Raw genomic sequence first — 57,671 nt, 5'->3', positions numbered from 1 at the left:
GCGACCTGCCGGAGGTCGTCGGGTACTGGGGCGAGATCGGGCCCGCTGACCTGGCCGTCCGGCACCGCGTCCGGGGCTTGGCGGGCGACCTGTTCGTCGATGGCGCGCTCGGGTCCCGTACGGCGGCGTTGTGTGCCTCTTACGCTGACGCCGACACCAGCGGCGCGCTGTACCTCGACGCCGCGGCCATCGCCGAGCACCTGGTGGTGTGCACCGAGGCCGGGATCCAGGCCGGGTTCCACGTCATCGGCGACGCCGCGACCGCCGAGGTGGTCGCCGGGTTCGCGCTGGCGGAGAAGCGGGTCGGCCTGCTTGAGCTGGCCGGGGCGCGGCACCGGCTCGAACACCTGGAGATGGTCACCCCGGACCAGGCCAGGCAACTGGGCCAGTGGGGCGTCGTCGCCTCCGTCCAACCGCAGTTCGACGCCACGTGGGGCGGACCGGACGGCATGTACGCCACCCGGCTCGGGGTTGAGCGCGGCACCTCGCTCAACCCGTACTCGCTGCTCGCCGCCGCCGGTGTCGTCCTCGCCCTCGGCTCCGACGCCCCGGTCACCAGGGTCGACCCCTGGTCCACCGTCCGCGCCGCCGTCAACCACCGCACCGACGGCTCCGGCCTCTCCCCCCGAGCCGCCTTCACCGCCCACACCCGAGGCGGCTGGCGCGCCGCAGGCATCGACGACGGCCTCACCGGCACCCTCGTCCCCGGAGCCCCCGCCACCTTCGCCGTGTGGGACGCCCCGGAACTCGTAGTAGCCGTCCCCGACGACCGGGTCCGCCGCTGGTCCACCGACCCCCGCTCCCGAGTCCCCGGCCTCCCCCCAATGGCCCCCGAGACCCCCACCCCCACCTGCCTACGCACCGTCCTGCGCGGCCACACCATCTACGACCACGAGGTGCCCCCACATGCCACCTCCTGACGCGGTGATCAGTTCGCGCATCGACTCCGACAACGACAGCACGACCCGCGAGGGGAGTCCACGTGCCGCTTCTTGACCTGGATCCGGCGGTGGTCGCCACCGCGCGCCGGCTGGCGGCCAAGGCGGCCGCGCCGGTGGTGGAGATCGCTCGCTCGCACACCACGGTCTCCGTCGAGCGCGCCACGTTGCGGCTCGCGGGGATCACCGGGGCGGACAGCACCCATCGCGCGGGTGACGTGCCGTGGGTCAACCGGGTTGTCGACACCGTTGCCGAGCACTGTGGTCTGCAAGACGGCGTGTGCGGGCCGGTGTTCCACGCCCTGGCCGAGCACGACCTGGGCAGTCTGACCGAGCTCGCCGAGGCCACCGCCGCGGGGCAGGTCACCTTCCGGGTGCCGACCGGCAAGGACGCCACCCGCGCCGACAAGGCCGCCCGGGCCGCCGTCGCCAAGGGGCTGCGGACCGTCGACCGCAACCGCGCCCAGCGCGACAAGCTGGTCGCCAAGCTCGGGGACCCGCCGCGCCGTCCGTGGATCTACCTCATCGTGGCGACCGGGGACATCGACGAGGACGTGGTGCAGGCCGCCAACGCCGCCAGGGCGGGGGCCGACATCATCGCGGTGATCCGGTCCACCGGGCAGTCCCTGCTGGACTACGTGCCCGAGGGCGCCACCCACCACGGGTTCGCTGGCACCTACGCCACCCAGGAGAACTTCCGGATCATGCGGGCCGCCATGGACGAGGTGTCCAGGGAGGTCGGCCGGTACGTGCGGGTCACCAACTACGCCTCCGGCCTGTGCATGCCCGAGATCGCCGTCCTCGCCGGACTGCAGCGGCTGGACATGATGCTCAACGACTCCATGTACGGCATCCTCTTCCGCGACATCAACCCCATCCGCACCTTCGTCGACCAGCGGTTCTCCCGCCAGGTGCACGCCCGCGCGGGCATCATCATCAACACCGGCGAGGACAACTACCTCACCACCGCCGACGCCGTCGACGCCGCGCACACCGTCACCGTCTCGCAGCTGCTCAACGAGCACTTCGCGCACGAGGCCGGGCTGCCCGACGAGCTGCTCGGCCTCGGCCACGCCTTCGAGATCAACCCCAAGGTCCCCGAGTCGTTCCGGCTGGAACTGGCGCACGCGCTGCTGGCCCGCGAGCTGTTCCCGGACGCCCCGCTCAAGTGGATGCCGCCGACCAAGCACATGACCGGCGACGTGTTCAACGGCTACCTGCTCGACGGGTTCTTCAACCTCGCGGGCGCGCTCACCGGCCAGTCGATCCTGCTGGTCGGGATGATGACCGAGGCCGTGGTCACCCCGTTCCTGTCCGACCGCGACCTCGCCCTGGCCAACGTCCGCTACGTGCTCGACGCCGCCGGGGGACTGGCCGAGGACTTCCGGCCCGCCCCGGACGGGCTGATCGTCAAGCGCGCCCACCAGGTGCTCGGCGAGGCCGTCGACCTGCTCGGCCGGATCGTCGACGACGGGCTGCTCACCGCCATCGCCAGCGGCACCTTCGGCCTGATGAAGCGCCCACCGGACCAGGGCAGGGGCGTCGCGGGCGTGGTCGCCAAGGCCGACGGCTACCGCAACCCGGCCACCGACCTGCTCGACGAGGGGGCGACCAAGTGACCACCACCCGGCCCGCACCAGCCGACGCCAGTGCCTCTGACACCGCGGCCACCGACACGGCAGCCACGAACACCGCGGCCACCGACACCAAGCGCTACGTCCGCCCCTATGGCGACACCAGCGGCGACGGCATGGTGCAGACCTCGTTCACCCTGCCCGTCCCGCACGGCCCCCGCGCCGAGGGTGCCGCGCTGCTGCTCGCGGCCAAGATGGGCATGGAACCGGCCATGGTCGTGCACTCCCACGCCATCGGCCCCGACTTCACCTTCTTCGTCGTCTACGGCTCGGTGCGGCACATCATCGACCTGACCGAGGTCGAGGTCGTCGAGCGCGAGTACCCGCTGCTGCCGCCCAGCGAGGTCAACACCGTGATCAAGCGGGCGCTGCGGCGCAAGATGGTCGTGGTCGGCGCCTGCATCGGCACCGACGCGCACACCGTGGGCATCGACGCGATCCTCAACATCAAGGGCTTCGCGGGGGAGAAGGGCCTGGAGTACTACCGGGAGCTGCGGGTGGTCAACCTCGGCGCCCAGGTCAGCGTGCCCGACCTGGTGAAGCGGGCGCGCGCGGAGAAGGCGGACGCGGTGCTGGTGTCGCAGGTCGTCACCCAGCGCGACGCGCACATCCTCAACACCCAGGAGATGTCGGCGGCTTTCCGCGAGGCCATGGGCGGCCGCCGCCCGCTGCTCATCGCCGGTGGCCCCAGGTTCGACCCGCGGATGGCCGGTGACCTGGGCGTCGACCGCGTGTTCAGCCGTGGCACCACCCCGGGCGAGGTCGCCAGCTACCTCGTCCACGCCATCAACCAGCGCAAGGAGCAGCCCGCATGAGCCCCGAGCCCGGCCTGAGCGTCACCCACCGGCGCTACGTGCCGCACGCCCACGCCCACTACGGCGGCAGCCTGGTCGACGGCGCCTACGCGCTGGGCCTGTTCGGCGACGTCGCCACCGAGCTGTGCGTGCGGACCGACGGCGACGAGGGCCTGTTCGCCGGGTACGAGCAGGTCGAGTTCCTGGCGCCGCTGCGCGCGGGCGACGTGGTCGAGGCGACCGCGACCCTCGTGCGGGTCGGCACCCGGTCGCGGGGCGTGGAGTTCGAGGCGCGCGTGGTGTGCCGGGCCGCCCCGGAGCGTGGACCGTCCGCGGCCGACGTGCTGGAACCGCCTGTGGTCATCACCCGCGCAAGGGGCACGGTCGTGGTCCCACCAGCGGGGATCGAGTAGTCGTTTCGCTGCGCCGAGTGAGTGATGTTGCCTGTTGTTACTCCGTTCGGCGGACGCCTGGCTTGCGCCGGTCGGCCCTTCGCTGATAACAACCGGAACCAGGTGTGAACAACGCTGTCGGGGTGTTGACCTGGGTTCCCCGCGGCCGTCGACGACGGAGGACCATGCCGGAGGAGCTCGTCGAGGTGCGGCAGGTCCTCGACCACACGCCGGAGCAGGTCTGGGAGGTCCTCGGCGACCCCGCGCTCTACCCGCGGTTCGTCCGCGAGATCGCCTGCGCCGAGCGCGAGCAGGCCCAGTCCGGCAAGCCCCGCTACCGGGTGCGGTTCAGCGTCGCCGGCGGCGAACCGGTGCACGACCGGGTCGAGGTCCTGGTGAACCGGCCCGGCGAGCACCTGGTGCTGGTCGGACCGGGCTGGGCGGGCGGGCACCTGTCCATCCGGCTCGAACCCGCCGCGGGCCGGACCATGGTCGAGGTCGTGCTGTCGCTGCCCGAGGACCTCACCGCGGGCACCGCGATGACCAACGCCTGGCTGCGCAAGCGCGTTCGCAAGGGCCTCACCCGCGTCGACGACCACCTCTCCGGCCGGGCCATCACCAGCTCGCCGACCCGCATCGACCAGACCTCCCGCGGCCAGTCCGCGCTCACCGTCGCCCGCACCCTCGCCAGGGCCGGGGTGCTCAACCCGGGCAGACCGGACCGGGTGATGCGGCAGCTGGGCGCGCTGGCCCGCTGGGGCGCCACCCTGGTCGGCGGGTACCAGGCGGCGTCGGCGCGGGTGCCCGACGCGGTGGCGCTGGTCGACGAGCGCGGCAAGCTGACCTTCGACGAGATCGACCGCAGGACCACCCGGCTGGCCAACGGCCTGGCCAGGCACGGTGTCCGGGCCGGGCGCCGGGTCGCGCTGATGTGCCGCAACCACGCCGGTCTGGTCGAGATGACCATCGCCTGCGGCAAGCTCGGCGCGGACGTGCTGCTGCTCAACACCGGCCTGTCCGCCGACCAGGTCGCCGACCTGGTCGAGGCGCACCGACCGGTCGCGCTGGCCGCCGACGACGAGTTCGCGCCGCTGTTCCACAACCTGCCCGCGTCGCTGCCGTGGATCTCCACCTGGTCGGCCGCGCCGGGTGAGCTGACCCTCGACGCCGTCATCGCCGCCGCGCCCGCGACCCCGATCCGCCCGCCGGAGCAGGCAGGCAAGATCATCGTGCTGACCTCGGGCACCACCGGCACCCCCAAGGGCGCCCGCCGCCGCAACCCGCCCGGCCTCGGGTCGGCCGCCTCGGTGCTGTCGCGGATACCGCTGCGCGCGGGGGAGCGGATGCTCGTGGCCGCGCCGCTGTTCCACACCTGGGGTCTGGCCGCGGTCCAGCTGGGGATGCCGCTGCACGCGTCGCTGGTGCTGCAGCGCCGGTTCGACGCCGAGGCGACCCTCGCCGCCATCGCCGAGCTCAGGTGCACCGCGCTGATCGCCGTGCCGGTCATGCTGCAGCGGATCATGGCGCTGCCCGAGCGGACCAGGGCCCGCTACGACACGTCCAGCCTGCGCGTGGTCGCCTCCAGCGGGTCGGCGCTGTCGCGGCAGCTGGTGACGTCCTTCATGGACTCCTACGGCGACGTCCTCTACAACCTGTACGGCTCGACCGAGGTGTCCTGGGCCAGCATCGCCGACCCCACCGACCTGCGCGCCGCCCCGACCACCGCGGGCCGCTGCCCGGTGGGCACCAGGGTCGGGATACTCGACGCGGAGGGCGTGCCGGTCGCACCGGGCGCGGTCGGGCGGATCTGCGTGGGCAACGAGATGCTGTTCGAGGGCTACACCAACGGCACCAGCACGGAGATGCACGACGACCTGATGGTCACCGGCGACCGCGGCTACCTCGACGCCGACGGCAGGCTCTTCGTCTCCGGCCGCGACGACGACATGATCATCTCCGGCGGCGAGAACGTCTTCCCCCGCCCCGTGGAGGAGTTGCTACTGGGCCTGGACGCCGTGGCCGACGCCGCCGTCGTCGGCGTCCCCGACCGCGAATACGGCCAACGCTTCGCCGCCTACATCGCCCTCAAACCCGGCACCCACCTAGCCGCCACCGCCATCCGCGACTACGTCCACGACCACCTAGAACGCCCCTCAGTCCCCCGCGACGTCATCTTCATCCCCCGCGTCCCCCGCAACGCCACGGGCAAAGTCGTCAAACGCCTCCTCGCCGATCAGGACTAGCTGATCGACGCTGGATTCTGAGGAGTTAGTCGAGTCGCGAGGTCGATAAAGGGCGACCATGCGGATACAGGCACGGTGACGATGGCATTTCGCCTGTTCAAGGACGAGCGAATGCGAATCAATTCGCGATCGGTGGCAACCTCAATGCAGTTGCCCCCGTTCACGTCGCTGGTCGAACTTTTAGCCCAACGCCTACCATTGTCGTCGACTTCAACCACGGTGGGCTTGTTTGCTGAGGCCATGCGCGAACTCCCTCCATGGCGGGAGTCCGCGCATGGCGGTGCCACCCGGGCCCCCGACTGAGCCGTACGTGGTGAAGGTTAGGTCTCCTGGGCGCTTGTGAGCTAGGGCCGACAGGGCTAACCCGATCACCGGTGTTGACAAATACGCGACAACCGGTGACCTGAGGTGGGTTCTGACGCGCTACACCAGGGTGTTCTTCCCTTCCCATTTGTCCAATGAAACGGCCATGTGCTCTAGTTCGGCGAACGCTTCGACGTACTCGCTGATCCGATTGACGTCCCGGCGGATTATCGAGTCCCGGAGTGGGCCCTGGAGCAAGACGACCGAGTCCACGTCGTCCTCCGCGTATCCCACGGGTGTCTCGAGCACCGTGTAGGACCCTTGCATGGCCTGGTGGGAGCCCGCACTGAACGGAATCACCGAGATCGAGATGTTGGGTCGGTCGTTCAACTCGAACAGCCTGCGGTACTGCGCCGACATGATCTCCGGCGAACCCAGGACCCTGCGCAAGGCGGACTCGTCCAGGATGTAGACGAACTCCCGACTCTCGTCATCCAGGATTTGCTGCCTGCGCAAGCGGATCTTGATGGTCTGCTCGATCCAGGCCGGATCGCCCGGGTAACTCGAGATGACCGCTCGAACGACATCCTCGGTCTGCAACATGCCTGGCACGATGTGCCCCTGGTACTGCCGGATCAGCGTCGCCACGTCCTCCAGTTCGATCAGCTGGATGAGTGCCGAGGGGACGTCCTTGGTGTGCTTCTCCCACCAGCGGCTCTCGGTGCGCTTGCGGGCGAGGTCGAGCAGGTCGTCGACGACCTGTCGATCCGAGATTCCGTAGTGGTGTAGCAGCGCGCGCAGATCGGTGATCGACACCCCGACCGCGCCCTGCTCAATTCTGACCACTTTGGACAGCGACCACTCGAGCGCGTCCGCCACTTGCCGTTGGGAGAATCCCGCATTGGTGCGGGCATGGCGGAGTTCGAGACGGAGTTTGCGCTGTTGGGGTCTCGAGCCCCGGATGTCGGACACGTGCGACCTCCCAAAACGACGCCCGACATGTCATGCTGCTACATGTCGAACCTAAGCAAGCTCTCCGACGTAAGTCGAAGAGCATGCCATCCATCGGCTGATGGCGCAAAGCTATCGTACGTCGGCTTGGTCGCTTGGTGAGGGGCAGTTTTTCAGCCTGTCGTGTGTAAGGAGTGGCCGGATGTGTGCTGCTGCCGAAGACTCCGGGGAAACCTGGTCGCGCGTCCGCCGGGTCTGTGTCGTGCTCCGGACCCGCACGGATCTCAGCCGGGTGCTCGACGTGCTGCGCGCCATTGACGGCGATGACCGGCTGGCCATTTTCTGGACCGTCAACGAGGGTTCCCAGTTCGGCGGAAAGTTGCGCGATCCGTTAGCGCTGTTGGATGTGCGGCTGATTGACTGGGAGCTCGCCCGTACCATGGAGTTCAACCTGGTGATCGCGGCGCACACCGATGACGCGCTCGGCGACCTTCTCGGCCCGGTCGCCACCATGGCCCATGGAACCGGCTACAACCGTCGCGTTTTGTACCGGACGCTCGACCTCGACGCTCCGGTCGGGTTGTCCACCGCGGAACTCGTGCGCGATGGTGTCATCGTCGCGGCGGCGATCGGGCTGTCCTGCGAGTCTCAGGTGGAGCAGCTCTGCCGGGCGAACCCGAGCGCGGTCCCGTACGCGTTCCAGATGGGGGACCCCACCTGGGACAGGATGTTGGCCAACCTGGGGTCGCGTGAACGGTTCCGCCGCCGCCTCGGTGTGACGCCAGGCCAGAAGCTGGTGGGGATCTCCTCGACCTGGGGGCGCGACTCGACCCTCGGGTACGACCACCGGCTGGTGAACCGTGTCCTGGCGGCGCTACCGCACGACGAGTACCGAGTCGTGTTGATCTTGCATCCCAATGTGTGGACGCTGCACTCCGGCTTCTCGGTGCGGGGGCTGCTCAGCGCCGCGTCCGAGGCGGGTTTGATCACGGTCATGCCGACCTCCGACTGGCCTGCCGCGCTGATCGCCACCGACGCGTTCATCGGTGACCACGGCTCGGTGTCCGTGTACGCCGCCGCGCTCGGTCGACCATTTCTGTTCGCGGGTAGGGGAGATGACGAACTGGTGAAGGGTTCGACCACGCTGGACTTCGTCCGAGCCGCTCGCCCGCTCGATCCCGCTGTGGACCTGCGCGACCAGATCGTTGACGTCATGGCGACCTACGCGGACTCCGGGGTCACCCAGGTCGCCAGGCAGGCGATGGGCAACTCCGGTGAATCCCTGCGGCTGCTCCAGGTGCGCTTCTACGAACTCATGGCGCTCGACCCGCCCGCCCAGGTCCCGCACCCGCGGCGCTACGCCCCGCTGGAGGTCGAACGGGACGAGCGCGGGGTGACCTCCTTCCTCTCCCGGATGTCGCTCACCATCGGACCCGACTGCGCGGTCACGGTGTCGGTCGAGCGATACCCCGCGGCCCTGGCTGAGCACCACCGGCCCGTGGACGACGACAGGGCACCTGTGTTGGTCGTGGACGAGCACGAGTCCAACCGGGACCTCAGGAACACGGCGGAGGTCCGGGTGCGCAGTGACGACAACGACGCGGACACGGTGTGGGCGTGGATCGCTCGCACCGTGCGCGACTCGCAGTGCTTCCTCGCCGCCGGTGTCCACGAATCGCGGCTGCTCGTGGGGACTCGACTGGGTGCGAAGTGGGAGGTCCGGCGTACCGGGGGCGCGCCCATCGACTCTGCCGCCGTTGCCGCGGCCGTCTACCACCTCGCGGTCGAGCCGGGCTGCGTGATGACCGCGCTGGAGGTCCAGGTCGGCGTCGCGCGCTCGACCCTCGCGATCACCCGGGTGTCGGCCAACGCGCACTCGCCTTGACCCAGCGCACTCGCCTTGGTTCGGGTGCGATCACTGCTCGGTGTGGTACCCCGGCTCGGTCGTGTCGGTGAGCGAGGCCAACCGCTCGGCGACCGCGGTCGACTGGGGCGCGTCCGGACCCAGCACCGCGACCAACCGCCCCAGCGCCTCGATCTCCTTGGCCCGCAGGCCGCGGTCCCGTGCCGTCGCCGCCGCGCGTTCGAGGTAGGGCTGCGCGGACTCGGGCAGACCCAGTTCCTGGTAGGCGGCGCCGAACACGATGTCCACCCTGGCGGAGGTGGTGTCGTCGCCCAACTCCTCGGTGATGCGGGCGGCCCGGTCGAGCAACTCGATGGCCCGCAGCGGCTCCCGCGCTCGGACCAGGACGTCCGCCAAGTGGTAGAGCTGCAGCGCGGTCCCGCGGTCGTCGGCCACCTGCTCGTTGATCAGCAGGGACTCCTCGAACTCGGCCGCCGCGCCCGGGAAGTCGCCGCGCTCACGGCGGACCACCCCGCGCGACTCCCGCACGACCGCCACCGCGCGCGGCTCGTCCGACCGCCGCGCCGCGACCAGCGCCAGCTCCAGTTGCCCGTCCGCCTGGTCGAACTCGCGCAGCTCCACGTACGCGCGCGCCAACTGGTTGCGCATCCGCGTCTCGGCGACGTCGTCGCGCAGGATCAACGCGGCCCGGATGCCCGCGAGGTGCGCTTCGATCCAGTCCGTGTAGTACTTCAGGCCGTGGTAGAGCGGCCACAGCGCCTCGCAGAGCGCCAACACCGTGCCTGCGTCGCCCCGGTCGTCCGCGGTGCGGACCGTCTCGAGCAGGTTCTGCCGCTCGGTCTCCCACCAGTCGACCGCGGTCGACGGGGTGAACTCCGGCCCGCCCCAGTCGGCGGTGGCGTGGTCGCAGGACCGCCAGCGCGCGACGCCCATCATGGCCAGGTCGGCCGCGCGCGCCCCGGCCAGGTACCAGGACGTGATCCGGTCGAGGATGGTGTCCAGCTCCGCCCTGGGCTCGTCCTGGTCGGCGACGGCTCGCGCGTGCAGCCGCACCAGGTCGTGGAAGCGGAACCGGTGCGGGCGGACGCCCTCGACGAGGTTGGCCTCGAAGAGGTGGTCGAGCGCGTCGGCGGTGTCGGTCTCGGAGAACCCGGAGACCGTCGCCGCTGCCGCGACGCTGAACTCGGCGCCCGGGTGCAGCCCGAGCCTGCGGTAGAGCGTGCGCAGCCGGGGCTGGAGGTTGTCGACGGTCGTGTCGAACACGTGTCGCACGGTGTGTCCTCCCACGGCTAGGCGGCGGAGCCGGTGCTTCTCGTCGGACAGGTACTCGCGGAGCCTGCGCACGGGCCACCTGGTGGCCTCGTTCAACCTGGCCCCCGCGATGCGCAACGCCAGGGGGAGGCCGCCGCAGAGGTCGATCAGCGCGCCGACCTCCTCGCGGGGCAGTGCCACGCGGACCTCGGCGGGGACCTGGTCGACGAGCAGGCGGTAGCTGGCGTCGGTGTCGAGCGGCCGCAGCGCGAGCGGGCTCGCGCCCTCGACCAGCAGCCCGCTGAGCCGGTGCTGGCTGGTCACCAGCACGACGCTGTCGGGTGATCCGGGCACGAACGGTCTGACCTGTGCCGCCTGGTCGGCGTTGTCGAGCACCACCAGTACCGGCGCGTCCGATGTCTTGGTGCGGAACAACGCGGCACGGCTCGCGAGGTCGGGCGGGATGTGCTGCTCGTGCACCCCGAGCGCCCGGAGGAACCCGCCCATCACCTCGACCGTCGCGACAGCGCCACGACCGCGGTGCTGCGAGAGGTCGCTGAACAGTTGGCCGCCGGTGAAGCGCGACCGGTTGGACCACGCCCACTGCGTGGTGACCGCCGTCTTGCCGACCCCGCTCATGCCGCTCACCACCAGCACGCTCGGCCGGTGTGCCCGCCCGGTCGGGTTCGCGGCCCGGTCGAGCACGGCCAGTTCGCGCTCGCGCGCCAGCACCTCGCAGATCGGCGCGGGCACCTGCCGGGGCGGCAGCGCCCGGTCGACCGCGTCCGACATGCCGACCACCAGCAGGTCGACCCGGTCGGCTTGCACCAGGGTGCCGAAGACGGACCCGGGGAGTTGGTTGGTCGAGTGGCCCAGCGCGCGGGGATGTCGTGGGCGGCGCGCCCCGCCCGCGGGGTCGAGCGGCTCGATGGACATCGAAGTTCCCCCGGACGGGTCGGGTTCCTCCAGATGGAGAATCCAGTCTCTCAGCTGATCTCCGGAAATGCCAGGCTACCGGCAGCGACACCCCGAGATGGCGGCAATGACCGACGCCGGCGGGTATGCGGCAAGAGGCAAAAGGTTGACACAGCCGCGCTGTTGTCGGGTGCTCGATCCGATCTGCCGTCGGACCTGGACCGATCCGGTCACCAACCGTGTCCTGGGTTGCTCCAACCAGGAGGTGTATCGCTCAAGTCCGGCCCAGGCGGGCGCGCCCCATCCGTCTGTTGTGGACATCGAGCCGCGCTGCCAGGAGAGAGGTGGACCTGCATTGATTTCTTATTTATTGACTATTTTGATGGGAATCGGAACTCGGTCCGGTAAATGTCGCCGGGTGGGGCGGCGGACGGCAATCGGGACGCCGAGGTCGAGGCGGTGGACGGCGCGGCAGAGAGGTGGTATCTGTTAGATATATCTGACAGAGAGGGTGGCTGTGGCGCGGAGGAGTCAGACGGAGGTGGCGGTGTTGGGGGCGTTGAGCGTGGCGCCGATGACGGGGTATGCGGTGCGGGAGGCGATCAGGGATGTGCTGGGGCACTTCTGGAGCGAGAGCTTCGGGCAGATCTACCCGACCCTGGCCGCGTTGGAGGGGCGGGGGCTTGTGCGGCGGGAGGACCGGGCGGCGCCGTATGAGTTGACCGGGGCGGGGCGGGTGAGGTTGCGGGAGTTGTTGGCCGAGCCGGTGCAGCGGGTGCCGCCGCGCAACGGGTTGATGTTGCGGTTGTTCTTCGGTCGGCAGCTCGGGCCGGACGCGTGCCGGGAGCTGCTGCTGGAGGCCAAGGCCGATGCCGAGCAGCAGCTGGCCGGTTTCGCCGCGCTGAAGGCCACCGTCGCCGCGGAGGGCGGGCCGGACACCCCGTACTCGCTGATCACCATCTCCGCTGGCGAGCACACCGCCCGAGCCGCCCTGACCTGGGCCGAGGAATCCCTCGCCGCCCTACCCGAACCCGTGACCACCCCAACCGAGACTGATCTGCCCGGAGGAGAGCAATGATCCGCAAGAGATCCACCGTCGCCGCTGCCGCGCTGTGTGGGGTGGTGTCGGCGTTTCAGTTCGCCTTGGCCGCTGGTGCGCCGCTCGGTCGGGCTGCCTGGGGTGGCACGGCTGCCGAACTGTCCACCGGCCTTCGGGTGGCCAGTGGTGTCGCCGTGGTTCTGTGGGCGTTCGCGGCGTTGGTGCTGCTGCGCCGTGGGGGGCTGATCACCCAGCTGCCCGAGCAGGTCGCGCGTAAGGGCAGCTGGGTGGTCGTAGCTCTGCTGGCCGCGGGCGCCCTGATGAATGCGGCGTCCAGTAGCCCGTGGGAGCGCTATGGCTGGGCGCCGTTCATCCTGGTGCACCTGGTGCTGAGCATCCGGGTGGCGACGAGTCCGGTGGGTCAGAGGACGGCGTAGGCGCGGACCGGGAATGTGCCGAAGTCGACCACCGGCGGCGGGACCGCGTGGAAGCGGAACCCGGAGGCGGGCAGTTGCTCCAGGCCGCGCAGGTGTTCGACGACCGGGATGCCCGCGGCCAGCAGGGTGGTGTGCACCGGCCGGTGCGGGCCGTCGGTGGCGTCGATGTTGAGGCTGTCGATGCCGACCAGCGCGGCGCCCTGCGAGACCAGCCAGTCGGCGGCGTCGGCGGTCAGGTGCGGGTGGTCGCGGAAGTACGCGTCGGTGCCCCAGTTGGCGTCGAAGCCGGTGTGGACCAGCACGGCCTTGCCCGTCACGTCGAACGGCAGCAGGGCCGCCCTGTCGACCGCGCGCCGACCGTCCCCGGCGACCCGGACCACGACCGCGTCCAAGTCGGCCAACCGCTCCAGTGGCAGCCCCGCGAGGTCGGTGCCGTTCTGGTAGCGGTGGAACGGGCTGTCCACGTAGGTGCCGGTGTTCGCGACCAGCGTGATCCGGCCGATGTTGAACTCGGTCCCCGGCCCGTAGACCGACCGGGACGCCTCGCGGCTGAGGTGGTCGCTGATCTCCGGACCCGGCACCCCAGGATAGGTGATCATGCCCTCGCGGATCGGGTGGCTCAGGTCGACCAGCCGCGCGGCCGGGCGGGCCACCTCGACGCCGCGGGAGCCCTTGTGCGGTTCGGCGATCATCCGCCGGTTCGCGACCGCCACCTCGCCGACCATCAGCAGCCCGAGGTGGCGCACCAGCGACTCGCCGGTCTCGGCGTCGGACAGCTCGGGACCGGGGGAGTCCAGCCGGAACCCTTGCACGCTCAGCGAGCCGCCATTGCGGAAAGTCACCTCGGCGTCGAACTCGACGCGCCATTGCTCTGTCACGGTCAAGACCGTAGCGCCCTCACCCTCTACTTGAGACTGGGTTATCCCGGACCCTAACCCTCGACTAGACGTTGAGTCTTACCCCTGACCTGCGCGGTGTCCCCTCACCAAGGCCTCAGGTGGGTGCCCGTACGCTGACCGCGTGGTCGCCCCCGCCATCTCACCCGAGCCAGAGGTCACCGGCTCCGCCGCCCGGCCGAGAGCCTGGGTCGCGGCGCGCGCGCTCGCCGCCCTCGGCGCGGGCGCGCTGGTGTACCTCAGCTTCCCGCCGCGCACCCTGTGGTGGCTGGCCCCGGTCGGGTTCGCCGTGCTCGGGTGGCTGCTGCACGGGCGCCGCCCGCGGGCAGCCCTGGGCTACGGCTTCCTGTTCGGGATGGGCCTCATGACGCCGCTGCTGGCCTGGACCGGGATCTTCGTCGGCGCCGTCGCGTGGCTGCCGCTCAGCGCCTTGGAGGCGCTGCTGGTCGGCGTGCCGTGCATGGCGATCCCACTGGTCACGCGGTTACGCGGCGGCCTCGTCCTCGCGGCGCTCGTCTGGGTCGCGGGGGAGTACCTGCGGTCGCTGTTCCCGTTCGGCGGGTTCCCGTGGGCCAAGATCGCGTTCAGCCAGCCGGAAGGCCCCTTCCTGCACCTCGCCGCGTTGGGCGGGACCCCGCTGGTCGCCTTCGCCGTCGCCCTCGCCGGTCTCGGACTCGGTGACCTGGCCCGCCGCGCCGCCGCCCGCGAGACCGCGCCCCGGCTGCTCGCCGTGCCCGCACTCGCCGTGATCATCCCGCTGGCCGCCGCGGTCGCCACCGGCCCGCTGGTCGGCACCGACGCCGACGCGGGCGAGGTGACCGTCGCCGCCGTCCAGGGCAACGTGCCGCGCGCGGGCCTCGACTTCAACGCCCAGCGCCGCGCCGTGCTCGACAACCACGTCCGGCGCACCGAGCAGCTCGCGGCCGACGTCCGCTCCGGTGCCGCCGCCCAGCCCGACCTGGTCATCTGGCCGGAGAACGCCTCCGACATCGACCCGCTGCGCAACCGCGACGCCTACCAGCTCATCGACAAGGCGGCCAAGGACATCGGCGTGCCCATCGCGCTGGGCGCCGTGGTCATCGGCGACGACAAGCTCCCGCGCAACACGGTGATCCTCTGGGACCCCCAGCGCGGCCCCGTCGACACCTACACCAAGCGCCAGTTGCAGCCCTTCGGCGAGACCATGCCGATGCGCTCGTTCTTCCGGCTCTTCAGCAGCGCCGTCGACCGCGCGGGCAACTTCGTGCCCGGCGACAAGGCCACCGTGTTCGCCATGGACGACGCCAGGGTCGCCCTGGTCACCTGCTACGAGGTGGCCTTCGACGGCGTCGTGCGCGACTCGGTGCGCAACGGCTCGAACCTGCTCGCGGTACCGACCAACAACGCCACGTTCGGCCGCAGCGAGATGACCTACCAGCAGCTGGCGATGGACCGGGTCCGCGCCGTGGAGCACGGCCGCGCGGTGGTCGTCGCGGCCACCAGCGGGGTGTCGGCGATCGTGCGGCCGGACGGCTCGGTGAGCAAGAGCACCGACCTGTTCACCCCTGCCGCGCTGGTCGAGCGCGTGCCGCTGCGGACGGCCACTACCATTGCGGACCGATTGGGTGCCTGGCCCGAACGGGTCATGGTCGCCATCGCGCTCGCCGCGCTGGTCGTGGCCGTGGCGCGGGCCAGACGCGACCAGGTGAAGTGACGGGGAGAGGAAACGCATGGATCAGCCGCAGGGCCAAGGGCAGCTGCAACCGGTGCTGGTGGTGATCCCGACCTACAACGAGCGGGAGAACCTGGAGCCGATCGTGCGCCGCCTGCACGCGGTGCTGCCCGACGCCCACGTGCTGGTGGTCGACGACGGCAGCCCGGACGGCACCGGTGACCTCGCCGACGAGCTCTCCGCCGCCGACAGCCGCGTCCACGTGCTGCACCGCACCGAGAAGGCGGGCCTCGGCGCCGCCTACATCGCGGGCTTCGGCTGGGCGCTGGAGCGCGACTACGCCGTCATCGTCGAGATGGACGCCGACGGCTCGCACGCCCCGGAGGACCTGCCGCGCCTGCTGGCCGCGCTGCCCGACGCCGACCTGGTGCTCGGCTCGCGCTACGTCCCCGGCGGCAAGGTCGTCAACTGGCCGTGGCACCGCGAGTTCCTCTCCAAGGGCGGCAACCTCTACGCCCGCCTCGCCCTGGGCGCCAAGCCCAAGGACATCACCGGCGGGTTCCGCGCGTTCCGCCGCGAGGTCCTGGAGAAGCTCAAGCTGCACACCGTCGCCTCCCAGGGCTACTGCTTCCAGATCGACCTGGCCTGGCGCACCATCGAGGCGGGCTTCACCGTCGTCGAGGTCCCCATCACCTTCGCCGAGCGCGAGCGCGGCGAGTCCAAGATGAGCGGCAACATCGTCCGCGAGGCCTACATCCGCGTCACGAAGTGGGGCCTGCGCCGCCGCGGGTCGCAGCTCAAGTCCCTGTTCGTCCGCAAGGGCTAGTCCACGGTCCCCACCGGCACGCGCCCCGACTCGGGGTGCGTCACAGCCCTGCCCTGATGACGCCGCGCCTTGTGGAGGCGCTCGCGCCGGGGTGGGCTGTGTTCGGTGCGCGCCGACCAGGGCGTTGACCTGCGGAAACGGGGTGTGTCGCGCGGTGTGTCCGCCGCGTCGCGCAGAGCAGCCCCAGATACACAGCCTTCCACTACGGGCCGACATCGGCGGCCGGGAGTGCGCGTGCCTGTGGATGGGCCGGTCGTTGTGGACGACGTCGTGCGCACCCGTGGCCGGTGGTGCCCGTCCAGGGATAGGGGACGGCCGCCCGGTGGGGGGTACCGGGCGGCCGTCTGTGGGGGAGGTCGGTCAGGCGCTGCGGCTGCGGCGGCCGCGGAGCTCGGTGAGGCGCTCGGTGAGCAGGTCCTCGAGCTCGGCGATCGTGCGCCGCTCCAGGAGCATGTCCCAGTGGGTGCGCGGGGGCTTGACCTTCTTCGGCTCGGGGTCCGACCCGTCGATCATCTTGGACTCGGCGCCGTGCAGGCGGCACTCCCAGACCGAGGGGACCTCGGCGTCGTCGCTGAACGGCACCTCGAAGTCGTGGCCCTTCGGGCACGCGTACCGGACCGTACGGCGGGGGGCCAGGTCGTGGTTGCGGTCAGTCTCGTAGCTGACCGCACCTAGCCTGCTACCACGGAGAACACGGTCGGCCATAGCGGTGTCCTTTCACTGGGCCCGCCGGGACGGGCCAGGGTGTTGCTTACCCAGAGCAACGAGTGAACCGAGAAAAGGATTCCCGTTCCGCCCGCCGCCATCGCTCAGGGTGACATGCTTCACCCGTCAACAACAGCATCCTCCTAAGAGATGCCACGTCTTCGGGATTGTGACGCGCGAACGCGAGAACGACGTCGACATCTCACCCACTCGGGGGATGCTATCCACACCGGGCCGGATCAGGCGAACGCGAGTTGCCCTTGCACACCGGAGGTGGTCCCGAGGTCCCCGAGGCGGAAGTGGCGCCTGCAGAGCACCTGATAACGGACCGTAGCCCCTACGGTTCCCGAGCCACTGACGATTTCGTCACCCTCCGTCGTCGACTGGCCTGTCTCCGTGTCGGCCGTGTCCGCAGTGTCCGCCACCAGTACCGTGTCCCCCTCCCGCACCACCTGCCCCGCCACCACCCGCGCGTTGAACCTGGCGGGCAGCCCGCACCAGCACAGCACGTCCACCTGCACCGGCCGCAGCTCGTCGGCCAGCTCCACCAGCCGCGACGCCCCCGGGAACAGCCTGCCCTGGAAGTCGGTGGCGATGCCGAAGCAGTACACGTCCACCTGGTAGTCGTCGGCGAGCTCGGCCAGCTGGTCGACCTGCGCCGGGGTGAGGAACTGGGCCTCGTCCACGATCAGGTAGTCCACCCGCTGCCCGGCCGCCCACCGCGCCCGCACCAGCCCGCGCAGGTCCGCCGCCGCCGACACCTCCACCGCGGGCCGGGTGATGCCGATCCGGCTGCTGATCTGCGGCCTGCCGGAGCGGTCCATCCTGACCAGCAGCACCCCCACCCGGCCCTGCCTGGCGTGGTTGTGGTCGACCTGCAGGGCGAGGGTGGACTTCCCGCAGTCCATCGGCCCGTAGTAGAAGCGCAGGTGCCCGGTGACCGGGGTGGCCCGCCGGGCCCCCGCGGCGGGCACCGCGGACAGGGCGTCGGTCGGGTCGGACTGGGGATCAGTGGAGTCGGGCTGCACGGGCGGCAACCCTAGAGCACCGGCCTCACAGCAGGGCGGGCTCCGGGTTGCCCGCCGCCCGGATGGCTCTGCGGACCGGCACGAAGGACATGAGCACCAGGCCGACGGCGAAGAAGACCACCAGCGAGATGATCGCGTAGCGGTAGGAGCCGGTGCTGCTCGCCATCACCGCGAACAGCAGCGGGCCCAGCCACGAGGTGGCCCGCTCGCCCATCTCGTACACCGAGAAGTACTGGGCCTCCTTGCCCGCGGGCACCAGCTGGCTGAACAGCGACCGCGACAGCGCGTTCGTGCCGCCGAGCACCAGCCCGATGCCGCCTGCCAGCAGGTAGAACTGGGTCGCCTGGCCTGCCTGCACGAAGTAGGCGGCGCCGATCACCACGACCCACACCGCCAGGCTGCCCATGATCGTCTTCTTGGCGCCGAGCCTGCGCGCCACCAGCCCGTGCAGCACGCCGCCGAAGAACGCCACGAACTGCACGATGAGGATCGTGGTGATCAGCACGTCCGCCTCGAACTTGAGCTCCTCGCGGCCGTACTGGGCGGAGACGTTGGCGACGGTGGCGATGCCGTCGGTGTAGATCAGGTACGTGCCCAGGAACGCCAGCGTCAGCGGGTACGCCTTCGCCTCGCGCAGCGTCGTGCGCAGCTCGCGGAAGCCCGCGGTCAGCACGGAGCCTCGCGCGGCCTCGCCGGGCGGCCGGTCGTGGTGCCCGCGCAGCCGCTTGAGCGGGATGATGGTGAACAGCGCCCACCAGATGCCGGAGAGCACGAACGCGATCTGCGCGGCGTTGCCCGAGGTGATGCCGATGCTGTCGCGGAACAGGTAGATCACCAGCTGGATGGCCAGCGCGCAGCCACCGCCCAGGTACCCGAACGCCCAGCCGCGCGCGGAGAGCCCGTCGCGCTCGTCGGCCGTGCTGATCTCGGTCAGGTACGAGTAGTACACGACCACCGAGGTGCCGTAGCCGATGTTGCCGAGGATGAACAGCACCACCCCCAGCTCCCAGTTCGTGCCGCTGACCAGCGCCATCGCCACCGTGGCCAGCGAACCGCCGAACGCGAACGCGGCCAGCATCGGCTTCTTGTTCGTCGAGCGGTCCGCGATCGCGCCCATCAGCGGCACCACCAGCACCTGGATCACGGTCGCGATCGAGAGCAGGTAGCCCCAGAGCGAGCCCGCGGGGAAGTCCAGGCCGAACAGGCTGATGTCGCAGTTCTGCAGCTTGTCGGTGTTGCCCGCGCCGTCAGCCGGGCAGGGGTTGGGGCCGTTGAGCGTCTTGTCGGCCATCGCGGCCGATGCGGCTACCTCGGTGAGGTAGAGCGAACCGAAGACGGTCGTGACCGACGTGGGGAACACGGAGTTCGCCCAGTCGTACCAACACCACCCCCGTTGCTCCCGCTTCCTGGCCTCGGCTGTCTGGCTGTCGTCCACCGTGCTCAAGACCGCCTCCGTGCGGGGAACTGCCGTCAGGGGTAACGCCGATCACGCAGGCGGCAGCGTACTTGCCTTACCTGGCCTGCGGATCGGTCGAGTCCAAACAGACACGTGGCGGGGTCACGCCCCCCGGACGACGCCGGTCGCGATGCCGGTCAACGTGGACAGCGTGAAGCCGCCGTGCTCGGCGACCACGTCCCGGACCCGGCTCTCCGCCACCGACGCCAACAGGTCCCAGGTGACCCCGGCGGTGTCCGGGCGCTCCGCCCGCAGCAGCGCGAGGACCTGGGCGGTGTCGAGTGTCGTGGCGCCGCGCACGGGGGTGACGGTGACGTCGGCGAGGTGGCGCTGCATCCAGGCCCGCGCGTGGTCGAGCGGGAACCGCTCGTCGATGTCCAGCAGCGGCGGCGGGTCGACCACGCCGCAGTCCCGGGCCGCCGTCGCCCACACCCCGCGCAGCTCCCGGCGGTGCGCCAGCGCGTTCGCCGCGATCACCACCCGGCCGCCGTCGCCCACGACCCGCGCGAACCCGGCGATCGCGGCGTCGAGGTCCTCGACCTCCCGCAGCGCGTGCACCGCCACCAGCGCCTCGGCCGCGTCGTCGACCAACGGCAACGCGTCGGTCGCCGCCCGCACCGCGGACCCGACCGCGACGACCGGCCCGCGGGCGCGCAACGCGGACAGGACCTCCCGGTCCTCGCCCACCAGCACGGTCACCCCGGACCCCACCGGGCCGAGCGCGGCCACCACCGCCGTCACGAGATCCACCGACTCGCCCGCCGCCGTCGAGGTCGTCGTACCGGTGTCCGTCGCGGGTGGGGTGCTCACCCGGCAAGGATGCCCGGTCCCGGGCCGTTTCGGGAGCACCCGGCGCCGATTCCCGCCCGCGCCGTCGTGACCTTCGCCGCCCCCGGGGCGCGTGTGCTCAGGCGTGCTGCCAGAGGTCGCGTTCGACGAGCACGTCCTTGAGGACGCCGGGTTTGTCCGTCATCAGGCCGTCGACGCCCAGGTCCAGGAGGGTGCGCATCTCGGCCGGGTCGTCGATGGTCCAGACGTGGACCTCGGCCGCCCGCCGCTTCGCCGCGGCGATCAGGGCGGCGTCGACCACGCGCAGCGGGCCGTGGCGGACGGGCACCTGGGCCACCAGCGGGCGCGGTCCCGGCCTCAGCAGCGCCGACGGCAACCGCCTGGCCGCCCAGAAGCCGACCATCGCGCGCATGCCCATCGAGGTCAGCACCCCGGGACCGGCCAGCTTGCGGATCCGGGCCAGCCGCCCCTCGGAGAACGACGCCAGGCACACCCGGTCGGCCGCGCCCGTGCGGCGCAGCAGCTCCAGCACCGGGGCGATCGCCGACTCGGCCTTCACGTCGATGTTGATCCGCGCGGCAGGCAGCTCCTCCAGCAGGTCGGCCAGCGTGCTGACCGGCTCGACGCCGTTGATCTTCGCCTGGGACACCTCCCGCCACGGCCTGGCCGCCACCGGGCCCGTCGCGTCGGTGGTGCGGTCCAGGGTGCTGTCGTGGTGCACGACGACGACGCCGTCGCTGGTGGCGTGGACGTCGGTCTCCAGGTAGGTGAAGCCCTCCGCGGCGGCGCGGCGGAACGCGGTGAGCGAGTTCTCCATGCCCGCGAGGTCGCCGTAGTGCCAGCCACGGTGGACGAACGCGCGCGGGTAAGGGCCTTCGAGGAAGCCGTGGCGGGGCGGTGACGTGGGGCTCACCCCTCGAGTGTGCCCCAGCGGCGTGGCGCGGCGGTGCACTCCGGGTGTCCGGATAGCGTCACCGGCCATGTCCTCGACCACAACCCAGGCCGCGGCGGCAGACCCCTTCGGCCACGGCAGGCGCCGACCCGGTCGGGCTAACCCGTGTGGGTGGTGCGGGGCGCAACTGCCGGACGAGACCGGCACCGGCCGCCGTCGCCGGTACTGCGCCCAAGCGTGCAGGCAGCGGGCCTACGAGCGGCGCACCGCGGTCCAGCGCGGCGGGTTGCCGGAGGACGCGGTGGTCCTGTCCACCGCCGAGTTCGCCGACCTGCAGGATCGGCTCTTCCAGCTGCGCTGCGCCGCCGAGGACGTGCTCACCGCCGCCGAGGACGGGGCCACCCCCGCTGAGCTGGGTGAACTCGCCGAGCGGGTGCGCGAGGGCGCGAAAGGCCTTGAGCGCCTGCGCTGAACATCACCGGTCCACTACGCTTCGTGCTCGTGTCCCCACGAGAACGGGTGAGGGGTTGGGGTGATGAGTGACACCGAGTGTGACAGCGTTCACCAGTCAGTGACCGAGGTCGTGGTCGCGGACCCGGGGTCGGCTCTCGCCGAGAGTACCGGCAGCGTCGCCGACAGTGCCGACCGCGTCCCGGACAACTCGGACACCGAGCCGGGCCCCGCGAACGGCACCGCGCCCAACGGCACCACCCCGGGCGGAGCTCGGGACGAGGCGCAGGACGAGGCCCCGGACGACCTGGTCGGCGCCGACATCGCCGCGGTCCTGGCGACCACCGACACCGCCTTCGCGCTGACCGACCACCGCGGCCACATCAGCTGGCTGAACCCCGCGATGTCCGCGCTGCTCGGCCTGACCGCGCGGCAGAGCATCGGCCGGGCGCTGACCGCGTTGCTCGCGGGCGCCCCGGACGGCCCGCGCGGCACCGACGTGGTCGTGTCCATCCCGCTGCCCGAGGGCGCCGGGCACCGCTGGCTGGAGATCCGCTGCACCCAGGCCCGCCAGGGCAGGTTGCTCTACCGGGTGTCCGACGTGTCCCGCTGGCGTGCCCGCGAACTCGACGCCGCGGGCCTGGCCGGGCACCAGGACGAGCTGCTGCGCATGGTCGACGAGGACCCGCTGACCGGGCTGCCCAACCGGCGCGCGCTGACCAGGGAACTGGAACGCCAACTGGCGCTGGGCGCGCGCGGGGCGTTCCTCTTGCTCGACCTCGACCACTTCAAGGACATCAACGACCTGCACGGCCACCCCACCGGCGACCGGGTCATGTGCACCCTCGCCTCACTCTTACGCGACCGCCTCGGCGGAGTGCGGGGTCAGGTGCTGGGCAGGCTCTCCGGCGACGAGTTCGCCGCCGTGCTGGCCGACACCGACGAGCGCGAGGCCGTGGCGGTCGCCGACCGGCTGCGCAACGCCATCGCCGCGATCCCGATGAGCGGGGTCGCCGGGGCCAGCCGGATCACCGTCAGCGTCGGCATCGCGACGTTCGACTCCGGCGTGGGCTGGCAGGAGGTGCTGGCCAACGCCGACATGGCGCTCTACGCGTCGAAGGCGGCGGGCCGCAACCGGGTCACCGTGTACGAGCAGGGCCACTACAAGGACACCGCGCTGCGGGTCACCGTCATCGAGCGGGTCCGCGCGGCGCTCAAGCACGGCGGGTTCGTGCTCAACGCGATGCCGATGGTGAAGCTGGGCAGCGGCCGGGTGATCGGCCACGAGCTGCTGCTGCGGCTGGAGGACGGCCGCGAGCCCCGGCTGGGCCCGGGGGAGTTCCTGCTCGCCGCCGAGCGCAGCGACCTGGTCTTCGAGATCGACCGGTGGGTGGCCGACAAGGCCATCGAGGCGCTGGTCGAGCACCCGTACCCGGGGCTGCGGTTCAACGTCAACGTCTCCGGCCGCACGCTGGAGGACGAGGGCTTCGGCGGGTTCGTGCTCGACCGGCTGACAGCGGCGGGCGTTGCCCCCGGCAGGCTCGGCTTCGAGATCACCGAGACCGCCGCGGTGACCAACCTCGACGCCGCGCGCAGCCTCGCCCAGCAGCTGCGGGCCAGCGGCTGCCGGATCACCCTGGACGACTTCGGCTCCGGCTTCGGCTCGTTCGTGCACCTCAAGCAGCTGCCCATCACCGGCCTGAAGATCGACGGCGAGTTCATCCACGGCATCGACTACGGCAGCCGCGACACCGTCCTGGTGCAGGGCATCGTCGACATCGCCCGCGGCCTCGGGCTGTCCGTGGTCGCCGAGTGGGTGGAGCGCGCCACCCAGGTCGAGGCGCTCTCGCGGCTGGGGGTCCGGGTCGCCCAGGGCTTCCACCTCGGCGAGCCCGAGCCGCTCGACGCGCTGCTCGCCCGCCCGCACGGGGCGTGGATGCGCAGGCCGACGCTGATGACCGACTCGACCCTCGCCGCCCAGACCAGGGACCGCCCGTAACCTTGCCCCCGGCAACCGGGCCACAGGGGGAGGACGGCACATGTCAGCGCTGGGGATCGTCGAGCTGCGCCGGTACACGCTGCACCCGGGGCGGCGCGACGAGTTGGTCGAGCTGTTCGAGCGCGAGTTCGTCGACTCGCAGGCCGCGGTCGGGATGCCGATCCTGGGCACCTTCCGCCGGCCGTCCGAGCCGGACCGGTTCATCTGGCTGCGCGGCTTCCCGGACCTGGCCGGGCGCGGGCCGTCGCTGACCGCGTTCTACTCGGGACCGGTGTGGGCCGAGCACAGCGCCGCGGCCAACGCGACCATGGTGGACTTCCGGGACGTGCTGCTGCTGCGGCCGGTGCGCGGGTCCTTCCCGGAGCCCCGCGACGAGGCGGGTCCGGTGCGGATCAGCATCCACTACTTCGACGGTCCGGCGGACGACCTGGCTGGCGAGGGCGTCGACCCGCTGGTGCTGGCCACCCACCCCGGGCCGAACGAGTTCCCGGCGCTGCCGGTCCGCGAGGGTGAGCACGTGCTCGTCACCCTCTCCCTGGACACCGCCATCCCGCCGACGCCCGAGGCCTGGGCGCGGCGCGCGGTCCAGGAGCCCGAGCACCTGTTCCTGGAGCCCACCGCGACTTCCAGGCTTCGGTGAATGAGGATGTAGAGAACTCGGCGGCGGCTTCGTCATGGGGGCGCAAGCGGCCGACGGCGCCGCGCGGAACCCACCGGAGTCCACAGTGAAGTACCTGCTGCTGATGCAGATCAACAACGCCATCCTGGACGCGCTGACCGAGCAGGAGCGCGAGGTCGTGATGACCGGCCACCAGGCGTTCCTCAAGACCATCCAGGAGTCCGGGGAGATGATCAGCACCCACGCGCTCGGCGACCCCGGCACCAGCGTCACGGTGACCACCCGCGGCGGCGAGACCGTGGTGACCGACGGGCCGTTCGTCGAGGCCAAGGAGTACATGGGCGGCTACTACCTGGTCGACTGCGAGAGCAAGGAGCGCGCGGTCGAGCTGGCGCGGATGATCCCCGACAGCCGCATCGAGGGCCTCGCGGTCGAGGTGCGGCCGGTGATGTTCTCCGCCGGGTCGGACATGTGAGCGGGGCCGTCGAGGACCTGCTGCGCGAGTGCGCGCCGCGGGTCCTCGGGGTCCTCGTGCGCCACCACGGCCGCTTCGACGCCTGCGAGGACGCCGTGCAGGAGGCCATGCTCGCCGCGGCGACGACCTGGCCGCGCGAGGGAGTCCCGGACAACCCGACCGGCTGGCTGGTCACCACCGCGGGCCGCAAGCTCACCGACCACTGGCGCGCCGAGAACGCCCGCCGCCGCCGCGAGGACGTCGTCGCCGCGCAGGCCGAGCTGGTCGCGCCGGAGGCCGTGGCCGTCGACGACACGCTGGAGCTGTTCTTCCTCTGCTGCCACCCGGACCTCAGCGCGCCGTCCCAGGTAGCCCTGACGCTGCGCGCGGTCGGCGGTCTCACCACGGCCCAGATCGCCGCCGCGTTCCTGGTGCCCGAGGCGACCATGGCCCAGCGCATCAGCCGCGCCAAGTCCCGCCTCCGCGGCGCGGGCTTCCCCCGCGGCGCTGACAGCTCCCGAGTCGCCGTCGTGCTGCACGTGCTGTACCTGATCTTCACCGAGGGCCACACCGCCAGCTCCGGTCCCGACCTCAACCGCGCCGACCTGACCACCGAGGCCATCCGCCTCACCCGCCTGGCCCACCACCTGCTCCCCGACGACGGCGAGGTCACCGGGCTGCTGGCGCTCATGCTGCTCACCGAGTCTCGCCGCGCCGCCAGGACCACCGCGGACGGCGCGATGATCCCGCTGGCGGAGCAGGACCGCGCGCTGTGGGACCGCGCCCTCATCGACGAGGGCATCGCCCTGGTGACCGACACCCTGTCGCGCGCCCCGCTCGGCCCGTACCAGCTCCAGTCGGCCATCGCCGCCGTCCACGCCGACTCGGTGTCCGGGCACACCGACTGGGCGCAGATCCTGGTGCTCTACGACATCCTCGACCGCATCGCGCCGAACCCGGTCGTGACGCTCAACCGCGCGGTGGCCGTCTCGGAGGTGTTGGGGCCGGCCGCGGGGTTGGCGTTGGTGGACTCGCTGGCGGGGGACAAGCGGATCGGCGGGCATCACCGGGTGGCGGCTGTCCGGGCGCACCTGCTGGAGCTGCTGGGCGATCTCGACGGAGCCCGCGAGGCCTTCCGGACGGCCGCTCGGGGCACCCTGAGCCTGCCCGAGCGCCGCTACCTGGAGAGCCGCGCCGATCAGCTCAGCGGGAGCCGATGACGATGGTGGCGTAGCGGTCGGGGCAGGTCAGGACGGTGGCGGTGAAGCCAGCGGCGGCGAAGAGGGCCACCGAGGTGGCGGACTGCTCGTCGCTGGTCTCGACCAAGAGGTGGCCGCTGGGGCGGAGCCAGTCGGCGGCGCCCTCGGCCAAGGCCCGTTGGAGGTCGAGGCCGTCCGAGCCGCCGTTGAGGGCGGTGTGGGGTTCGTGCAGGCGGGCCTCGGGGGGCATGTGGGCGATCTCGGCGGTCGGCACATAGGGCACGTTGGCGACGACGACGTCGATCCCGCCGCGCAGGTGGGGCGGCAGGGCGTCGTACATGTTGCCCTCGTGCACCTGCGCACGCGGCAGGTTCTGACGAGCACAGTCGAGGGCGACCGGGTCGATGTCCGCGGCGTGCAGCTCGACCCCGGGGACCGCCGCCGATATCGCGGCCCCGATCGCCCCGCAGCCGCAGCACAGGTCCACCACGACCGACCCGGCCCGGGCCAACCCCGCCGCCTGCTCCGCCAGGAACTCGGTCCGCCGCCGCGGCACGAACACCCCGGGCGCGACCACGACCCGCGCGCCCGCGAACTCGGCCCACCCGAGCAGGTGCTCCAACGGCTCCCCGTCGACCCGGGCCGCCACCAGGTCCGCCAACTCCCCGGCCGACCCCGCCGCCTCGGTCAACAACCGGGCCTCGTCCTCCGCGAACACGCACCCGGCGGCCCGCAACCTGGCCACCACGCCATCGATCACCACGTCATCGACCACCAAGCCATCGACCACCACAACAAGGCCTTCCACCCACGACCGGCCCAGGACCCTACCGCCCCACCTGGTGGTCATGAGGGGTAGTGCGGCTCCAGGCCCTGCCAGTGGGCGAGGGCGGTGATCTCCCGGGTGACCGCCGCCGTCAGGGTCTTGGTGAAGGGGATGTCCTGGTGGATGGCGTCGACCACCAGCAGGCCCGCCTTGCGGTCGGCGGTGGCGTCGAGCTTCCCGACCAGGCGGTCGTTGTGCAGGATGGGCAGGGCGTAGTAGCCCCAGCGGCGCTTGGCGGCGGGCTTGTAGATCTCCAACTGGTAGTCGAAGTCGAAGATCTCCAGGGCGCGGGCCCGGTCGTGCACCAGCCGGTCGAACGGCGACAGCAGCGCGGTGCGGCCGGTGAACGGCCGGTCGAGCAACGCGGGGTCCACCCGCCACTCGCCGCGGACGCCGTCGATCACCGCGGGTTCACCGGCCTCGCCGACCACCGCGGGCTCCACCGGGCACTCCGGCCCCTTGGACCGGGCCAACCCCAGCGCGCGCAGGCGGCGGCGGTCGCGTTCGAGCTCGGCCTCCGGCGACGGGACGACCGGGTCGTCGCGGTAGACGCGGGAAGCGAGGTCCCACAACCGGTCCCGGCCCTTGCGGCCCGCGACGGCGACCTCACCGCGCTGCACCAGGAGCTCCAGCATCTGGGTGACGTTCTTGTTGTTCGTCCACCCCGTCGACCCCCACGCCTGCACGCACGTGTCCGGGAACTCCCGCGACGGCAGCGGACCCTCGGCGCTCAGCCTGCCCAGGATCTCCCGGCGGCAGCGGTCGTTTGTCCGCACCCAGCGCCTGCGGTACTCCTGCCACTCGCTCAGGCCCTCACCCCGCACCCGCCGGTCCATGTCCGCCCGGTACAGGGCCATGTCCGCCGCCGGGCGCACGAACGCCCGCAGCTCGACCACCTCGCCCGCGTCCAGCGCCGCGCGCAGGTCGGCGGGGGAGTAGGCCGACCCGAGCCTGCTCCACGCCACCAGGTCGGCGCTGGGCGCGACCGCGTTCGTCGGGTCCAGCTGCAGCAGGGTCAGCCCGCGCACCACGTCGAGCAGGTCGGTCGGCCGGTCCCGGGTCAACAGCTGCGCCGACACCGCGACCCGGCGGGCGTCGCGCTGGGAGAGTCGGTGAACCATGCCAGGCAGGGTAGTTCAGCCCGGTGGCCGGGGCGCCTCCCCGAGGATCCACAAGGGAGCGAAACGGTGCCGGACCCGTCACCCGCCGCGGCCATCCCGTCATCGGCTGGGTCGTTGGGCCGAACGAGTGGATCACGCCCCCGGGCGGTCACGGTCGCGTCACGCTCGTCCTGCGCGGGTCGACCCAAGTCGATATTCGGCTGAACGGTGGATTCGGAGGGGGTGCGGTGCGCGGGCGAGATGTGCTGCTGGAGATCGCGAGCACGCTGATCGTGCGGGGTGGTCGGGCGGCGGCCGGGGCACCGCCCACGCTCCTGGTCACCGGCGTGGGGGGTTCCGGGCGCTCGGCGCTGCTCGCGGAGATCGCCCGCAGGCTGGGCGACCAGCCGCACGTGCTGGTGGACCGGGCCGACCTGGTCCGGGTGGGGCAGCGGCCGACCGTGGTCGACCTGCTCACCTCGGTGGTGCTGCGGCTGGTCGGCCAGGACTCCCGGCGCTGGCAGTTCCCCCGGTTCACCGTCGGCAAGGTCGTCGCCGAGCTGACCCTGCCAACCGAGCAGCTGGAGGACCAGGTCAGGCGCGGGCTGGAGGGCGACGCCGACGTCCTGGCCAGGCAGGTCCGCGCCTCGATGGGCGCCCTGCCCGACGTCGGCGCCGCGGTCGACGCGCTGGTGCGCGGCCTCGGCGGGCGCGGCACCCGCAAGGCCGCCCGCGAGTGGTACGGCCACCGCGACAGCGGCCACCCCGGCGACTGGGCAGGCGAGCTGGTGGTGCTCAACCAGACCAGCAAGTTCGGCGGCCGCGCGGGCCGGGCCGCCTACCACCGGGTCCTCGTCGCCGCGTTCCTCGCCGACACCCGCGACGCCGCCTCCGCCAAGACCGTCGACCCGGTGATCCTGCTCGACAACGCCGAGCGCGAGGTGGCCGTCGAGTTCCTCAAGGCGGTGCGCGACGCGCGGTTCACCCCGGGCGGCCGCCGGGAACCGGACCGCTGCGTGGTGATCGCCGCGGGCGCGCCGACCCTGCCGGACAAGCTGTCCGCGGGCACCGAACTGTCCGAACAGGACGCCGTGGACCTGGTCCGCGCGGGCACCTACCCCGGCGTGGGGCCGTGGTTGCCGGTGGCGCTGCGGGACCTCACCGAGCTGGAGGCCCACGCGCTCGCGGGCGACCTGAACGTCCCGGTCCTGCAACGGCACCGGGTCGTGCGGCTGGTCCACGACGTCACCCGGGGCCACCCCGGCGGCACGCGGCAGCTGATCCTGGCCGCCAACCACATCGACCCGGCCACCGCGTGCCCCGAGGCCATGCTCACCGCCCGACTGTCCACAAGCGACCCCAGGTCGGTCGCCGACCAGGTGCTCGACCAGTTCCTCGACGGCGTCCCCGGCCCGCTGCGCGAGGACCTGGTCACCTGCGCGCCCGCCAGGCACTTCGCCGAGGCCAACAAGATCCTCGCGACCGGCCACGTGAAGACCCGGTTCGAGGACCGGGGACCCTTGGTGTCGAACGCGTTCTGGGCACCACGCGACGCCCCCGAACCGGTCGACGGCGAGCCGCCGGACCCGGACACCCTCCGGGCGATGCACCCGCTGCTCCGGCTGCTGTTGCTGCGCAGGCTCGCCGCGCGCACCGGGGAGACGACCTGGGACACGGTCTTCCAACTGCTCGCGAAGGACGCCACCGGCGACGACGACCTGTACCCGCTGTTCGCGCAGGGCGACATCGGCGTGGTCGCGGCCCAGCTCAAGGAACTGCTGACCACGCTGCGCGGCCGGGAGTGGCTCGCGCTGGTCCGCGCGCTGGCCGACTGTCCGCCGCCGCCCGCGGTCCGGGCGGTCGAGGCCTACCCGGACGCCACCACCGCTGCCGTCGCCGCGGTGCTGACCGCGTGGCGGGCCAGCGTGGACCCGTGCCTGGTCGAGCGCAGGGCGGACGCCCACGGCGAGGTCGCGACCGGGATCCCCGCGCTCGCCGTCGCCGCGGGCACCGACCACGGCGAGTTCGTCTCCGTCGCCGCCCACCACCGCGACCAGGCCGAGCTCTGGCGCGACGTCACGTGCGCCGACCCGGTCGAGGAGAACCCATGACGTACCTGCTCGTCGCCCTGGTGGTGCTGCTGGGGTGGGCGTGGGTGCTGCGCCTGGCCCTCGCCCGGCGCCGGATCCAGCGCTCCGCCGCCGAGATCCGCCCCGACTCGACGCTGTCGCGGCGCGGCCGGGTGCTGCTGGCCGTCGGCGTGGTGGCGCTGCCGCTGGTCGCCGTCACCACCGCGGCGCCCGTCGTGCTGTGCTTCGGCGGCGGCATCGACCTCGGCGTCACCGTCCGCGGGTGGTTCACCAAGCCGGAGTGCGTCGGGCTCACCGACGGCGACCACAGCTTCTCCGGTGCCCTGACCGACGTCTCGGACCAGACGCGCCTGCGCTACGACGAGGTCATGACGCAGATCGGCGACCAGAACGACAACGTCACCGGTCCGCGGGTGCGCATCGGGTTCATGGCGTCGCTGACCTCGCCGCTGGCCGGTCCCCGGATCGTGCACGAGCTCGCCGGGCTCGCCCAGGCGCAGCGCGCCCTCAACGCCCAGGACGACAACCCGCAGGTCGAGTTGGTGCTCGCCAACACCGGTGCCGGGGCGGCGCACTGGGAGCCGGTGGTCGAGGACCTCATCGCGCTGTCGCAGGACGACCCGCCGCTGGTCGCGGTGGTCGGGTTGGGCCTGAGCCAGGAGGAGACCAGGCTCGCGGCCAGGCGGCTGGGCGAGGCGGGCATCCCGATGGTGTCCGATGTGGTCACCGCCGCCAAACTCGACCCGACCGGCGAGATCCCCAACTTCCACCGCGTCCCCTGGGCCAACCGGGTCCAGTTCGAGGCATCGATAGGCCTGTTGCGCGCCAAGGGGATCGACACCGCGGGCGCCTTCGTGGTGCGCAACGACGACCCGGGCGACACCTACTCGCGCACCTCGGCCGAGTCGGTGCGGGAACTGCTCGGCTCGGGGGAGGACTGGACATTCGGTGCCGCCGACACCGACCCGGAGCAGCTGAACCGGGTGCTGGGCAGCCAGTTCCGCCGCATCACCGACGCGCTGTGCCCGGTGCTGCGCACCAACCCGGCCAAACCGGCGCTGGTGTTCTACGCGGGGCGGGCGCGGCACCTGTCGAGCCTGATGGAGAAGCTCGCGGGGCGCGAGTGCGGCCAGGGGCGGGTGCTCGTGGTCAGCGCCTCGGACGCGGCGATCTTCCGGATGGGCCGCACCGATCCCGTCGCCGCGACGGCCTGGGGGTACGACAAGGTGCTCGCGTCGATCGCCGGGGGCAAGGTGTCGCTGTACTTCACCTCGCTCGCCGAGCCGGACTCGCTCGCCGACCGCGAGAAGTTCGCCGAGCTGCGGGCGGCGTTCGCGGGCCGGGAGTCCGAACTGGACACCGGCTGGGCGGTGATGTCCTGGGACGCGCTGCACGTGGCCACCGCCTGGGCCAGGGACGCCCGCGACGAGACCAGCGACGACCCCGGGGTGTACCTGCGCCAGATGCGCGTCTCCGCCGAGAAGCGCTTCACCCGAGCCACCCCCTACCAGGGCGCGAGCGGCGACTTCTCCTTCGACCCCACCACCGGCGACCGCGTCGACACCCCCACCCGCCTCCCCACCCCCCTCTCCCTCCACGGCGACGGCACCCTCTGCCGCCCCGACCCCACCACCCCCACCCTCGACTGCTGACCGCCGAGACGCGCCGCGGTGATCCAGGACACCTCCGGTGGGACCCCTGGTTGGCCCATTGTCCGAAGATCGCCAGTCGCCTAGTGTTCTGGCCGGAAACGCCGTGACTCTCTGGGGGAGTTCGCCATGTCTTCGTTGCGCCGCAGATCAGTGCTGGCCGCCATCGCCTCGACCGCTGCCATTCCGCTGGTCGGGAGCACCACCGCCAAGGCCGCGCCCGCGGCCGCACCCGTGAAAGCGACACCGGCCGCGCTGACCGCCCCGCCGGGGATCAGCTTCGCGCAGAACCGCATCCCGGGCATGGTGTCGCTGGGTGACCCGACCTGGTTCCCCGACGCCGTCCGGGAATCGCTCACCGTCCAGGTGCTGGCCGGGACGCCCGCCCGCACCAAGGTCTCCGACTCGCACGGCACCCTCGCCGTGCTCACCACCGGCGCCCGCACCGTCGCCGTGCGCGGCCCGCAGCGCACCTTCACCGAGCAGAAGCGCCCGTTCACCGACACCTTCGCCCGCACCTTCACCGGCGACTGGGGGATGTCCCCCGGCGGCGGCAACTGGACCACGTCCAACGGCGCGCCCGCGAACTACTACGTCGAGCCCGGCCGCGGCGTCATCCACATCTCGCAGAACAACTCCAGCTACTTCGCCACCCTCAACGACCCCAACATCGCCGACTTCTCCGCGACCGCGCTGGTCAGCCTGGACACGATGCCCGCGGGCGCGGACAGCTCCATCGCGCTGACCTTCGGCTACCAGGGCTACGACAACCACTACCGCGCCCGCCTCGCGTTCAGCACCACCGGCACCGTGAAGCTCAGCGTCGAGAAGGAGCAGGCCGACGTCGTCACGACCCTGGCCGCGGGCGTGCAGCTGGGCACCGGGTACGTCGCCAACCAGAAGTGGCGGATCCGGGTCGAGCGCACCGGCATCACCCTGCGGGCCCGCGCGTGGCGCTCCGACCTCGCCGAGCCGGGCACCTGGACGCACGTGCTCGACGATGCCACCTTCGGCGCGGGCAAGCTCGGCATCCGGGCGCTCGCGTCGAAGTTCAGCACCGCCCTGCCGACCAAGGCGGGCGTGCACGAGTTCGCGGCGACCGGCGTGTGGGCCGCGCCGCCGGTGGTCACCCACGACACCTGGGTGCGGCTGCTGCCCACGGCGTTCAACGGCACCTGGACCTCCGACATCGAGGCGCGCGTGCGGGCCTGGCCCAACGACATCTCCCCGGACGCCATCGCCCTGGCCGCGATGCTGCAGACCGGTGCCGCGCCGTACAACTCGCCCGCGCAGGGCGGCGCCCAGGTGCTCGGCGAGTCCGGCTACGGCCCGCTCAACCCGGACGGCACCCGGATCGAGGGCGCGGACTTCCACGAGTACATGGGCATCGCGTGGACGTTCCCCAGCGGGGAGACCAAGCCGGTGCCCGGCCCGCAGTGGCTGCGCACCCTGGACTGCTCCGGCATGGTCCGGATGGTGTTCGGCTACCACCTGGGCATCCCGATGGTCTACGACAACCCGACCGGCTTCAACGGGGTCAACATGCCGCGGCGCTCCCGCGACATCGGTCCGCAGGGTCCCGGCGTGGTGATCCACCGCGACGACCTGGCGCCGCCCGCGTACCCGAACATCCAGATCGGCGACGTGGTCTGCTTCGACGCCGACCCGGACGCGGTGGGCGAGCTGGACCACGTGGGCTTCTACGTCGGGCAGGACAGCAACGGCCGGTACCGGTTCGTCTCCAGCCGCAAGACCGTCAACGGGCCGACCATCTCCGACCTCGGCGGTGCGTCCACCCTCGACGGCACCGGCACCTACGCGACGTCGCTGCGCATCGTGCGCCGGTTCTGACCGCGCGAGGGTGGGGCGCCGCCCTCGGGGGAGGGCGGCGCCCCAGGGCGCGTCAGAGCTTCTGCCAGGACGGCTTCGCCGCGTAGGTGGCCCGGAAGTAGTCGGCGTGCTTGAGCCTGCTGGCGGCGGCCTCGTCGACGATCACGGTCGCGTGCGGGTGCAGCTGCAGCGCGGAGGCGGGCGTGACGGCGGCCAGCGGTCCCTCCACGGTCAGCGCGATCGCCTCGGCCTTGGCCTCGCCCGCGGCCACGAGCACCAGGTGGCGGGCGTCGCTGATGGTGGCGATGCCCTGGGTCAGCACGTGCCAGGGGACCTCGTCGAGGCTGCCGAAGAAGCGGGCGTTGTCCAGCCTGGTGCGGTGGGTGAGGGTCTTGACCCTGGTCCGGGAGCTGAACGACGAGCACGGCTCGTTGAACCCGATGTGCCCGTCGGAGCCGACCCCGAGCAGCTGCAGGTCGACGCCACCGGCCTCCTGGAGCTCGCGCTCGTAGGCGGCGCACGCGGCGGGCAGGTCCTCGGCGGCGCCGTCCGGGCCGAGGAAGGACGCCGGGGTCAGGCCGAGCGGGGTCAGCACCTCGCGCTCGATGACCGCCCGGTAGCTCTCCGGGTGCCCGGGCGGCAGCCCGACGTACTCGTCGAGCTGGCAGATCCGCAACCGACCCACGTCGAGCGCCCCGGCAGCCACCCGCGCGGCGAGCGCGGTGTAGACCGGCAGCGGACTGGACCCGGTCGCCACCCCCAACAACGCGTCCGGCTTCACCGCGACCAGGTCGGCGATCGCCCCGGCGGCAACCTCACCCACCGCCGCACGGTCGGCAACGATCACGATCTCCATGTCCGTCCTGTCCTCAAGCCACCCGTTTGGTATAGACCAATAATAGCAAGCAACCACCCCCGTGTCCGGCGGACCACACCACACCGCCCCACCCTTGACACACCCAAGACGCCTGCTACCGAGCGTAGGCGAGCCCCCTCCCCCCGGCCAGGCCACAGCCCGCCACCACGTCGAGCCAGGCCACCGCCCGCTCGCGGCGAATCCAGCCCGCGAGCGCCTCCACCGATCACCGAAGCCTGCGCGGCTACCCGCCCCTCGCCCATGGCCGAATCCAGTCCCCCCGCGAGTGCCTCCACGACCCCGACACACCTCGACGACTATCGGTCCGACACCCGACACCCGACACCCGTTCGCCCACCGCGAACCCACCCCCGGCGCGCCCCGCCCACCGCCCGCCTCGACACCGCTCCCTCAAGATCAACTCCGCGCCCGGGGCCCTCCCTCCCGGGGCCCGGGGCCCCATCTCTGAACGTAGCGAACCCGGCGGCCTGTCAATAGGCCCGCGGAAACGCTGTGGATAGCTCAAGGGGTTGGGGATAAAGGGTGGCGCAGACCGGCGAGGGAGACCAACGGGCGACCGCGTTCGACGAGTCCAAGGTCTTCCTCGACGCGCACCGGCGACCGCGCTCGACAGGCCCAAGGCCTTTCTCGACTCGCACTGGCGTCAGGTCTTCCGACGCACACTGGCGTCCGAGACAGCCAACGGAGCCGAGGCGCAGGCGAACTCGCCCCCGGCACACCCCACCCCACCAACGGCCCGCACCCCGCCAACCGCCCGGAGCTGTCCGCCCTCGACGCGGCCCGCCGCCTTGCTGCCGCTTCCGCCGACCAAGATCCACTCTGCGGCCGGGGCCCTCCCTCCCGGGGGCCGGGGGCCCATCTCTGAACGTAGCGAACCCGGTGGCTTGTCAATAGGGGAGTGGCAGGGGCTGTGGACAGTTCGCGGGGTTGTGGACAGACGGGGGTGTGCGCGGGTCGTCTACAGGTGTACGCGCCAGGTCATTGACCGTTGAGACAAGGGGAACTTACGGTGCGTGCTCGACTCGTGTTCGCAGGAGGTTGACCGTGGTGCCGACCACCCTGTCCGACTGGCTTGCCCTTGACCAGCGCGACCGCGCTCGATGCCTCGCCGACGCCGTCGCGAGGGTCGGAGGTTCCGAGCTGGGGGAGTGGATCGAACGAGCCTCGGCGACTACGCACGGTGGTGGTCTGCTGGCGGGAATTCCCTTCTCGGTCAAGGACAACATCGACGTCCGGGGGTATGCCACCACGGCTGGTAGTCCTCTCCTCCGCGCGACCCCCGCCGAGGTCGACGCGTCCGTCGTGAGTGCGATCCGCCAAGAAGGGGCGGTGGTGCTCGGCAAGACGAACCTGCACGAGCTCGCGTTCGGCATCACGAGCAACAACAAGGCCTTCGGCCCCGTGCGCAACCCGGCCGACCCCAGCAGGTCGGCGGGCGGGTCGAGTGGCGGCAGCGCGGTGAGTGTCGCGGCGGGCGCGGTGCCGTTCGGGTTGGGGACCGACACGGGTGGATCCGTCACGATCCCGGCCGCGTACTGCGGGGTGGTCGGGTTCCGCCCCACCACCGGCCGCTACCCGGGCGATGGCGTCGTCAACCTCTCGACCACCCGGGACACCGTCGGCGTACATGCCCGCACCGTGCGGGATGTGCGGACCGTGGACGGGATCATCACCGGGGAGCCTGCGGTAGCGCAATCGCTTGCGGGACTGCGGATCGGCCTGCCCGGCAACCGGTTCCGGGACCTCAACCCGGACATCGAGGACGCGATCGCCACCTTTGTGTCCACTGTGGAGCAGAGCGGTGCCGCGCTCATCGACCTGGACCTCACGGAACTGGACCACCTGGCGCACTCCGGCAACGTCCTCGTCTTCCACGAAGCCCCGCGGCTGCTGGCCTGTCGCACCGACCACGCCGTAAGAGACTGGCCGGACCACATCGCGTCGCCCGATGTCCGTTCGCTCGTCGAGGGAATGGCCGAACCGGTCCCTGTCGAGCACTACGAGGCCTCGCGGGCAGACCGCTGGCAGTTGCGTAAGCGCTACCTCGACCTGTTCACGCAGGTGGATGTCCTCCTGTTCCCGACATCGCCCGTCCCGCCTCCGCTGCTCGGCGCTGACGATGTCATCAGCCTCAACGGTCGGCTCCTGCCCACCTTCCCGACCGTCACCCGCAACGTCACCCCCGGCACGGTCGCGGGCCTGCCGATGATCTCCGTACCGGCCGGGACGACCGCTGCGGGCCTCCCGGTCGGCATCTGCCTGGAGGCCCGCCCGTTCGCCGACGCCCGGCTGCTCGCGACCGCGCTGACCCTCCACAGTGGTCACCAGTTGGGGTGATCCACTGGGAACGCCCGGCACCGGCAATGGTCTAGACCATATTGACGACTCCGGTCTACCCTGGGACGACCTGACCCGGCTGACCAGGGGGAACGCGATGAAGGCGGTGCTCGACCGTGTCGAGGCGGACTGGGCGCGCAGGTTGGCGCTGCCGGGACTGCGGATCTCGCTGGCGCTGGTGTACCTGTGGTTCGGCCTGCTCAAGGTGATCGGCCAGTCCCCGGTGGCCGACCTGGTGCGGGCGACCATGCCCTGGGTCCACGGACCGTGGCTGTTACCCGCGCTCGGCTGGGTGGAGATAGCCCTCGGCCTCGCCCTGCTGTTCGGCGCCCCCCGCAGGCTCGCCCCGGCCGCGGTCGCCGCCCACCTGGCGGGCACCTTCCTCGTCTTCTTCCAGGCCCCCGCCATGGCCATCCACGACGGCAACCCCCTGCTGCTGACCGCCACCGGCGAGTTCGTGCTCAAGAACCTGGTCCTGGTCTGCGCCGCCATCGCCATCCTCGGCCTCGACCGCAGGTCCACTGTGGAGGATCGAGTCGTGGCAGCGGGCTGATCCCCTCTGGCAGAATGCCCGCGGCACAGGAGCGGGAGGGGCGGCAGTGGACCAGGCGCGGCTGCGGGAGGTCGTCGAGGCGGACGACTACATCGATGAGGACGGGGTCGACGCGTACCTGTCCGGTGTTCGCGAGGCGCTGCGCGAGGTGGAGCGGTTGATCCGCGCGGGCTCCCCGAACGAGGCGATCGCCTTGACCGAGTACGCCATCACCGCGTTGGAGCGGGTGGAGATCGACGATGTCGACGGCGCCCTGGTCGACGTGCTCGACCGGGCGCAGGAGATCCACCTCGACGCCTGCGCGGCGGGAACGCCGGATCCGGCGGCGCTGGCCGAGAGCCTGGTGACCCTGGCCCTGGACAGCGAGAACGGGGTCTTCGTCGAGGCGTTGCCGGAGTACGGGCAGATCCTCGGGCAGGACGGCCTGCGCCGGTACCGGGAGCTGCTCGACCGCGAGGACGCCGTGACGACGTCCAGGCAGCGGCGGTACGTCCTGGACGTGCTCGCCGAGCGGTTGGTGGGCGCGTCCGCCTACTAGGGTCCGATGTGGACGAACGGCGCCCACTTGTCCGGCTGGTCCGGGTGTCGCGCCCGCAGCGCCGCCGTGGTCGCCGCCAGTGCCAGGGCCGCGTCGGCCGAGCGCGGCCGACCGTCGACCACCAGGTGCCGGTACACCGAGTCGGCCGCGGCCGCCGCGACCGGGTCGGACACCGGCCACTGGGTCGCGATCACGTGCCGGAACCCCGCCAGCTGCAACGCCGCGGCGAGGTGCACCGTCTCGTCGGCCAACCGCACCGACCCGCCCGCGGTGTGGCACGCCGACAGGTAGGCCAGTTCCGCGCCGGTCAGGTCGTGCGCGGCCAGCCGCAGCACCGACAGGTCGCCGTCGTGCAGGTGCAGCGCGCTGTCACCGGGGTGGTCCAGGTCCTGCGTCGCGTGGCAGGCGAAGTGGACCCACGGGTGCGCGGGCAGTTCCGCCAGCACGGCGGCCGGTGTCGCGTCGGCGCCCAGCAGCGTCCGCGTCCCCGGCACGGTCGCCGCGATCCGCTTCAGCTCGTCCACCACCGCGGGAAGCGGCGCACGACCGGCGCGTTCCGGCACCCCCACGGCCAGCAACCGCGACACGTCACCGGTACCCGCGCGCCTGCTCCGGATCAGCGCGCCGAGATCCGTGGTGTACGACGACAGGGTCCGGTCCGGGACCGTGGGGCGCCGCTTGCCCGCGGGGGTCGACGAGCCGTAGCGCCCGGCCGCGTGCAACGGCAGCATCGCCAGCGGACCCGTCGGGCACCACCAGACCCGGTGCCGCACCGGACCGTCGAGCGAGTCGAGCGCCGTGATGACCGGCCCGGCCGCCGTGTCCCACAGCCACCGCAGCATCGACACCAGCGTCTGCCGCAGGTCCACCGGCTCACCGGCCGCGGCGAACAGCGCGTCGGCCCGCCGCCGGACGTCCGCGGGGCGCAGCCACGGCAGCGGCACCACGGTGACCCCGTCCGGGCGCACCAGCAGCGCGTCGCTCCGCCCCACCCCCAGGTTGACCAGCACCACCGTCCCGCCGGTCGCCGCGTGCCGCAGTTCCGCGAACGGCCGCGCGCCGAGGAACGTGCCGAACCCCGGTACCCGGCGCACCTCGGCGAGCAGCACGTCCCACCGCTGCGCGAGTCGGCGGTGGCGCTCGGCCTCGCCCGGGATGTCGGCCGAGGCGACCAGGGCGCGCCGGGTGCCCTCCAGCCGGTCGGCCAGGTCCGGGGCGACCGCGCGCAACGCGGACAGGTCGCCCCGGGTCTGCACCGCCTGCCGCCACAACACGGTCCGGCCCTGCTCGGCCAACTCCACCGCGTGCTCCGGCCGCCCCACGTGCACGGCCAACGCGGCGGCCTCACCGGCGAGCCCCGCGACCCCGGCCAACCTGCGCTCCTGGGCCGCCCGGTCGAGCCCCCGCTCGGCCAGCACCGGCAACAGCCGGATCGCCGCCGTCGCCGCCTCCACCGCGGCGGGCAGGTCCCGCAGCCGCAACGCCGACCCGAGCCAGGCCCGGGCCGCGGTCATCCGCTCGCCCGCGTCCCCGGTCGGCTGCTCGGCCGCCGACCGCCACAACGCGACCGCCTTGAGCAGATCGGCCTCCGCGCCCTCGGTGGCGTAGCGCTGGCGGTGCGCGTGGCCGAGCGCGATGAGCGCGGACACCCGCTTGGCGCGACCCGGTTCCAGCCTGGCCACCGCCTGCTCGCCGAGCCGGATGGCGTCGTCGACCCCGGCGCCGCGCACCCCGTCCTCGGCGGCCAGCGCGGTCAACGTGGTGAGCTGCGCGTGCAGCAGCGGCAGCCGCGTGTCCTGCGGTCGGGTCGCCTCGATGGCGTCACGGATCCGTTGGACGGCCGTGGCCAGGTCGTCTCGGTCGCGGCGGAGGAAGTACCGGGTCGCCAGCGCGCTACCGAGGTTCGTCAGCGCTATCGGCCGCACGCCGTCAAGTCCGTGCGCCAGTCGTAGTGCCTCCTCGGCCAACGCCACCGCGTTGTCCACATCGGCCAGGTCGGAACTCCGCTGCGCACGTCGGGTGATCAACGCGGCCTCCGTGGCCAGCCAGTGCGCGCGCGACGGCCCGGCCTTCGCCAGGCGCGGCCGGATCACCGCGCACAGCGCGAGCGCCTCCGCGAGGTCGTCGGCCCGGTCCAGGTGCTCGACCCGCCGGATCAGGCACGTCGCGAGCACCTGCCGCAGCGCGTCGGCAACGGGGTGACCGGTCGCCGTGGCGGCGACCGCCTCCCGGACCAACGCGACCGCCTGGTCGAGATCGGCGATGTCGTGGGTGTTCTCGAACCGCACCCGCAACGCCTCGGCGCGCTGCGCGGCGATGTGCGCGACGATCGCGCCCTGGCCGTCGCGCAGGAAGCGCTCGGTCAGCTCCAGCGCCTCCACCAGGTCCTGCTGACCGCCCGTGAGCTGGTGGCGCACGAGCAACGCCCAGGCCAGCGCGTTCACCATGTCGTTCGAGTCCGGCACGGCGTGCACCGCGGCCCGCGCCGACCGCACCAGCGCCTCGGCGTCCGCCGGATCGGCCTTCATGGTCAGCAGCGCCGACGACAGCTGCAGGGCGGCCTCGCTCAACCCGGTCCGCAGCGGGTGGTCGGCGTCCAGGTCGTCGGTCATCGACCGCAGCACCTCGCGCGCCGCCGCCACCCTGCTCGGGTCCCCGGTCTCCTCGAACTGGCCGAGCAGGACGACCGCGGTGGCGTGCGCGGCGTGCGCCGGATCGGAGTCGCCGGTCAGCAGGGCGTCCAGGTCGTGCGGGAGGGACCCGGGATCGGCGTCGCGCGCCAACCCGGCGCACAGCCGCGCCATCCGCAACGACGCCGCGCCCACCCCGGGCGGCAGCGCGTTGTGGTGGCGGAGGAACCACTGGCCCAGCACCCGAACGACCTCGGCCCCGGTGGTCCGGTCGGCCACCGCCCGCGCGTACTGGTCGAGCGCGGCCTGGTGCGCCGCGGCGTCGAGCACCGCAGAGTGGTCCCCGTCGCGGTCGAACCGCGCCATCCGCGCGACCAGGTCGTCCAGCGGCGACCCACCCGGATCGGCCATCCCAGCCCAGCCCCCTCGGGTAGAGTCGATCACCGCCACGGTAGCCCGGGCGCGCCGGGCTCGGGAAGGGAACGAGGGTGCCCGCACCGGTCGACGGCGAGCAGCACGCACTGGCGGTCTTCTGCGCCGCGGTGCCCGAGTTGCGGGCCCGCGCGGTCCGCAACTTCTGGGAGGACACCCTGGAGATGCACGTGGCGGAGGTGGCCGCGGGCGGGTCAGCCGTGTCGGCCTGCCGCGAACTCGACCTCTCCGTGGCACCGCCGCCCAACCGCGACGACGGCGTGGGGGCCCGCACGGACTGGCTGGCCGCCCCGAGCCTGGTCGGCGCCTACGTCTGCCCCGGCAAGCGGTGCCCCCGCCGCGCCGACCGCGACGAGCAGGCCCGCCCGCCGCGGTGCGCGGTGTTCGACGAGCAGATGCGCTTCGTGCGCTGCTGAGGGCACCCGTGACCGCGCTCCTGGGTGAGGTGACCAAGCGGCTGCCCGACCGCTGGCTGGTCGGCACGCTGCTGCCCGGCCTGCTCTGGCTCGCCGTCCTCGCCATCGCCGTGCGCCAGGGCCACGGCCACCCGTTCGACCCCGGCGCGGTCACCGGCACCGCCAGGGCGATCGGCACCCTGGTCCGCGACCGGCCCACCGAGGCACTGGCCTGGGGCGGCTTCGCGGTGGGTGCCGCGATGCTGACCAGCCTGGCCGCCCGGGGTCTCGGCGGCGCGGTCCGGTCGCTGTGGTGGGGCCGGTGGCGTGGACCGCTGGCGCTGCCGGGGCGCCTGATCACCCGGCTGCGCGCCCACCGGGCCCGTCGCGCGCTGGAACGCTCGGGCAGCCGACTGCCCGAGCGGTACCTGCCCGCCCTGCCGACCTGGATCGGCGACCGGCTGCGCCTGGTGGACGTCCGCGTCGACGCCCAGTACGGCCTGGTGCTCGCCCTCATCTGGCCCCGGCTCTGGCACCGGCTCGACGCGGACACCCGGGTCGTGGTCGCCCAGGCGCGGGGCAGGCTCGACCTGGCGGCCACGCTGGTCGGGTGGGGCGTGCTGTACCTGGCGCCGGTCTGGTTCTGGTGGCCGTCGTCGATCATCGCGCTCGGTGTCGGCATCGTCGGGTGGCGCAGGGGACGGGTGGCCGCCGAGGTGTTCGGCGCCGCCGTGGAGTCCACTGTGGACCTAGGGCACCTCGGGCTGGCCGAGGCACTGGGACACGACGTGGCAGCAGGCTTGACACCCCGGATCGCCGACGCCGTCAACGACCAGCTGCACAAGGGCGCGAGCCCCCAGCACCTGCCCACTCAGAAGGCTCCCACTCAGCAGGTCTCGACTCAGCAGGTCCCGACTCAGCAGGTCCCGGCGACGCCCGCGGCGGAGACCTTGTAGGCCGCGGTCAGCTGGAGCGACACCCGGACGCAGCCACCCGACTTCGTGGTCAGCGCGGCCACGACCCGAGGCGAGGAGGTGCCCTCACCCCAGAAGCCGACGACCCGCGGCGCGCTGACCGGTCCCTGGTCGGTCAGCGACTCGAGCCCGATCCGGGTGATCCGGGTCCTGGTCGCGGCGTTGATCTCGCACACCACCGTGCCGACGGCGATCTTGGCCAGGTCCAGCCCAGCGCCACCCCGGACGCCCTGGTCGGCCCGCACGATGGGCCTGCACACCAGGAAGTCTTCCGGGTCGAGCAGGAACGTGGGCCGGTTGCTGGGCCAGTAGGTGGGCCGCAGGGGCGAGTCCGGCAGGCCGATCCCGGGCAACCCCGTGAGCGGTGTCGCGGCGCCGGGCAGCCCGGCGGTGGGGATCCGGGCACCGCCGGTCGGTGGGGCCAACACGGACCGGTAGATGTCGTACCCCGGGGTCGACACCCCCAGGGTCGTCAGACCCAGGCTCGGATCGCGTGGCTGCTTGGCGGGGAACGCCTGGTTGAGCATCGTGATGACACCGAGCGCCACCACGGCCAGCACGACAGCCCCGGCGACGCCGACCCGCGGCCGCTGCCGCGCGGGAGGCTGCTCGACGACCTCGTCGTCGGGTTCCGGTGGAGGCGGGGAAGGCTTGGGCTCAGGGGTGTCCGACGTGTCGGTCGCGTCCCGGGCCGCCGTGGCCAGCGCGTCGATCCACGACCGGGCGCTGGGCCGCTTGTCGGGGTCCCGGCGCAGGCTCGCGGTCACCTTGGCGCGCAACCGGATCGGCACCCGGCGCGGGTCGCTGCTCTGCTGGTCGTTGGCGAAGAGCCGGACCGCCAGCAGACCCAGCTTGTAGGTGTCGCTGCCCGGGGTGGCAAGCTCCTCGGGCCCGACATCGCTGATCCGCCAGTCCGGGGTCTCCACCTGCGGCAGCACGCTCTCCCCGGCCAACCGCATCGCGTCGCAGTCGAGGAAGAAGACCCGCGGTCGGGCGGTCAGGCTGAACAGCATGTTGTTGGGCGACAGGTCGCCGACGCCCACCCCCAGGCCGTGCAGCAGGTCGAGCGCCGTGGCGGTGTCGTGCAGGAACTCGTACCGGAACCGGGGGCTGAGCCGCAGACCGCGCGCCGCGAGGTACTCGGGCGGGTTGAGCAGGAACTGCACCAGCGCGGGCTCGGTGCTGGTCTCCTCGCCGAAGCGCATGGCGGCCGTGTACGCGGCGGGCGCCTTGCGCATCAGGAACCCGACGACCACGCCGTCCTTGCGCACCACCGCCTCCGGCCACGCGGTCGTCGCCAGCAGCTTCGCGCGCACCCCCGGGGCGAGCCCGTGCGCGAACCCCACGAAGTTGCGCAGCGCGTCGACGTCCACGTCGTCGACCACCCGCGGGCTGTACTCCTTGTACACCACCGCGTCCGGGCCGTCGGCGTGGTCGAGCAGCCGCAGCACCTTGCCCTGCCCACCGGTGCCGAGCAGCCGCAACCGGCCCAGCGCCCTGGCGTCGACCTCGGGGACGTCGTTCACGGCGCCCCCTTGGGCCATACCCCCAACATCGTCCGGTCGTCGTCGAAGGTCTCCCGGGAGAAGTCCAGCAACCGGGCGAACTCCAACGGCGGCGGCGGGCTGCCCAGCGCCCCGGCGAACGCGGCACCGACCAGGCCCGCGCCGTCCCCGAGCGCGCCACCGACGCCATCGGTTCCCAGCAGCAGCACCGACCCCACGGGCAGGTCGACCGACTCGGCCCGCAGCTCGCGGGGCAGGTGGGGGAGCGCGACGGTCGCGACCTCGGCGATCCCGGGGGACTCCTCCGTCAGGCACGTCCACGTCCCGCCGTCGAGCACCCAGCCGGTCGAGTCACCGACCCGGCACACCTGCGCGCGGGCCGACCCGTCCTCGCGCGGCCGCACCAGGGCAACGAGCAGCGTGGTGGACAGCAGGCGCTCCGCCCGCGCCGACGGGTTGTCGGCGCCTGCCTGGCCCCTGGCGAACTCGACCAACGCCCAGCCCGCGCAGCGCATCACGTCCGGCCAGTCCGGCTCCTCGCCCGCGTCCAGCACCCTGACCAGCTGGTCGGTGGCGCTGCGGCACGCCAGGGTGGCCCCCAGGTGCGCCAGCTCCACGCTCGACACCCCGTCCGCGACGGCCGCGACCACGGCCCCGGTGCCCTCGTGCCACGACACGGCGAAGTCGTCCTGCCGCGGCGTGCCGTCGTGGCGGTGCTGGTAGCCCCGCACCGACGCGGCCCGCACGGTGAACGCGGCGCTCGACCAGCCGTCGACCGCTGTGTCCGGCCGGTACCCGCCCACCCGCCTCGGCGGCCGCGGCTCGAACTCGGCGACCGGGGTGCCGATCACCAGCGGCCTGCCCAACCCCGGGGCGGACTGGTTGCTAGACAACGTCGACGGCCATCACGAAGCTGTTCGGCCGCTCCACCACCAACTCGGTCTTGTCTGCGGCCACCGCGCGCGCCGAGGCGACGATGCTCTTGGTCAGCGCCACGCTGAACTCCGCGATCGCCAGACCCAGCTCGACCCCCGGCGTGGCCACGAACGCGAACTCCGGCCTGGTCGCCACGTCCAGGATGGTCCGCGCCCGCGCGCCGCCGATCCCGCAGGCGATGATGTTCGGCGCCGCGGGCGTGGCCTCCTTGTCCACCAACCGGTCGTAGGCGGCCCGCCACCCCGGCTCGTCGGTGGGCTGGCCGTCGGTCAGGAAGAACACCGCGGGCCGGTACACCGCGTGCCCCTGCTCCTTGAGCGCGGCGACATCGGTCGGGATCTGCCGCGACAACGCCTCGAACGCGGCGCCGTAGTTCGTGGTCGACCTGGTGCCCAGCACCGGCAGCGTCGCCTCGGTGCGCAGGTCCGCCAGCGACAACCGGGTCCGCACGTCGTCGGAGAACCCCAGGATGGTGAACCGCACCTTCGCGGCGGCCATCGGCTCCCGCAGCAACGCCCGGTGCAGCTCGGCCAGCCCCGCGTTCAGCTCGCCGACCACCCCCGCCATCGACGCCGACTCGTCCGCGACCACGTACACCGGGAGCACGTTGCCCAGGTTCTCCGCCACGACCTGCCCTCCACCCCACCGGACCAGAGCCGCCACTATCGCACGCTCAGTGCTCGACCGGACACGCTTTCGTGGCTCTCGCGGCCCTCAGTCGGGTCGGCGGTACACGGAGACGTGCGACGGGGAGTCCGCGGTGAACGCGGCGCCTGCCCAGTCGGCGTGCCGGGACTCCAGGGTGAACCCCGCGACCAGCCCCATGAGGTCCATCTCGGCGGGCCACAGGAACCGGTGGTGGCTGCGCAAGAGCCGGTGCTCGCCGGGCGCCAGTTCCCGGTAGTGGTGGGAGGTGAGGCGCTGGGCGACCACGTCGTAGGTGTCGTACCCGGTGTAGCCCTCGGTGTGCGCGAACACGACCGCGTCCTGGCCGGGCGGGAGCTTGCGCAGCTCGGGGACGCCGAGTTCGAGCACGAACCGACCGCCGGGGCGCAGGTGGCGGAAGGCGTTGCGGAAGCACTCGACCTGCTCGGCCTGGGTGAGCAGGTTGGAGATCGTGTTGTAGACCAGGTACACCAGGCTGAACTCACCCGGCGCGGTGGCGGTCGCCATGTCACCCAGCACGACCGGGACGGTGGCCGCGTCGGCCTTGGCGCGCAACCGCGCCAGCATCGGCTCGGACAACTCGATCCCGGTCACCGGCACCCCGCGCTCGGCCAACGGGATCCCGACCCGCCCGGTGCCGATCGCGAACTCCAGCGCGGCCCCGCCATCGGCGAGCTCCACCAGCCGGTCCAGGGTCGGCCCGAGCACCTCGGGTGCGAACATCCCCACCCCCGGCGTGTCGTACCGACCGGCGACCTCGGTGTTCCAGACGTCATCCTGACCCATACGACCACCCTGGAACGCCCACGGCCGTCGTGTCCACCGAGTTTCCCCGCGCGGACCTTGTGTCCACAGTGGACGATCAACCGCGGCGGCGGGGCTTCCCGCGTTTGGGCGCGGCCTGGGTGCGGCGGGCGGGGGCTGCGGGTTTGCGGCGGGGCTTGGCGGCCTGGGCTTTAGCTGGCGCGGGCTCGGACTTGGTCGCCTGCGCGGGTTCCGGCTGGCGGCCCCGGGTGCTGTTGACGGTGCGACCGCGGACGATCCCGATCAACTGCTCGACCTCGTCGGTCGTCTCGTCCTCCAGCCAGGACAGCGCCACCTGGGACTGGGGGACATCGGTGATCGTCCGGTAGGTGAGGTCCTTGCGGTGGTGCAGTCGGGCCAGCGACTGCGGGACGACGAGCAGCCCGATCCCGGCGGCCACCAGTTCGACCGCGTCACCGGTCGTGTCCGGTCGCTGCAACGCCGGGCGGCCCGGCGGGGACACCCAGTCGAGCGTGTCGTCGAGCGGGTGCAGCACGATCTCGTCGGCCAGGTCACCCGGGGTGACCTCGTCGGCGGCGGCGATGACGTGGTCCTTGGGGACGACCACGACCGACACCTCGGTGTAGAGCGGGATGGCGTGCAGCCCGTCCCGGTCGCCGCCCACCCGCAGCAGCGCCGCGTGCACCCCGCGCTCGCGCACCTGGTCGGCGGCCTCGCCCGCGGTCACCTGCACCAGGTCGAGCGGTACCTCGGGGGAGCGCTCGGCCCACATCCGGGTCCACTTGGCGGGGATCACCCCCGGCACATAGGCGAGCCTGAAGGGTGCAGCTGGGTCCGGCCCTGTCACCAGGCCAGACTACCGGCGGTGAACGCCCCCGCTACGCTTGCCCCCATGACCTCGCCGCACAAGACGCCCCAGACGATGAAGCCCGCGACCGCGGCGAAGAAGCTGGGCGTGTACCTGGAGGCCACCCCCGCCGAGTTCCAGGACGGCCCCATCTCCCGCGACGAGCTCAACGCGCTGCAGGCCGACCCACCCACCTGGCTGCGCGACCTGCGCCGCGACGGCCCGCACCCCCGCACGGTCGTCGCCGCGAAGCTGCGCGTGTCCATCGGCGGCCTCACCAGGGCCGGGTACGCGGACCCGCTCACCACCGAGCAGATCGAGGCCATCAAGGCGGACAACCCGGAGTGGCTGCGGCAGGAACGCGCCACCCAGGCCGAGTTCCGCAAGGAGTCCGAGCGGGTCAAGAACCAGCCCGCGGAACCGAAGCCCACCCGCGCACCCAAGCCCCCCAAGGTCGACAAGGCAGGCAACGTCCGCAAGGTGGCTCCGCGCCGCTCCCGCTAGCCCCCGCCTCGCCGGGCGGATCACGCCCACCCGGCTGAGCGGCGGGCTGCCCGAACGGTCGAGCACCTGAGCGACTGAGTACCCAGCGGACACTCCGGCCGCCGTAGGTGCGCAAGCCCCGCACACGCAGAATGGCAGCGGTGGACCGGTCGGATTCGCGGTCGGGCTGCCGCGCGCCAGACGCCGACCGAACCCGGCTTCGGTAACGGGTTCCTCGGCGAGGATCCTTCCGTGCCCGTGCCCGTGCCCGTGCCCGTGCCCGTGCCCGTGCCCATGCCCATGCCCGTCCGCGGCGCGGATCGCCCTGGCTGGCGCGCGCACTGCTGCCCGTGTGCGGATCGGTGCCCTGCCCGGCGGGCAGAACGGCCAGACCGCACCGCGCCCACGCGCGTCGGCCAGACCAGAACCCGCGCCTACCGCGCTCGCCGCGAATCTGTGCGCGCCCTTCGGGATCCGGATCACCGAGATCCCGGCGGGCCCTCGCGGCGGTCCCGCGCGCACGTCACCGGTGACCTGGAGCGGGTCCCCTCGCCTGGCTTGGCGTCAGGTGGGGGGACCCGCGGCTCGGGTCCCGGACTGTCCGGTGCGGATGGTCCGTCCATAGGTGCTCGTCGGTAGCGGCGGTGCTAGCGAGGCGAACGGTTGAAGCCTACGAACGCGCCGGGGTGGCTGCCCAGTCCCTGGACGGCTGAAGCGTCCACTGTGGAATGGGCCGGCGCGCTGTCGACCATCACCTGATGGGAGGGTATCCGTGTGGTACCGGTGCCCGCGTGCTCGCCGGTGTATCTGGACCGCTAGTGGCCGCTCAGGTCCCGCAGCGACGCAGCGACCGCCTCGACGAAGGTGTCCCGGGTGGACTCGTCGACCAGATCCAGGGACAGGTACGGGTTGAGGTCCTCCAATTCCACCAGCAGCAACCCCGCCGCGGTCCGGCAGGCGTCGACCCGCTGGATGCCGTGGTCGAGGGTGTTCCACCGCACGAACCGCTCGGCGAAGGCCAGGTCGTCGCCGTTCGGTTCGTACGGCCGCAGTTCCCAGCGCTTGCCGGGGTCGGGGGCGTGGAGGGCGTAGTGGAACTGGTGGTCGACGAAGTAGAACGACACCTCGTACTCGAAGTCGACCTCCGGCTGGATCAGGATGTCGCCCCCGGCGGGGATGCCCGCGCGGTCGGTGCGCAGCAGCCCCACCGAGTCGGCGCCCGCCTTGGGCTTGACCACGTAGCCGGCCACATCGGGCAGCCGATCGACGTCCTCGACCCGGTCGACCGTGGGGATCACCGGATACCCCGCCGCCGACAGGTCCACCAGGTACTGCTTGCCCGCCATGTCCCCACGCCCGTGCAGCGGGTTGAACACGGCTGTCCCGTTCGCCAGCGCGTGCGCCCGGAACGCCGCGTACTCGGCCGGGTAGTGCAGGACAGGTCCGCTGTTGCGCACCAGCACCACGTCGAACCGGTCCATCAGCGCCACCGCGTCCGCCGGGTGGCACAGCGCGACGTCGAAGTGCGCCCGCAGCCGCGACGCCAGGTACGCGTCCTCGTCGCCGTAACGCCGTCCACGAGCCGGGTAGGTCAGATCGGAAACAAGCAGCAGCGCAGACATCCCACCAATCTACGGCCGCCCCCTCCGCCCGGCCAGCCACCGGCCGCGGCTGCCCGTGCCCGTGCCCGTTCTGGTGATGGTGGCGTCCGTGCCATGGCTGGTGCTCCGGTCCGGGTTGGTGTGGTGACGGGCCTTGCCGCGTTCGACCGAGCCCGCCACCGACGAGTGGATCAGTCGTCATGGCAGGTGGTGTCGGCGCGGGGGAGTGTCCCGTCGCGGAAGTAGGTGTTGACGGCGTCCTCGACGCAGCGGTTGGGGTAGTTGCCGAAGACGGCGTGGATGCGGACGTCCCGGAGGGTGACGAGCCGGGAGCCGGTCATGGCCCGGTGCAGCTGGACCGCGCCGTCGTAGGAGGTGCGGGTGTCCCCGGTGGCCTGGACGATCAGGGCCGGGACCGAGTTGCGCACGACGGTCTTCGGCTCCGCCGGTGGTGCCCAGAACGCGCAGGCGGTCAGGCTGTGGGTGAACGACCCGAAGACCGGGTAGGTCGAGCGGACCCGCTGGATGCGGCGCCAGTACCACTCCGGATCCCGCGGCGCGGACGAGTCACCGCAGACCACCGCCGCCTGACCGGAGTTCTGGATCTGCGCGGTCGGCCGGTAGAACACGCGCAGGATCTGCTCCAACCCCGGGTTCGGCGTCACGACCTTGCCGTCAGCGGCGTCGACGAGCTGCCGGATGTCACCGGCCAATGCGACGTCGTTGCGCGCCGAGTCGAACCGGACGAACAGCACCATCGGTAAGACGTGCTGGTCCACCTGGTACTCGCCGATCCGGATCGGCTCCCGCGCCGCCCGCCGCACCAGACCCTCCACCAGGGAACGCACCTGTCGCCCGGTCGTGCCCAGGTGGAACTCGCCGTCGCGGGTCGCGGCCCAGGCGGACCAGCTGTCCAGGGCGGCCTCGTTCGGCGCGGCCATCGCCGCCATCGTACCGGTGAACCAGTCCGCGGGGTTGGCCGCGCTGTCGAGCACGAACCGGTCGCTGCGCCCAGGGAACATCTGGGTATAGACCGCGCCCAGGTAGGTCCCGTACGACCAACCGAAGTAGCTGATCCGCTGCTCGCCCAGCACCGCGCGCACCACGTCCATGTCCCGCGCCGTGTTCCGCGTCGAGATGTGCCGCAGGTACTCGCCCTCCGTCGCGGCGCACCGCCTGGCCAGGTCGGCCTGCACCGCGACAGTCCGGTCGAACGCGGCCCGGTCCACGCCGGCGGACCGCAACATGATCCCCACCGGCCACTGGCAGTCGACGGGTGTCGACCGCCCGATTCCGCGCGGATCCAGTCCGATCAGGTCGTACCGCGCCTGGACATCCGCGGTCATCGCCTTCCGGACCGTCACCATCAGGTCTAACCCCGAACCACCGGGCCCGCCGGGATTGGACAACATCACGCCTCGGCGTTTCGCCGGGTCGGTGGCCTTGATCCGGGAGATGGCCACGGTGATGCTCCGCCCCTGTGGTCGCGCGTAGTCCAGCGGAACCCGCACATCCGCGCACTGCGCGCCTGCGGCGTCCAAATCGCTGTGCTGACAGTCCTTCCACGCCAGCCGCTGATGGTGGTACCGCGTGAGTCCCTCCACACTGGACTCGCTCGCGCCTGCGGAGCCCACCCCCACCATCAGCCCAGCTCCAGCGGTCACGGCCGCCACGAGTGCGGTCATGCGTTTCATGTCGATCTCCACAAGGTCAGTCGAAGTGAATGGTGCAGCGCCCCACAGGCGCTGGTACTACGAGCAGGCGGCGGTGTCGACGGCCTGGTCGAGGGCGGTGGTGCTCTCGTGCGTGTCCACGAGCTGGTTGACCGTGACGGTCACGGCCCGACCGGTGGTGGTGATACCGCCTCGGGTGCGGTAACCGGGGATGCTGCCGCCGTGACCCCACAGGTCCCTGCCGCAGGTGGTGCCGTACCGGATCAGGCCGAGGCCGTAGCTCGCGCCGGGTGCCACGTCCGCCGGGACGGTCCGCTTCATCTCCGCCAACTGCGCCGCCGGGAGCAGGCGACCACCCAGCAGGGCGGCGAAGAACGTGTTGAGTTCCTCCCCTGTGGACACCATGGCACCGGCAGCCCCACCCCAGGACGGATCTTGCCGGGTGTAGTCGACGCGCTTGCCGTCGATCTCGGCGTACCCGCGCGGGTGCGGCCCGCGGATCCCGGTCTCGTGGTCGCGCGGGAAGTAGGTCGATCTCAGGCCGAGCGGGCCGGTGATCCGGCGCTCGACCTCGGCCGCGACCGAGCGTCCGGTCACCCGCTCGACCAGCATCCCGGCCAGCACGTAGTTCGTGTTGGAGTACTCCCACCTGCTGCCCGGCGCGAAGTGCGGCGCCAGGCCCATCGCGATCCGGACCACCTCGGCGGGCTCGACGTGCTTCCACCGGTTCGACAGCGGATCGATCGCCGCCAGGTAATCAGCCAGACCGCTGGTGTGCTGCAACAGCTGGCGAACCGTGATCCGCGTGCCGTCGTTGCCGTTGCCGCGGACCACGCCCGGCAGGTACCGCTGCACCGGGGCGTCCAGCTCGACCCGCCCCTCGCCGACCAGCCCCAGCACCACGACCGCGACGAACGTCTTGGTGTTGCTGCCGATCCGGACTCTGGCCCGGGGCGGGAAAGGCCGCCCGGTGCGCAGGTCACCGGCTCCTCTGGACACTTCCCAGGACCGGCCTCGGTCGCTGACCACCGCTTGCGCGCCCGGCACCCCTGTTCGGACGACCTGGTCGAGCGCCCGGGTCACGGCGCCTCGTGTGGAGACGCCTGCCGGTTCGGCGACGGCCGTTGTCGAACCGGCCACGAGTCCCGCCACGACCGCGGCGCCGACCAGGGCGCGCTTGCGCACTGTTGATCGCATCGGATTTCCCCCTTGGTGAACCGGGTTTGGTGAGTTCTCCCGGTGAAATCCAAGCTACAAGGGTTTTCCGTCGCTTCCCATGGTGCTAGCACTAGTCTTCGGGGTCTACTTGTCTGTAGTGCGGGGGTAGTCCTGGCACTACCCCCGATCGGGCAACTGGCCCAGGACAAGGGAAATCCCTCCCGGCCTTGAGGCCGAGAGGGATCTGGTCCGGACTTCGACTACTTGCCGGCCAGAGCCTTCAGACCGGCGTAGTCACCGGCGCCGAGCAGGCGGCGGGAGGTGTCGCACGGCGAGCTGGCCGGAGTCATGGTCTGGGTGGCGTTGGTGGTCTGGTCGACGTGGCCCAGGCCCGCGGTGTGCAGGCGCTCGTGGGTGAGGGTGGTCTCCAGGTCGTACTGCTGACCGGTGCAGTTCGCCGGCTTGGTGGTGAACCAGGTGTAGGCGACGTTGTCGATGAGGGTGTCGGAGGCGATGACGACGCCCTTGGCGTTGTAGTAGGTGCAGGTGTAGGCCAGAACCTTCGCGGGCAGGGTGCCCCAGCCGGTGACCGACTTGTTGTCGTTGCCGGTGCAGGTGGCGGTGGAGGACACCTGGGGCTTGACGGTGGTGGTGCCGCCGTAGGTGTAGGTGGAGGTGGTCAGCGCGGCCAGGCCGCAGCGGTTGGTGCCCTTGGCGACGGTGTTGGTGGAAGTGGTGATCGAGTCCAGCGCGGTCGAGGCGATGTTGGCCGGGACACCCGCGCCGTTGTAGAGCCAGGTCAGCGAGCCGACCTTCCAGGTCTTCAGCGCATAGGTGGTGTCCTCGCAGGCGCTGGCGGCGGAGGCGGCGGTCACGGCCGCGGTGACGGCGTCGCCCTCGTCGTAGGTGAACGCCTCGGCGACCAGGAACAGCTCGTCGCTCGCCGGGGCGGTGGAGGAGACCGGCTGCCCGGCGACGATCACCGCGGTGGCGGCCAGGACAGTGGCGGCGATGGTGGTGATCGAGCGGATCATCTCTGGTCTCCTTCGGTTCTGGCTTGCTGAGACCAAGACTCCGGTGCCGGGGGAGTGGGTCGGGTGCGCGCGCGGGTGCGAACCGGGTGCACGCCTCAGAACCCACGGACCGCAGCCGACAGCAGGGGGTTGCCCCTCGCGGGATGTCCCCCACAACGGAGCCACGCCAACGGAATGTGGCACCAGTGACCGGGCAGGCACCGGTCGGGGGACGAGACCGTCACCCGAACCTGAGGAGAGCCAGGAGCGTCAGGAGGCGTTCAGGTACGCCAGGACCGCCAGCACCCTGCGGTGGCCCGCCTCGTCGCTGGTCAGGTTGAGCTTGCTGAAGATGTTGCGGATGTGCTTCTGCACCGCGCCGTCACTGACCACGAGCAGGGCGCCGATCGTGGTGTTGTCGTGCCCCTCGGCCATCAGCCCCAGCACCTCGCGCTCCCGGCTGGTCAGCGTCACCAGCGGGTCGTCCGCCCGGTGCCGGACCAGCAGCTGGGCGATGACCTCGGGATCCATCGCGGTCCCGCCCGCGGCGACCCGGCGCAGGGCGTCGAGGAACTTGTCCACCCGCCCGACGCGCTCCTTGAGCAGGTAACCGACCCCTCCCGCGCCGTCCGCGAGCAGTTCTGAGGCGTAGCTGTCCTCAACGAACGCGGATAGCACCAACACCGGCAGGCCAGGATGCACCTTCCGGGCCGCGACGGCCGCACGCAAGCCGTCGTCGGTGAAGGTCGGGGGCAGCCGCACGTCGACTACGACCGCGTCCGGTCGCTCGGCGGTGACCGCCGCCAGGAAGTCCGTCGCGTTGTCCACGGCCGCGCGCACCTCTATACCCGCGGTGCTCAGCAGCAGTACGAGGCCCTCGCGCAACAGGGCGTCGTCCTCGGCGATCACGACCCGCATGGCAGCTCCACCCGCAACGTGGTGGGGCCGCCGACCGGGCTGGTCAGCACGGTGCTGCCGTCCAGGGCGTCGACCCGGCGCCGGATGCCCACCAGCCCGCTGCCCAGCGCCTCGTCGGCACCGCCGCGACCGTCGTCGTCGACCGTGATCAGCAACCTGTCCTCCGCGGCGTCGAGCCCGATCGAGACCTGTCCGGCGCCGGAGTGCTTGGTGACGTTGGTCAACGCCTCGGCGATGATGAAGTATGCCGCCGCCTCCACCGCGGCCGGTCGCCTGCCGACCTGGGCGAGGTCCAGCTCACACGGGATCGGGCAGCGGGCGGCCAGCGCGGTCACCGCCCCGTCGAGGCCGCGGTCGGACAGCACCGGCGGGTAGATGCTGCGCACGACGTCGCGGAGTTCGGCGAGCGCGGAGACCGCGGTGTCCTGGGCCTTGCGCACCAGGTCGAACGCGGCGCCGGTGTCCCGGTCGCGCAGCTGCTCCGCGATGCCCAGTTGCATGATGACGGCGGCGATGCGTGCCTGCGTCCCGTCGTGCAAGTCGCGTTCGATCCGGCGCAGCTCGGCACCGTGCGCGTCGAGCGCCGCGGCCCTGGTCGCGGTGAGCTCGGCCACGCGGTCTTGCAGCAACACACCCTCGGTCGGCTTGAGCAGCCATCGGGCGAACTGCGCCTGGCGCTTCGCAGCAGCAGGTAGGAGCAACGTCAGGCCCCCATAGAGGGCTGCGACGAGCAAGCTCACCATCGCCAGTCGCCAGGACGTCACCTGGTAGTCGAACCCGCTTGGCGCACCGTTCGGCAACAGGTACCAGTAGGTCGGGATGAGGGCCTGGTTGATTGTGGCCAGCGGTAGACCTACCGCCATACCTGCCGCGATTACGCCTGTAAAGGCGTGGAGCACTATCCAGGCGATATCCCGCCTGGTAGCCGGATCGAACAGGACTGTGTGGACCTGCCGACCTATAGACCCCGTCAGCGGTCGATACGCCTCCGGCACCGATACGCCCAAGGCCCGGGCTGCGCGCCGCCGCTCGATGTCGGGCACACGACGGATGAACCGCATGGCTTCCGGCACCACCGGTAGACCCAACCCGAACACGGCGCACAGGGCTGTCAGCAGGACCAGACCGCACAGCGCGAGCAGCGCCAGCATCGACGTCGCACCCCCGACCACGAGGTAGCGCACTGCCCGCCAGATCCGCCCCAGCATCACCTTCACGGTGCGATTGTGCCTCGGGGCCTAGAAGGCCGTGTGCGCCAGCCAGTGGTCCAGCTCGGCCCGGTCGCCTGTGACGGTGATTCCCTGGTCGTCGGGAGTCAGACGGCGGGCGAACAGCCACAGCAGGTCCTCTACGCGGCCGGACGCGGTCACAGTCGCCTCGACCTGGGTGGTGGTGTGCTCGAAGGCAAGCCCATCCGGCTTGCGAGTGATCAGCCAGCCCCGCCCCGAGGTCGCCAGCAGCAGGACAGTCTCGCCGTTGCCGTGCAGCTTGAGCAGGGAGGGCTTCACGGCTGCGGCCTCAGGCGAGGTCAGCAACTCCAACCCCTCGGTGATGACCTCCTCCGCCAACTCCGCCCCCACGGCGTACTCCTTGCCCGCGGCGATGGCGGCGTCCGCGCGGTGGATGGTCATGTCGGCGACCATGCGCCGCAGCCAGAACACCGAGGGCAGCGTGCCGAAGAACGTCCACACCAGCGCCGACCCGTCACCGACGGCGTCGATCAGGCCCTCCGCGTCCGCGCGCATCGTCCCCACCCAGGTCGCGGGGTCGCCGGGGTCGGACTCCATCGAGTTCGGGATCTGGGTGACCTGCCCGGTCCGCGCGATCTCCGCGCTCCAGCGCAACGCCTGGTCGGCGTGCCCGACGAGGTGCCGCACCTGCCACTGCGGGCAGGTGGGGACGGGGGCGTGCGGGTCGATGCCGACCAGTGCCGCGGCGAGGGCGGCGGTCTGGTCGCGCAGCGCCGAGGCGAGGTGGACGATCTGCACAGCGGTGCTCCTCTCAGAGGTGACCCTCTTACCGTAGGAGTCCCCACTGACTCACACGCTTGGCTGGTCGAGTCCCGTGCTCGCTCCATCGGGGTCTACCAGGCCGAGGTAGTAGGGCTTCAGGCGTGGGTAGTAGTCGTCGAACGACGGCTGCGGGGTGCCCTCCCGCGCCGCGACCAGCAGGTCGAGGTAGTACTCCCACCCCGGGCCCATCTCACCGATGGCGTCGAGGTTCTGCAGGTGGTGGACCAACCGCAGCCTCGTGCCGTCCGCGACCGGCGACACCAGCAGGTCCATCCGCCACGAACCGTTCTCGTCGAGCACGGACAGGCCCAGCCGCCGGGGCGGGTCGCACGCCTCGATCCGCGCGTCGAACCACGGCTCGCCCTCCTCGAACACCATCTGCACCCGGATGGTGTTGCCCGGCGCCCCGTTCCCCTCCCACGGCCCGAACCACCGTGCCGTGCGCTCCGGTTCGGTGATGCTCGCCCACACGTCCTCCGGCGACCCCCGGAACGTGCGGCCCACCACGAGCTCGCTGCCCACGGCCGTCCGGAACAACTCTCCACTCACCCTGTGTCCTCTTCCCGCCGGGCCAGGCGGTCCCGCCGCGCCCTGCGCACCTCGGTGTCCAATGCCGCCAGGTTCACCCCGGCCGCCCGCTCGAACCCGGTCAGCCACCGCGCCAGCTCGGTCAGCGGCGCGGGGACGAGCCGGTAGACGCGCTGCCGACCGATGACCTGGTCGCTGACCAGGCCTGCCTCGCGCAGCACGCGCAGGTGGCGGCTCACCGCGGGCCTGCTGATCTCGAACCGCCCGGCGATGTCGCCCGCGGCCAGGTCCCCGTCCCGGAGCATCAGCAGGATCCGCCGCCGCACCGGGTCGGCGATCGCCCCCGCCACCTCGTCCACGGCAGAAGCGTAACTGATGTGTTACGCGTTGGCCAGCGAAAAGCCCCCGCGCCGAGTGGCACGGGGGCTCTTCGAGCTGCCTACTTGCCCGCCAGGGCCTTGAGGCCCGCGTAGTCACCGGCGCCGAGCAGGCGGCGCGAGGTGTCACAGGGGGAGCTGGCCGGGGTCATGGTCTGGGCGGCGTTCTTGGCCTGGTCGACGTGGCCGAGGCCGGCGGTGTGCAGGCGCTCGTGGGTCAGGGTGGTCTCCAAGTCGTACTGCTGACCGGTGCAGTTGGCGGGCTTGGTGGTGAACCAGGTGTAGGCCACGTTGTCGATGAGGGTGTCAGAGGCGACGACGACGCCGCGCGCGTTGTAGAACGTGCAGGTGTAGGCCAGGACCTTGGTGGGCAGCGCACCCCAGCCGGTGACCGACTTGCCGTCGTTGCCGGTGCAGGTGCCGTTGGAGCTGACCTGCGGCTTGAGGGTGGTGGTGCCGCCGTAGGTGTAGGTCGAGGTGGTGAGGGCGGCCTGACCGCAGCGGTTGGCGCCCTTGGCGACGGTGTTCGTAGAGGCCGTGATGGTGTTAAGAGCGGTGCCCGCGATGTTGGACGGGACACCCGCGCTGTTGTAGAGCCAGGTCAGTGAGCCGACCTTCCAGGTCTTGAGCGCGTAGGTGGCGTCGGAGCAAGAGGTGTCCGCGGTGGCCTTGGCGGCGGTGGTCACATTGGCGTCACCGGTGGGCTCGTCGAAGGTGAAGGCCTCGCTGACGACGTAGATCTGCTCGTCGGCGGTGGCGTTGGCGACCGGGAGCTGGGTCACGATCACGGCGGATGCCGCGATGGCGGTGGCGACGAGAGCGGCGATCCGGTTGCGACCCATGTGTGCGTCCCCTTCGGCTCCTGGCTGGATGACACAAGAGTCAGCCGGGGCGGGAGCGGGACAGGTCGTCGTTCGGGAGTGCGACGGGTGCAACGCGCCAGGGCGGTACAGGGGTGAATCGGCCCCGGCGCGGCGGGCATGAGAGGAGTGCGGCTGTGAGGTCGGGTCGCACTGGGACCGGGCGGTCCCAGTGCCGCCCGCGGCTAGGCCAGGTGCGCGAACAGCTGCGCGATGTCGCTCTTGACGGCGTTGACGACCTTCGCGTCGTTGATCTGGTTGCCCACGTAGTGCTCGGAGGCCTTGCGGTTCTTGCCCGCCATGTCGATGAGCTTGTCGGTGGTCTTGACCTCACCGTCGTCGCTCACCTCGTAGAACACGTGCGGGTTCTCCT

At 71.9% G+C, this 57,671-nt stretch carries 52 protein-coding genes and 1 pseudogene (2 of these 53 running past the window's edge); 24 read left to right on the top strand and 29 right to left on the bottom strand.

Going from position 1 to position 57,671, the window contains the following annotated elements:
- From BMY07_RS05745 to BMY07_RS05725, 5 genes are all read left to right on the top strand, one after another.
- On the top strand, window positions 1–920 hold the 3' portion of the coding sequence (locus tag BMY07_RS05745) for an amidohydrolase (RefSeq protein ID WP_092775472.1). It extends 697 nt beyond the left edge of the window; the window shows 920 of its 1,617 coding nt (coding positions 698–1,617); its start codon lies beyond the left edge, outside the window; the stop codon is at window positions 918–920.
- Window positions 921–982: 62 nt separating this feature from the next.
- The gene (gene kamD / locus BMY07_RS05740) at window positions 983–2,557 is read left to right on the top strand and encodes a lysine 5,6-aminomutase subunit alpha (RefSeq protein ID WP_092775376.1); all 1,575 of its coding nucleotides are present in this window, start codon (window positions 983–985) and stop codon (window positions 2,555–2,557) included.
- Window positions 2,554–3,387: a lysine 5,6-aminomutase subunit beta gene (gene kamE, locus BMY07_RS05735; RefSeq protein WP_281245037.1), complete on the top strand. Its 834-nt coding sequence runs from the start codon at window positions 2,554–2,556 to the stop codon at window positions 3,385–3,387. The genes kamD and kamE overlap by 4 nt, the downstream gene beginning before the upstream one ends.
- On the top strand, window positions 3,384–3,779 hold the full coding sequence (gene kal / locus BMY07_RS05730; RefSeq protein WP_092775375.1) for a 3-aminobutyryl-CoA ammonia lyase: 396 nt from the start codon (window positions 3,384–3,386) through the stop codon (window positions 3,777–3,779). Before kamE ends, kal begins: the two co-directional genes overlap by 4 nt.
- 164 nt (window positions 3,780–3,943) lie before the next feature.
- Window positions 3,944–6,001, top strand: coding sequence for an AMP-binding protein (locus BMY07_RS05725; protein ID WP_092775374.1), 2,058 nt, complete (start codon window positions 3,944–3,946; stop codon window positions 5,999–6,001).
- On the opposite strand, the gene BMY07_RS36145 is transcribed toward BMY07_RS05725, so the two are convergent.
- On the bottom strand, window positions 5,998–6,243 hold the full coding sequence (locus BMY07_RS36145) for a DUF397 domain-containing protein (protein WP_092775373.1): 246 nt from the start codon (window positions 6,241–6,243) through the stop codon (window positions 5,998–6,000). The genes BMY07_RS05725 and BMY07_RS36145 overlap by 4 nt on opposite strands.
- Window positions 6,244–6,424: 181 nt before the next feature.
- Window positions 6,425–7,276, bottom strand: coding sequence for a helix-turn-helix domain-containing protein (locus BMY07_RS05715; RefSeq protein ID WP_092775372.1), 852 nt, complete (start codon window positions 7,274–7,276; stop codon window positions 6,425–6,427).
- A 241-nt stretch (window positions 7,277–7,517) separates the two neighbouring features.
- Here BMY07_RS05715 and BMY07_RS05710 point away from each other — a divergent pair, with 241 nt between their 5' ends.
- Window positions 7,518–9,140, top strand: coding sequence for a hypothetical protein (locus BMY07_RS05710; RefSeq protein ID WP_092775371.1), 1,623 nt, complete (start codon window positions 7,518–7,520; stop codon window positions 9,138–9,140).
- Between the two features lie 30 nt (window positions 9,141–9,170).
- Here BMY07_RS05710 and BMY07_RS05705 read toward each other — a convergent pair whose 3' ends face one another.
- On the bottom strand, window positions 9,171–11,306 hold the full coding sequence (locus tag BMY07_RS05705) for a tetratricopeptide repeat protein (protein ID WP_092775370.1): 2,136 nt from the start codon (window positions 11,304–11,306) through the stop codon (window positions 9,171–9,173).
- 520 nt (window positions 11,307–11,826) lie between these two features.
- Here BMY07_RS05705 and BMY07_RS05700 point away from each other — a divergent pair.
- The gene (locus tag BMY07_RS05700; protein ID WP_245782225.1) at window positions 11,827–12,363 is read left to right on the top strand and encodes a PadR family transcriptional regulator; all 537 of its coding nucleotides are present in this window, start codon (window positions 11,827–11,829) and stop codon (window positions 12,361–12,363) included.
- Window positions 12,360–12,761, top strand: coding sequence for a hypothetical protein (locus BMY07_RS05695; protein ID WP_092775369.1), 402 nt, complete (start codon window positions 12,360–12,362; stop codon window positions 12,759–12,761). The genes BMY07_RS05700 and BMY07_RS05695 overlap by 4 nt, the downstream gene beginning before the upstream one ends.
- Here BMY07_RS05695 and BMY07_RS05690 read toward each other — a convergent pair.
- Window positions 12,746–13,639 (bottom strand): cyclase family protein, encoded by an 894-nt coding sequence (locus BMY07_RS05690; protein ID WP_092775469.1) that lies wholly within the window; start codon window positions 13,637–13,639, stop codon window positions 12,746–12,748. The two genes, BMY07_RS05695 and BMY07_RS05690, sit on opposite strands and share 16 nt — an antisense overlap.
- Window positions 13,640–13,781: 142 nt before the next feature.
- Between BMY07_RS05690 and lnt the strand changes: the two genes are divergently transcribed.
- Together lnt and BMY07_RS05680 are read left to right on the top strand one after the other, a co-directional pair.
- Entirely contained in the window at window positions 13,782–15,350 is a 1,569-nt protein-coding gene (lnt, locus tag BMY07_RS05685) for an apolipoprotein N-acyltransferase (RefSeq protein ID WP_092775368.1), read from the top strand.
- A gap of 16 nt (window positions 15,351–15,366) precedes the next feature.
- A complete protein-coding gene (locus BMY07_RS05680) occupies window positions 15,367–16,134 on the top strand; it encodes a polyprenol monophosphomannose synthase (protein WP_092775367.1) in 768 nt (255 codons plus the stop codon).
- 360 nt (window positions 16,135–16,494) lie between these two features.
- Here BMY07_RS05680 and BMY07_RS05675 read toward each other — a convergent pair whose 3' ends face one another.
- From BMY07_RS05675 to BMY07_RS05655, 5 genes are all read right to left on the bottom strand, one after another.
- Complete coding sequence (locus tag BMY07_RS05675) at window positions 16,495–16,839, bottom strand: RNA polymerase-binding protein RbpA (protein WP_092775366.1); 345 nt, start codon at window positions 16,837–16,839, stop codon at window positions 16,495–16,497.
- 239 nt (window positions 16,840–17,078) lie between these two features.
- Entirely contained in the window at window positions 17,079–17,867 is a 789-nt protein-coding gene (locus BMY07_RS05670; RefSeq protein WP_092775365.1) for a thymidine kinase, read from the bottom strand.
- A gap of 25 nt (window positions 17,868–17,892) precedes the next feature.
- A complete protein-coding gene (locus BMY07_RS05665) occupies window positions 17,893–19,311 on the bottom strand; it encodes an MFS transporter (protein WP_092775364.1) in 1,419 nt (472 codons plus the stop codon).
- Window positions 19,312–19,425: 114 nt separating this feature from the next.
- A complete protein-coding gene (locus tag BMY07_RS05660) occupies window positions 19,426–20,133 on the bottom strand; it encodes a class I SAM-dependent methyltransferase (protein WP_092775363.1) in 708 nt (235 codons plus the stop codon).
- 97 nt (window positions 20,134–20,230) lie between these two features.
- Complete coding sequence (locus BMY07_RS05655; RefSeq protein WP_245782224.1) at window positions 20,231–21,025, bottom strand: glycerophosphodiester phosphodiesterase family protein; 795 nt, start codon at window positions 21,023–21,025, stop codon at window positions 20,231–20,233.
- A gap of 67 nt (window positions 21,026–21,092) precedes the next feature.
- On the opposite strand from BMY07_RS05655, the gene BMY07_RS05650 reads away from it, so the two are divergent.
- The 5 genes from BMY07_RS05650 to BMY07_RS05630 all read left to right on the top strand — a co-directional run bounded on the left by BMY07_RS05650 (window position 21,093) and on the right by BMY07_RS05630 (window position 25,746).
- Window positions 21,093–21,476 carry a hypothetical protein gene (locus BMY07_RS05650; protein WP_092775361.1) on the top strand — a complete coding sequence of 128 codons (384 nt, stop codon included), beginning with the start codon at window positions 21,093–21,095 and terminating at the stop codon, window positions 21,474–21,476.
- Between the two features lie 63 nt (window positions 21,477–21,539).
- The gene (locus BMY07_RS05645) at window positions 21,540–23,453 is read left to right on the top strand and encodes a putative bifunctional diguanylate cyclase/phosphodiesterase (protein ID WP_245782223.1); all 1,914 of its coding nucleotides are present in this window, start codon (window positions 21,540–21,542) and stop codon (window positions 23,451–23,453) included.
- Between the two features lie 40 nt (window positions 23,454–23,493).
- Window positions 23,494–24,093, top strand: a complete 600-nt coding sequence (locus BMY07_RS05640; protein WP_092775360.1) for an NIPSNAP family protein — start codon at window positions 23,494–23,496, stop codon at window positions 24,091–24,093.
- 85 nt (window positions 24,094–24,178) lie between these two features.
- Window positions 24,179–24,547: a YciI family protein gene (locus tag BMY07_RS05635; protein ID WP_092775467.1), complete on the top strand. Its 369-nt coding sequence runs from the start codon at window positions 24,179–24,181 to the stop codon at window positions 24,545–24,547.
- The gene (locus BMY07_RS05630) at window positions 24,544–25,746 is read left to right on the top strand and encodes an RNA polymerase sigma factor (protein WP_092775359.1); all 1,203 of its coding nucleotides are present in this window, start codon (window positions 24,544–24,546) and stop codon (window positions 25,744–25,746) included. Before BMY07_RS05635 ends, BMY07_RS05630 begins: the two co-directional genes overlap by 4 nt.
- Here BMY07_RS05630 and BMY07_RS05625 read toward each other — a convergent pair.
- Together BMY07_RS05625 and BMY07_RS05620 are read right to left on the bottom strand one after the other, a co-directional pair.
- Window positions 25,730–26,575 carry a putative protein N(5)-glutamine methyltransferase gene (locus BMY07_RS05625; RefSeq protein WP_092775358.1) on the bottom strand — a complete coding sequence of 282 codons (846 nt, stop codon included), beginning with the start codon at window positions 26,573–26,575 and terminating at the stop codon, window positions 25,730–25,732. The two genes, BMY07_RS05630 and BMY07_RS05625, sit on opposite strands and share 17 nt — an antisense overlap.
- A complete protein-coding gene (locus BMY07_RS05620) occupies window positions 26,572–27,672 on the bottom strand; it encodes a DNA glycosylase AlkZ-like family protein (RefSeq protein ID WP_092775357.1) in 1,101 nt (366 codons plus the stop codon). The genes BMY07_RS05625 and BMY07_RS05620 overlap by 4 nt, the downstream gene beginning before the upstream one ends.
- Before the next feature lie 227 nt (window positions 27,673–27,899).
- On the opposite strand from BMY07_RS05620, the gene BMY07_RS05615 reads away from it, so the two are divergent.
- The 3 genes from BMY07_RS05615 (at window position 27,900) to BMY07_RS05605 (ending at window position 33,241) form a co-directional block, all read left to right on the top strand.
- Window positions 27,900–29,762: a P-loop NTPase family protein gene (locus tag BMY07_RS05615; RefSeq protein WP_143073375.1), complete on the top strand. Its 1,863-nt coding sequence runs from the start codon at window positions 27,900–27,902 to the stop codon at window positions 29,760–29,762.
- Window positions 29,759–31,393: an ABC transporter substrate-binding protein gene (locus BMY07_RS05610; protein WP_092775355.1), complete on the top strand. Its 1,635-nt coding sequence runs from the start codon at window positions 29,759–29,761 to the stop codon at window positions 31,391–31,393. The genes BMY07_RS05615 and BMY07_RS05610 overlap by 4 nt, the downstream gene beginning before the upstream one ends.
- 126 nt (window positions 31,394–31,519) lie before the next feature.
- The gene (locus BMY07_RS05605; RefSeq protein WP_092775354.1) at window positions 31,520–33,241 is read left to right on the top strand and encodes an NlpC/P60 family protein; all 1,722 of its coding nucleotides are present in this window, start codon (window positions 31,520–31,522) and stop codon (window positions 33,239–33,241) included.
- Window positions 33,242–33,293: 52 nt separating this feature from the next.
- Here the strand turns inward: BMY07_RS05605 and BMY07_RS05600 are convergent, their stop codons facing one another.
- A complete protein-coding gene (locus BMY07_RS05600; RefSeq protein WP_092775353.1) occupies window positions 33,294–34,076 on the bottom strand; it encodes a glucosamine-6-phosphate deaminase in 783 nt (260 codons plus the stop codon).
- Window positions 34,077–35,141: 1,065 nt separating this feature from the next.
- Between BMY07_RS05600 and BMY07_RS05595 the strand changes: the two genes are divergently transcribed.
- The 3 genes from BMY07_RS05595 (at window position 35,142) to BMY07_RS05585 (ending at window position 37,525) form a co-directional block, all read left to right on the top strand.
- Window positions 35,142–36,434, top strand: coding sequence for an amidase family protein (locus BMY07_RS05595; protein WP_245782222.1), 1,293 nt, complete (start codon window positions 35,142–35,144; stop codon window positions 36,432–36,434).
- A 97-nt stretch (window positions 36,435–36,531) separates the two neighbouring features.
- Window positions 36,532–36,987, top strand: coding sequence for a DoxX family membrane protein (locus BMY07_RS05590; protein WP_092775351.1), 456 nt, complete (start codon window positions 36,532–36,534; stop codon window positions 36,985–36,987).
- On the top strand, window positions 36,956–37,525 hold the full coding sequence (locus tag BMY07_RS05585; RefSeq protein ID WP_425426236.1) for a DUF6880 family protein: 570 nt from the start codon (window positions 36,956–36,958) through the stop codon (window positions 37,523–37,525). The genes BMY07_RS05590 and BMY07_RS05585 overlap by 32 nt, the downstream gene beginning before the upstream one ends.
- Here the strand turns inward: BMY07_RS05585 and BMY07_RS05580 are convergent.
- The gene (locus BMY07_RS05580; RefSeq protein WP_092775349.1) at window positions 37,522–40,566 is read right to left on the bottom strand and encodes a CHAT domain-containing protein; all 3,045 of its coding nucleotides are present in this window, start codon (window positions 40,564–40,566) and stop codon (window positions 37,522–37,524) included. The two genes, BMY07_RS05585 and BMY07_RS05580, sit on opposite strands and share 4 nt — an antisense overlap.
- A 77-nt stretch (window positions 40,567–40,643) precedes the next feature.
- On the opposite strand from BMY07_RS05580, the gene BMY07_RS05575 reads away from it, so the two are divergent.
- Window positions 40,644–41,003, top strand: a complete 360-nt coding sequence (locus BMY07_RS05575) for a hypothetical protein (protein ID WP_092775348.1) — start codon at window positions 40,644–40,646, stop codon at window positions 41,001–41,003.
- A gap of 8 nt (window positions 41,004–41,011) precedes the next feature.
- On the top strand, window positions 41,012–41,938 hold the full coding sequence (locus BMY07_RS05570; RefSeq protein WP_092775347.1) for a hypothetical protein: 927 nt from the start codon (window positions 41,012–41,014) through the stop codon (window positions 41,936–41,938).
- Here BMY07_RS05570 and BMY07_RS05565 read toward each other — a convergent pair.
- From BMY07_RS05565 to BMY07_RS05545, 5 genes are all read right to left on the bottom strand, one after another.
- Window positions 41,899–43,482, bottom strand: coding sequence for a protein kinase family protein (locus BMY07_RS05565; protein WP_143073373.1), 1,584 nt, complete (start codon window positions 43,480–43,482; stop codon window positions 41,899–41,901). The two genes, BMY07_RS05570 and BMY07_RS05565, sit on opposite strands and share 40 nt — an antisense overlap.
- Window positions 43,479–44,354 carry a protein phosphatase 2C domain-containing protein gene (locus BMY07_RS05560; protein WP_092775345.1) on the bottom strand — a complete coding sequence of 292 codons (876 nt, stop codon included), beginning with the start codon at window positions 44,352–44,354 and terminating at the stop codon, window positions 43,479–43,481. Before BMY07_RS05560 ends, BMY07_RS05565 begins: the two co-directional genes overlap by 4 nt.
- Complete coding sequence (locus tag BMY07_RS05555) at window positions 44,347–45,024, bottom strand: vWA domain-containing protein (protein WP_092775344.1); 678 nt, start codon at window positions 45,022–45,024, stop codon at window positions 44,347–44,349. The genes BMY07_RS05560 and BMY07_RS05555 overlap by 8 nt, the downstream gene beginning before the upstream one ends.
- An 87-nt stretch (window positions 45,025–45,111) precedes the next feature.
- Window positions 45,112–45,849, bottom strand: a complete 738-nt coding sequence (locus BMY07_RS05550) for a class I SAM-dependent methyltransferase (protein WP_092775343.1) — start codon at window positions 45,847–45,849, stop codon at window positions 45,112–45,114.
- 76 nt (window positions 45,850–45,925) lie between these two features.
- A complete protein-coding gene (locus BMY07_RS05545; RefSeq protein ID WP_245782221.1) occupies window positions 45,926–46,675 on the bottom strand; it encodes a LysR substrate-binding domain-containing protein in 750 nt (249 codons plus the stop codon).
- A 45-nt stretch (window positions 46,676–46,720) separates the two neighbouring features.
- On the opposite strand from BMY07_RS05545, the pseudogene BMY07_RS05540 reads away from it, so the two are divergent.
- Window positions 46,721–47,095, top strand: a pseudogene (locus BMY07_RS05540) (DUF5997 family protein); the annotation flags it as partial.
- An 878-nt stretch (window positions 47,096–47,973) separates the two neighbouring features.
- Here the strand turns inward: BMY07_RS05540 and BMY07_RS05535 are convergent.
- The 11 genes from BMY07_RS05535 to BMY07_RS05485 all read right to left on the bottom strand — a co-directional run.
- Window positions 47,974–48,780 (bottom strand): ATP-grasp domain-containing protein, encoded by an 807-nt coding sequence (locus BMY07_RS05535; RefSeq protein WP_092775342.1) that lies wholly within the window; start codon window positions 48,778–48,780, stop codon window positions 47,974–47,976.
- A gap of 170 nt (window positions 48,781–48,950) precedes the next feature.
- On the bottom strand, window positions 48,951–50,453 hold the full coding sequence (locus tag BMY07_RS05530) for an alpha/beta hydrolase (RefSeq protein ID WP_092775341.1): 1,503 nt from the start codon (window positions 50,451–50,453) through the stop codon (window positions 48,951–48,953).
- Between the two features lie 57 nt (window positions 50,454–50,510).
- A complete protein-coding gene (locus tag BMY07_RS05525) occupies window positions 50,511–51,629 on the bottom strand; it encodes a serine hydrolase domain-containing protein (protein ID WP_092775340.1) in 1,119 nt (372 codons plus the stop codon).
- 221 nt (window positions 51,630–51,850) lie between these two features.
- The gene (locus BMY07_RS05520; RefSeq protein WP_092775339.1) at window positions 51,851–52,624 is read right to left on the bottom strand and encodes a peptidase M10A; all 774 of its coding nucleotides are present in this window, start codon (window positions 52,622–52,624) and stop codon (window positions 51,851–51,853) included.
- A 249-nt stretch (window positions 52,625–52,873) separates the two neighbouring features.
- On the bottom strand, window positions 52,874–53,521 hold the full coding sequence (locus BMY07_RS05515) for a response regulator (protein WP_092775338.1): 648 nt from the start codon (window positions 53,519–53,521) through the stop codon (window positions 52,874–52,876).
- Entirely contained in the window at window positions 53,509–54,729 is a 1,221-nt protein-coding gene (locus BMY07_RS05510; protein WP_092775337.1) for a sensor histidine kinase, read from the bottom strand. The genes BMY07_RS05515 and BMY07_RS05510 overlap by 13 nt, the downstream gene beginning before the upstream one ends.
- 30 nt (window positions 54,730–54,759) lie before the next feature.
- Window positions 54,760–55,509, bottom strand: a complete 750-nt coding sequence (locus BMY07_RS05505; protein WP_092775336.1) for a maleylpyruvate isomerase family mycothiol-dependent enzyme — start codon at window positions 55,507–55,509, stop codon at window positions 54,760–54,762.
- Between the two features lie 51 nt (window positions 55,510–55,560).
- Window positions 55,561–56,082, bottom strand: a complete 522-nt coding sequence (locus BMY07_RS05500) for an SRPBCC family protein (protein ID WP_092775335.1) — start codon at window positions 56,080–56,082, stop codon at window positions 55,561–55,563.
- Window positions 56,079–56,420, bottom strand: a complete 342-nt coding sequence (locus BMY07_RS05495; protein ID WP_092775334.1) for a metalloregulator ArsR/SmtB family transcription factor — start codon at window positions 56,418–56,420, stop codon at window positions 56,079–56,081. Before BMY07_RS05495 ends, BMY07_RS05500 begins: the two co-directional genes overlap by 4 nt.
- A gap of 80 nt (window positions 56,421–56,500) precedes the next feature.
- On the bottom strand, window positions 56,501–57,280 hold the full coding sequence (locus BMY07_RS05490; protein WP_092775333.1) for a peptidase M10A: 780 nt from the start codon (window positions 57,278–57,280) through the stop codon (window positions 56,501–56,503).
- 203 nt (window positions 57,281–57,483) lie between these two features.
- On the bottom strand, window positions 57,484–57,671 hold the 3' end of the coding sequence (locus BMY07_RS05485) for a hypothetical protein (RefSeq protein ID WP_092775332.1). 253 nt of this gene lie beyond the right edge of the window; 188 of the gene's 441 nt are visible here — the last part of the coding sequence; the start codon falls outside the window, past its right edge — the gene reads right to left on this strand; the stop codon is at window positions 57,484–57,486.

Origin of the sequence: Actinokineospora terrae, assembly GCF_900111175.1 — a bacterium.
Classification (GTDB): domain Bacteria; phylum Actinomycetota; class Actinomycetes; order Mycobacteriales; family Pseudonocardiaceae; genus Actinokineospora; species Actinokineospora terrae.
Note: the sequence above shows the minus strand (reverse complement) of the source record. Positions and strands in the feature narration are given on the sequence as shown.

Coding starts and splice junctions, on each gene's coding strand:
- kal (WP_092775375.1), top strand. CDS start 3,384: ATGAGCCCCGAGCCCGGCCTGAGCGTCACCCACCGGCGCTACGTGCCG.
- BMY07_RS05725 (WP_092775374.1), top strand. CDS start 3,944: ATGCCGGAGGAGCTCGTCGAGGTGCGGCAGGTCCTCGACCACACGCCG.
- BMY07_RS36145 (WP_092775373.1), bottom strand. CDS start 6,243: ATGGCCTCAGCAAACAAGCCCACCGTGGTTGAAGTCGACGACAATGGT.
- BMY07_RS05705 (WP_092775370.1), bottom strand. CDS start 11,306: ATGTCCATCGAGCCGCTCGACCCCGCGGGCGGGGCGCGCCGCCCACGA.
- BMY07_RS05695 (WP_092775369.1), top strand. CDS start 12,360: ATGATCCGCAAGAGATCCACCGTCGCCGCTGCCGCGCTGTGTGGGGTG.
- BMY07_RS05680 (WP_092775367.1), top strand. CDS start 15,367: ATGGATCAGCCGCAGGGCCAAGGGCAGCTGCAACCGGTGCTGGTGGTG.
- BMY07_RS05675 (WP_092775366.1), bottom strand. CDS start 16,839: ATGGCCGACCGTGTTCTCCGTGGTAGCAGGCTAGGTGCGGTCAGCTAC.
- BMY07_RS05650 (WP_092775361.1), top strand. CDS start 21,093: ATGTCCTCGACCACAACCCAGGCCGCGGCGGCAGACCCCTTCGGCCAC.
- BMY07_RS05645 (WP_245782223.1), top strand. CDS start 21,540: ATGAGTGACACCGAGTGTGACAGCGTTCACCAGTCAGTGACCGAGGTC.
- BMY07_RS05640 (WP_092775360.1), top strand. CDS start 23,494: ATGTCAGCGCTGGGGATCGTCGAGCTGCGCCGGTACACGCTGCACCCG.
- BMY07_RS05625 (WP_092775358.1), bottom strand. CDS start 26,575: ATGACCACCAGGTGGGGCGGTAGGGTCCTGGGCCGGTCGTGGGTGGAA.
- BMY07_RS05620 (WP_092775357.1), bottom strand. CDS start 27,672: ATGGTTCACCGACTCTCCCAGCGCGACGCCCGCCGGGTCGCGGTGTCG.
- BMY07_RS05610 (WP_092775355.1), top strand. CDS start 29,759: ATGACGTACCTGCTCGTCGCCCTGGTGGTGCTGCTGGGGTGGGCGTGG.
- BMY07_RS05605 (WP_092775354.1), top strand. CDS start 31,520: ATGTCTTCGTTGCGCCGCAGATCAGTGCTGGCCGCCATCGCCTCGACC.
- BMY07_RS05600 (WP_092775353.1), bottom strand. CDS start 34,076: ATGGAGATCGTGATCGTTGCCGACCGTGCGGCGGTGGGTGAGGTTGCC.
- BMY07_RS05590 (WP_092775351.1), top strand. CDS start 36,532: ATGAAGGCGGTGCTCGACCGTGTCGAGGCGGACTGGGCGCGCAGGTTG.
- BMY07_RS05580 (WP_092775349.1), bottom strand. CDS start 40,566: ATGGCCGATCCGGGTGGGTCGCCGCTGGACGACCTGGTCGCGCGGATG.
- BMY07_RS05550 (WP_092775343.1), bottom strand. CDS start 45,849: ATGGGTCAGGATGACGTCTGGAACACCGAGGTCGCCGGTCGGTACGAC.
- BMY07_RS05535 (WP_092775342.1), bottom strand. CDS start 48,780: ATGTCTGCGCTGCTGCTTGTTTCCGATCTGACCTACCCGGCTCGTGGA.
- BMY07_RS05530 (WP_092775341.1), bottom strand. CDS start 50,453: ATGAAACGCATGACCGCACTCGTGGCGGCCGTGACCGCTGGAGCTGGG.
- BMY07_RS05525 (WP_092775340.1), bottom strand. CDS start 51,629: ATGCGATCAACAGTGCGCAAGCGCGCCCTGGTCGGCGCCGCGGTCGTG.
- BMY07_RS05520 (WP_092775339.1), bottom strand. CDS start 52,624: ATGATCCGCTCGATCACCACCATCGCCGCCACTGTCCTGGCCGCCACC.
- BMY07_RS05515 (WP_092775338.1), bottom strand. CDS start 53,521: ATGCGGGTCGTGATCGCCGAGGACGACGCCCTGTTGCGCGAGGGCCTC.
- BMY07_RS05510 (WP_092775337.1), bottom strand. CDS start 54,729: ATGCTGGGGCGGATCTGGCGGGCAGTGCGCTACCTCGTGGTCGGGGGT.
- BMY07_RS05490 (WP_092775333.1), bottom strand. CDS start 57,280: ATGGGTCGCAACCGGATCGCCGCTCTCGTCGCCACCGCCATCGCGGCA.